51 protein-coding genes (2 of these 51 cut by a window edge) are annotated in these 57,429 nt (G+C 69.4%); 37 read left to right on the top strand and 14 right to left on the bottom strand.

Annotated features, from left to right (window positions below):
- Positions 1-251 carry the start of an IclR family transcriptional regulator gene (locus NRP21_RS11835; RefSeq protein ID WP_257716403.1) on the bottom strand. 604 nt of this gene lie to the left of the window's left edge, so 251 of the gene's 855 nt are visible here — the first part of the coding sequence; its start codon is at positions 249-251; its stop codon lies beyond the left edge, outside the window.
- A gap of 194 nt (positions 252-445) precedes the next feature.
- On the opposite strand from NRP21_RS11835, the gene NRP21_RS11830 reads away from it, so the two are divergent.
- From NRP21_RS11830 to NRP21_RS11815, 4 genes are read left to right on the top strand one after another with little or no spacing between them, the layout of a single operon-like run.
- The gene (locus NRP21_RS11830; protein WP_257716402.1) at positions 446-1,618 is read left to right on the top strand and encodes an oxidoreductase; all 1,173 of its coding nucleotides are present in this window, start codon (positions 446-448) and stop codon (positions 1,616-1,618) included.
- Between the two features lie 14 nt (positions 1,619-1,632).
- A complete protein-coding gene (locus tag NRP21_RS11825; RefSeq protein ID WP_257716401.1) occupies positions 1,633-2,520 on the top strand; it encodes an SMP-30/gluconolactonase/LRE family protein in 888 nt (295 codons plus the stop codon).
- A 16-nt stretch (positions 2,521-2,536) separates the two neighbouring features.
- Positions 2,537-3,730, top strand: coding sequence for a CaiB/BaiF CoA transferase family protein (locus NRP21_RS11820; protein WP_257716400.1), 1,194 nt, complete (start codon positions 2,537-2,539; stop codon positions 3,728-3,730).
- 53 nt (positions 3,731-3,783) lie between these two features.
- A complete protein-coding gene (locus tag NRP21_RS11815; protein WP_308219883.1) occupies positions 3,784-4,749 on the top strand; it encodes a tripartite tricarboxylate transporter substrate binding protein in 966 nt (321 codons plus the stop codon).
- A gap of 30 nt (positions 4,750-4,779) precedes the next feature.
- On the opposite strand, the gene NRP21_RS11810 is transcribed toward NRP21_RS11815, so the two are convergent.
- Complete coding sequence (locus tag NRP21_RS11810) at positions 4,780-5,736, bottom strand: hydroxymethylglutaryl-CoA lyase (RefSeq protein ID WP_257716399.1); 957 nt, start codon at positions 5,734-5,736, stop codon at positions 4,780-4,782.
- Positions 5,737-5,938: 202 nt separating this feature from the next.
- On the opposite strand from NRP21_RS11810, the gene NRP21_RS11805 reads away from it, so the two are divergent.
- Positions 5,939-6,916, top strand: a complete 978-nt coding sequence (locus tag NRP21_RS11805; protein ID WP_257716398.1) for a Bug family tripartite tricarboxylate transporter substrate binding protein — start codon at positions 5,939-5,941, stop codon at positions 6,914-6,916.
- Between the two features lie 50 nt (positions 6,917-6,966).
- Here NRP21_RS11805 and NRP21_RS11800 read toward each other — a convergent pair whose 3' ends face one another.
- The 8 genes from NRP21_RS11800 to NRP21_RS11765 all read right to left on the bottom strand — a co-directional run bounded on the left by NRP21_RS11800 (position 6,967) and on the right by NRP21_RS11765 (position 15,258).
- Positions 6,967-8,178: an acyl-CoA dehydrogenase family protein gene (locus tag NRP21_RS11800; RefSeq protein WP_257716397.1), complete on the bottom strand. Its 1,212-nt coding sequence runs from the start codon at positions 8,176-8,178 to the stop codon at positions 6,967-6,969.
- Positions 8,179-8,214: 36 nt separating this feature from the next.
- Positions 8,215-9,459, bottom strand: a complete 1,245-nt coding sequence (locus NRP21_RS11795; RefSeq protein ID WP_257716396.1) for an acyl-CoA dehydrogenase family protein — start codon at positions 9,457-9,459, stop codon at positions 8,215-8,217.
- 150 nt (positions 9,460-9,609) lie between these two features.
- The gene (locus tag NRP21_RS11790) at positions 9,610-10,587 is read right to left on the bottom strand and encodes a Bug family tripartite tricarboxylate transporter substrate binding protein (RefSeq protein ID WP_257716395.1); all 978 of its coding nucleotides are present in this window, start codon (positions 10,585-10,587) and stop codon (positions 9,610-9,612) included.
- 16 nt (positions 10,588-10,603) lie between these two features.
- The gene (locus NRP21_RS11785) at positions 10,604-11,452 is read right to left on the bottom strand and encodes an alpha/beta fold hydrolase (protein ID WP_257716394.1); all 849 of its coding nucleotides are present in this window, start codon (positions 11,450-11,452) and stop codon (positions 10,604-10,606) included.
- A gap of 2 nt (positions 11,453-11,454) precedes the next feature.
- A complete protein-coding gene (locus NRP21_RS11780) occupies positions 11,455-11,934 on the bottom strand; it encodes a hotdog family protein (protein ID WP_257716393.1) in 480 nt (159 codons plus the stop codon).
- A gap of 5 nt (positions 11,935-11,939) precedes the next feature.
- Positions 11,940-12,458, bottom strand: a complete 519-nt coding sequence (locus NRP21_RS11775; protein ID WP_257716392.1) for a MaoC family dehydratase N-terminal domain-containing protein — start codon at positions 12,456-12,458, stop codon at positions 11,940-11,942.
- Positions 12,459-12,495: 37 nt separating this feature from the next.
- Positions 12,496-13,764, bottom strand: coding sequence for a CaiB/BaiF CoA transferase family protein (locus tag NRP21_RS11770; RefSeq protein ID WP_257716391.1), 1,269 nt, complete (start codon positions 13,762-13,764; stop codon positions 12,496-12,498).
- A 132-nt stretch (positions 13,765-13,896) separates the two neighbouring features.
- Positions 13,897-15,258 carry an MmgE/PrpD family protein gene (locus tag NRP21_RS11765; RefSeq protein ID WP_257716390.1) on the bottom strand — a complete coding sequence of 454 codons (1,362 nt, stop codon included), beginning with the start codon at positions 15,256-15,258 and terminating at the stop codon, positions 13,897-13,899.
- Between the two features lie 414 nt (positions 15,259-15,672).
- Here NRP21_RS11765 and NRP21_RS11760 point away from each other — a divergent pair, with 414 nt between their 5' ends.
- Positions 15,673-17,049 (top strand): MmgE/PrpD family protein, encoded by a 1,377-nt coding sequence (locus NRP21_RS11760; RefSeq protein WP_257716389.1) that lies wholly within the window; start codon positions 15,673-15,675, stop codon positions 17,047-17,049.
- Positions 17,049-18,014, top strand: a complete 966-nt coding sequence (locus NRP21_RS11755) for a Bug family tripartite tricarboxylate transporter substrate binding protein (protein ID WP_257716388.1) — start codon at positions 17,049-17,051, stop codon at positions 18,012-18,014. The genes NRP21_RS11760 and NRP21_RS11755 overlap by 1 nt, the downstream gene beginning before the upstream one ends.
- A gap of 120 nt (positions 18,015-18,134) precedes the next feature.
- On the opposite strand, the gene NRP21_RS11750 is transcribed toward NRP21_RS11755, so the two are convergent.
- From NRP21_RS11750 to NRP21_RS11740, 3 genes are read right to left on the bottom strand one after another with little or no spacing between them, the layout of a single operon-like run.
- On the bottom strand, positions 18,135-19,040 hold the full coding sequence (locus NRP21_RS11750; RefSeq protein WP_257716387.1) for a polysaccharide deacetylase family protein: 906 nt from the start codon (positions 19,038-19,040) through the stop codon (positions 18,135-18,137).
- Complete coding sequence (locus NRP21_RS11745; protein WP_257716386.1) at positions 19,037-20,056, bottom strand: NADPH:quinone oxidoreductase family protein; 1,020 nt, start codon at positions 20,054-20,056, stop codon at positions 19,037-19,039. Before NRP21_RS11745 ends, NRP21_RS11750 begins: the two co-directional genes overlap by 4 nt.
- An 11-nt stretch (positions 20,057-20,067) precedes the next feature.
- Positions 20,068-21,714, bottom strand: coding sequence for a class I adenylate-forming enzyme family protein (locus NRP21_RS11740; protein ID WP_257716385.1), 1,647 nt, complete (start codon positions 21,712-21,714; stop codon positions 20,068-20,070).
- 159 nt (positions 21,715-21,873) lie between these two features.
- On the opposite strand from NRP21_RS11740, the gene NRP21_RS11735 reads away from it, so the two are divergent.
- The 17 genes from NRP21_RS11735 to NRP21_RS11655 all read left to right on the top strand — a co-directional run bounded on the left by NRP21_RS11735 (position 21,874) and on the right by NRP21_RS11655 (position 42,635).
- Positions 21,874-22,701 carry a GntR family transcriptional regulator gene (locus tag NRP21_RS11735; protein WP_257716384.1) on the top strand — a complete coding sequence of 276 codons (828 nt, stop codon included), beginning with the start codon at positions 21,874-21,876 and terminating at the stop codon, positions 22,699-22,701.
- 122 nt (positions 22,702-22,823) lie between these two features.
- Positions 22,824-23,681: an FAD binding domain-containing protein gene (locus NRP21_RS11730; RefSeq protein ID WP_257716383.1), complete on the top strand. Its 858-nt coding sequence runs from the start codon at positions 22,824-22,826 to the stop codon at positions 23,679-23,681.
- Positions 23,678-24,178, top strand: coding sequence for a (2Fe-2S)-binding protein (locus NRP21_RS11725; protein ID WP_257716382.1), 501 nt, complete (start codon positions 23,678-23,680; stop codon positions 24,176-24,178). Before NRP21_RS11730 ends, NRP21_RS11725 begins: the two co-directional genes overlap by 4 nt.
- Complete coding sequence (locus NRP21_RS11720) at positions 24,178-26,529, top strand: xanthine dehydrogenase family protein molybdopterin-binding subunit (protein WP_257716381.1); 2,352 nt, start codon at positions 24,178-24,180, stop codon at positions 26,527-26,529. The genes NRP21_RS11725 and NRP21_RS11720 overlap by 1 nt, the downstream gene beginning before the upstream one ends.
- A complete protein-coding gene (locus tag NRP21_RS11715) occupies positions 26,526-27,410 on the top strand; it encodes an FAD binding domain-containing protein (protein WP_257716380.1) in 885 nt (294 codons plus the stop codon). Before NRP21_RS11720 ends, NRP21_RS11715 begins: the two co-directional genes overlap by 4 nt.
- Entirely contained in the window at positions 27,407-27,892 is a 486-nt protein-coding gene (locus NRP21_RS11710) for a (2Fe-2S)-binding protein (protein WP_209376528.1), read from the top strand. Before NRP21_RS11715 ends, NRP21_RS11710 begins: the two co-directional genes overlap by 4 nt.
- A complete protein-coding gene (locus tag NRP21_RS11705) occupies positions 27,889-30,249 on the top strand; it encodes a xanthine dehydrogenase family protein molybdopterin-binding subunit (RefSeq protein WP_257716379.1) in 2,361 nt (786 codons plus the stop codon). The genes NRP21_RS11710 and NRP21_RS11705 overlap by 4 nt, the downstream gene beginning before the upstream one ends.
- Positions 30,246-31,517, top strand: a complete 1,272-nt coding sequence (locus NRP21_RS11700; protein WP_257716378.1) for an amidase — start codon at positions 30,246-30,248, stop codon at positions 31,515-31,517. Before NRP21_RS11705 ends, NRP21_RS11700 begins: the two co-directional genes overlap by 4 nt.
- A complete protein-coding gene (locus NRP21_RS11695) occupies positions 31,514-32,500 on the top strand; it encodes a type 2 periplasmic-binding domain-containing protein (protein ID WP_257716377.1) in 987 nt (328 codons plus the stop codon). The genes NRP21_RS11700 and NRP21_RS11695 overlap by 4 nt, the downstream gene beginning before the upstream one ends.
- Positions 32,501-32,688: 188 nt before the next feature.
- A complete protein-coding gene (locus tag NRP21_RS11690; protein ID WP_257716376.1) occupies positions 32,689-33,648 on the top strand; it encodes a tripartite tricarboxylate transporter substrate binding protein in 960 nt (319 codons plus the stop codon).
- Positions 33,649-33,755: 107 nt separating this feature from the next.
- Positions 33,756-34,625, top strand: a complete 870-nt coding sequence (locus NRP21_RS11685) for a Bug family tripartite tricarboxylate transporter substrate binding protein (RefSeq protein ID WP_257716375.1) — start codon at positions 33,756-33,758, stop codon at positions 34,623-34,625.
- Positions 34,626-35,493: 868 nt separating this feature from the next.
- Entirely contained in the window at positions 35,494-36,066 is a 573-nt protein-coding gene (locus NRP21_RS11680) for a hypothetical protein (protein ID WP_257716374.1), read from the top strand.
- 533 nt (positions 36,067-36,599) lie between these two features.
- A complete protein-coding gene (locus NRP21_RS11675; RefSeq protein WP_257716373.1) occupies positions 36,600-37,862 on the top strand; it encodes a sensor histidine kinase in 1,263 nt (420 codons plus the stop codon).
- A gap of 9 nt (positions 37,863-37,871) precedes the next feature.
- Positions 37,872-39,299, top strand: a complete 1,428-nt coding sequence (locus tag NRP21_RS11670) for a sigma-54-dependent transcriptional regulator (protein WP_257716372.1) — start codon at positions 37,872-37,874, stop codon at positions 39,297-39,299.
- Between the two features lie 472 nt (positions 39,300-39,771).
- Positions 39,772-40,650, top strand: a complete 879-nt coding sequence (locus NRP21_RS11665; protein WP_257716371.1) for an alpha/beta hydrolase — start codon at positions 39,772-39,774, stop codon at positions 40,648-40,650.
- A gap of 109 nt (positions 40,651-40,759) precedes the next feature.
- On the top strand, positions 40,760-41,632 hold the full coding sequence (locus tag NRP21_RS11660; protein WP_257716370.1) for an alpha/beta fold hydrolase: 873 nt from the start codon (positions 40,760-40,762) through the stop codon (positions 41,630-41,632).
- Between the two features lie 34 nt (positions 41,633-41,666).
- Positions 41,667-42,635, top strand: coding sequence for a Bug family tripartite tricarboxylate transporter substrate binding protein (locus NRP21_RS11655; RefSeq protein ID WP_257716369.1), 969 nt, complete (start codon positions 41,667-41,669; stop codon positions 42,633-42,635).
- Between the two features lie 133 nt (positions 42,636-42,768).
- On the opposite strand, the gene NRP21_RS11650 is transcribed toward NRP21_RS11655, so the two are convergent.
- Positions 42,769-43,725, bottom strand: coding sequence for a Bug family tripartite tricarboxylate transporter substrate binding protein (locus NRP21_RS11650; RefSeq protein ID WP_257716368.1), 957 nt, complete (start codon positions 43,723-43,725; stop codon positions 42,769-42,771).
- A 380-nt stretch (positions 43,726-44,105) separates the two neighbouring features.
- Between NRP21_RS11650 and NRP21_RS11645 the strand changes: the two genes are divergently transcribed.
- From NRP21_RS11645 to NRP21_RS11585, 13 genes are all read left to right on the top strand, one after another.
- A complete protein-coding gene (locus tag NRP21_RS11645; protein ID WP_257716367.1) occupies positions 44,106-44,864 on the top strand; it encodes an SDR family oxidoreductase in 759 nt (252 codons plus the stop codon).
- A complete protein-coding gene (locus tag NRP21_RS11640; RefSeq protein WP_257716366.1) occupies positions 44,861-45,667 on the top strand; it encodes an alpha/beta fold hydrolase in 807 nt (268 codons plus the stop codon). Before NRP21_RS11645 ends, NRP21_RS11640 begins: the two co-directional genes overlap by 4 nt.
- The gene (locus NRP21_RS11635) at positions 45,660-46,490 is read left to right on the top strand and encodes an IclR family transcriptional regulator (RefSeq protein ID WP_257716365.1); all 831 of its coding nucleotides are present in this window, start codon (positions 45,660-45,662) and stop codon (positions 46,488-46,490) included. Before NRP21_RS11640 ends, NRP21_RS11635 begins: the two co-directional genes overlap by 8 nt.
- Complete coding sequence (locus NRP21_RS11630) at positions 46,487-47,416, top strand: VOC family protein (protein WP_257716364.1); 930 nt, start codon at positions 46,487-46,489, stop codon at positions 47,414-47,416. The genes NRP21_RS11635 and NRP21_RS11630 overlap by 4 nt, the downstream gene beginning before the upstream one ends.
- A 4-nt stretch (positions 47,417-47,420) precedes the next feature.
- Positions 47,421-48,200 carry an SDR family oxidoreductase gene (locus tag NRP21_RS11625; protein ID WP_257716363.1) on the top strand — a complete coding sequence of 260 codons (780 nt, stop codon included), beginning with the start codon at positions 47,421-47,423 and terminating at the stop codon, positions 48,198-48,200.
- A gap of 12 nt (positions 48,201-48,212) precedes the next feature.
- On the top strand, positions 48,213-49,898 hold the full coding sequence (locus NRP21_RS11620) for a thiamine pyrophosphate-binding protein (protein ID WP_257716362.1): 1,686 nt from the start codon (positions 48,213-48,215) through the stop codon (positions 49,896-49,898).
- Entirely contained in the window at positions 49,898-51,397 is a 1,500-nt protein-coding gene (locus NRP21_RS11615) for an aldehyde dehydrogenase (protein ID WP_257716361.1), read from the top strand. The genes NRP21_RS11620 and NRP21_RS11615 overlap by 1 nt, the downstream gene beginning before the upstream one ends.
- A complete protein-coding gene (locus tag NRP21_RS11610; RefSeq protein WP_257716360.1) occupies positions 51,394-52,374 on the top strand; it encodes a PDR/VanB family oxidoreductase in 981 nt (326 codons plus the stop codon). The genes NRP21_RS11615 and NRP21_RS11610 overlap by 4 nt, the downstream gene beginning before the upstream one ends.
- Positions 52,375-52,529: 155 nt before the next feature.
- Entirely contained in the window at positions 52,530-52,760 is a 231-nt protein-coding gene (locus NRP21_RS11605) for a recombinase-like helix-turn-helix domain-containing protein (RefSeq protein ID WP_257716359.1), read from the top strand.
- A 4-nt stretch (positions 52,761-52,764) separates the two neighbouring features.
- On the top strand, positions 52,765-53,865 hold the full coding sequence (locus NRP21_RS11600; protein WP_257716358.1) for an aromatic ring-hydroxylating oxygenase subunit alpha: 1,101 nt from the start codon (positions 52,765-52,767) through the stop codon (positions 53,863-53,865).
- 180 nt (positions 53,866-54,045) lie between these two features.
- Complete coding sequence (locus NRP21_RS11595) at positions 54,046-54,465, top strand: hypothetical protein (RefSeq protein ID WP_257716357.1); 420 nt, start codon at positions 54,046-54,048, stop codon at positions 54,463-54,465.
- A 268-nt stretch (positions 54,466-54,733) separates the two neighbouring features.
- Positions 54,734-57,079: a xanthine dehydrogenase family protein molybdopterin-binding subunit gene (locus NRP21_RS11590; protein ID WP_257716356.1), complete on the top strand. Its 2,346-nt coding sequence runs from the start codon at positions 54,734-54,736 to the stop codon at positions 57,077-57,079.
- Positions 57,072-57,429, top strand: partial view of an FAD binding domain-containing protein gene (locus NRP21_RS11585; RefSeq protein ID WP_257716355.1) — the beginning only. Its footprint extends 521 nt past the window's final position; the window shows 358 of its 879 coding nt (coding positions 1-358); the start codon lies at positions 57,072-57,074; the stop codon falls past the right edge of the window. Before NRP21_RS11590 ends, NRP21_RS11585 begins: the two co-directional genes overlap by 8 nt.

Below are 57,429 nucleotides of genomic sequence, written 5' to 3'. Positions count from 1 at the left end.
AGCGCCGCCAATCCCGGCCGCATCTTCTCCCCGGAGATGGTGACCAGCACGCCCATCTCGATCATCGTATGGCAGAGGCGCCACACCGTCGGCTGGGGCAGCCCCGTGAGCCGCGCGAGGTCGGAGCCGCTCATCTCCGGCTGCTCAGGCGTGAAGCACTGCAGGAGCTGCAGCCCGCGGGAAAGGGCAGTGACGAACTGCCGGTCCTTCTTCTCGTCCGAGGGCGTCGGGAGTGGTTTGGTCGATGCCAAGAAGCGGTCTCCGGGTACGGCAGGGCGGCGGCATGCCCCGTGGGGGGCAGTTTACGGCAGGTCCAAGAGCGCGTTAGCATCGCGCCAAGACGATTATATAATTCGCACTGCGAGTGAAAGAAAGGGTGCGGGGTACGGTCCCGCATGGGGCTCCATCGTCCAGGGCCCGAAAAGCTGGGGAGATAAACGCGTCCATGCAGCAGACTCCCCTCCTTTTCCAGCCCATGGCGCTACGGGGCGTCACGCTGCGGAATCGGATCGTGCTGTCGCCCATGCTCACCTACGCCGCGGAGCGCGGCCACGTGACGGACTGGCACCTGATGCATCTCGGCAAGTTCGCCGCGGGCGGTGCGGGGCTGGTCTTCATGGAATCGACGAAGGTCGATCCGCGCGGCTGCACCACGCCGCGCGACCCGGGCCTCTGGAAGGACGAGTTCATCCCAGGGCTGGAGCGCATCACCCGCTTCATGAAAGGCCATGGCGCGGCGATCGGGATTCAGCTCGGCCATTCCGGGCGCAAAGCCCGCAACTCCGTGCCCTGGGAGGGGCGCGCCCCGCTGGCCAGCCATCCCGGCCTGGAGGATGACGGGGACTGGGAGCTGGTGGCACCCAGCGCCGTGGCCGCGAGCCCGGCTGCCGCGGTTCCGCGCGCCCTTGCCTTGCCGGAGATCCAGGACATGGTCGCCGCCTGGGGCGCTGCCGCCGGCCGCGCGCACCGCGCCGGCTTCGACGTGCTGGAGGTGCACGGCGCGCATGGCTACCTGCTGCACCAGTTCCTCTCCCCCGCTGCCAACATGCGGAACGACGCTTATGGCGGCTCCCCGGAGAAGCGGATGCGGTTCGCGGTGGAGGTGGTGGAGGAGGTGCGGCGGCACTGGCCTGCGGAGAAGCCGCTCTTCTTCCGCGTCTCCGCGATCGACGAGGATGGCGGTACGATCGAGGCGACGGTGGCGCTTGCACGCGTGCTGGGCGGCAAGGGCGTGGACGTGATCGATTGCAGCACTGGCGGGATGACGCCGCGCTCCATCACCGAGGCGGACAGGCCGCGGCTGGGCTACCAGGTGCAGCACGCCGCCCGGATCCGGGTCGAGGCCGGGGTGGCAACCATGGCGGTCGGGCTCATTGTTCATGCCGACCAGGCCGAGGCGATCCTGCGCGAGGGCAGCGCGGACCTCGTCGCGATCGGGCGGGAGATGCTGCACAACCCGAACTGGCCGCTGGACGCCGCGCAGAAGCTCGGTGTCGCCGACGCCTTCGCCGCCATCCCGCCTGCCTATGGCTACTGGTTGGAGAAGCGGGACAGGTCCGGCTTCGGCAGCTCCCCCTCCACCTGGCAGGCCGGCAGCGCGCCGGCCGCCACCCGCTAGGCCCGGAGGTCCCGATGCCGAAGCTTCCTCAGCCCGAGATCGAGGTTGTGCACGAGGGCGCCGATATCGTTGGGGAGAGCCCGATGTGGCACCCGGCGGAAGGGCGCCTCTACTGGGTGGACACGCGATACCCCGCGCTGCAGCGACTGGAGGCGGACGGCACGGTCCGCCGCTGGGTGATGCCCAACAACATCGGCTCCTACGTGTTCCGGCGCGGCGGCGGCGTGGTGGCGGGGCTGAAGCAGGGCTTCGCGACGGTGGAACTGGAAACCGGAGTGGTTACGCCGGTGCTGGATCCGGAGCCGGACCGGCCGGAGAACCGGCTGAACGATGGCCGCTGCGACCGGCGCGGGCGCTACTGGTGCGGTTCACGCGACCCAGGTGACGAGAACCCAGGCGGCTCGCTCTTCCGCCTCTCCCCGGACATGGCCTGCGAGCGGATGGACACGGGCTTCATCGTGTCCAACGGCATGGCCTTCAGCCCGGACGACCGGACGATGATCTTCGGCGACAGCCGAGGAGAGGTGATGTGGCGCTACGACCTCGACATCGAGAGCGGGCGCATCTCCAACAGGCGCGTCTTCCTCTCTACCGCCGGCCTGCCCTGGCGCGTGGACGGTGCGACCTTCGACGCCGAGGGCTACTACTGGTGCGCCCTGATCGGGGACGGCGCGATCGGGCGCTTTGACCCGGAGGGACGGCTGGACCGCATCGTGCGGCTGCCCGTCTCGCACCCCACCATGTGCAATTTCGGCGGGCCCGACCTCGACGTGCTCTACGTCACCTCCGGCACCGTGTTCCTGGGCGAGGCGGAGCGGGCGCGGCAGCCGCTGGCCGGTGCCCTCCTCGCGCTGCATGGCCTCGGTGTGAGGGGCGTGCCCGAGCCGCTGTTCGAGGGCTGATGCAATGACGGAAGACGTGGCGGAAGGGCCCCTGAGGGGCATACGGGTTCTCGACCTGTCACGGCTCGTCTGCGGCAACATGCTGACGATGCTGCTCGGCGATTTCGGCGCCGATGTCGTGAAGGTGGAGGAGCCGGGGCCGGGCGACCCGCTCCGCGCCTGGATCGCGGACGGCATCGCCGCGCACTGGAAGGTCTATGGCCGCAACAAGCGCAGCATTGCGCTCGACCTGCGCTCCGCCGAAGGCCGTGCCGTGCTGGAGCGGCTGGTCGCGCGGGCGGACGTGCTGGTGGAGGGCTTCCGCCCCGGTACGCTGGAGCGCTGGGGCCTGGCGCCGGCGATGCTGCTGGAGCGGCACCCCGACCTTGTCATCGTCCGGATCTCGGGCTTCGGCCAGTCCGGGGAGTACCGGATGCGGGCGGGCTACGGATCGCTGATCGAGGGCCTGTCCGGCTTCGCCTCGCGCAACGGGTTCCCCGACCGTCCGCCGCTGCTGCCGAGCTTCCCCCTGGCCGACATGGTCGCGGGCATGATGGGCGCCTTCGCCACCGTTTCGGCCGTGCGCGCGCGGGAGGCAGGCGGGCGGGGGCAGGTGGTGGACCTCTCGCTGCTGGAGCCGATGGTGGCAATGTTCGGCGCCGACGCGGTGCTGCAGGGGTTCAAGGGCACGGTGCGCGGGCGCACCGGCAGCCGGGGCTCCTCGGCAGCCCCGCGCAACACTTTCCTGGCAGGCGACGGAAACTGGCTGACCATCTCCGCGCCCATGCAGTCGATGACGGAGAAGCTGTTCGACGCGATGGGGCGGCCGGAGTTGAAGTCCGACCCGCGCTTCGCCACGAACACCGTGCGGCTGGAGAACGTGGAGGCCCTGGAGGCGGAGATCACCGGTTGGCTCTCGACGCGGAGCGCGGCGGAAGCCTGGGCGACGCTGGACGCGGCCGGGGTGACCGCCGCGCCCATCCTCGACGCGGCCGGGCTCGCGGCCGACCCGCACGTCCTCTCCCGCGGGGTGTTCCGCGCGGTGAAGGACACGGAGCTCGGGCAGGTGACGATGCCGGACGTCGTGCCGCGGTTCTCCGCGACGCCGGGCGCCGTGCGCCGCCCAGCGCCGGCCGTGGGCCAGGACAGCCGGGCCGTCCTGGCAGAGGCGGGCCACGACGAGGCGGCCATCGACGCGCTGATCGCGGCGAAGGTGGTGGCCGAGAGTTAGTCGGACGCGTGAGAGGTCGGAGGGGCGCAAGACCCCCCGGAGAGGAGGGACGTATGACGTGCATCCTGAGGGTCGCCCTGGCCGCGGCGGTGGCCTGGGCCGGCTGGCCCGGCACGGCCGCGGCGCAGCCGGCGGCACCCTATCCGGACCGGCCCGTGCAGGTGGTCGTTTCCTGGCAGGCGGGCGGCGTGGTGGACACGATCGGGCGCGCCCTGGCCCAGGCCATGTCGGACGTGTCCGAGGGACGCTTCGTGGTGGTGAACCGCGACGGGGCATCGGGCATCGTTGGCGCGCAGGCGGTGGCCTCGGCCAGGCCGGACGGCCTCACCATCGGCTTCGGGCCCATCACGCCGATCACCACTGCGGCGCACACGGTGCGCAACGTGCCCTTCGACGTGGAATCCTTCGACTATGTCTGCCGCGTCTTCGAGAACGTGCTCGCCGTGGTGGTGGCGGAGGGTTCCCCGTTCCGCACCATGCCGGACCTCGTCGCCGCCATCCGCGCGCGGCCGGACACGATGACCTACGGTCATTTCGGCACGAACAGCCTCGGGCACCTCTCCTTCGCCAACATCGTGCGCGGCCTGTCCCTGCGTGTGACGGACGTGCCCTTCCGCGGGGAGACGCCGATCTACCCGGAGATGCTCAGCGGCCGGCTGGACTTCGGCATGGGCACGGTCGGCGGCGCGCGCGGGAAGCCGGTGCGCCTGCTCGCCGTGTTCGGGGACGAGCGCAGCGTGGCCGCCCCGGGCGTGCCGAGCACGCGGGAGCTGGGCCTGCCGACACTGCAGCCCGTGCTGGCCGGCATCACCGTGCCGCGCGGGACGCCAGCCGCGATCACGGCGCGGCTGGACGAGCTGTGCCGCAAGGGGACCGAGGAGGCCTCGTTCCGCACGGTGATGGGCCGCCTGGGCGAGCCCATCATGTATTCCGGGCGCGAGGCCTTCACCGCCCAGGCGCGGCGCGACAATGCCGAGAAGGTGGAGGTGGTGCGCTCCCTCGGGTTGACGCCGCAGTAGGTTGGGGGCGGACGGGCCGCCCCCTTTCCTTCAGGCTGCCTTGCGGAAAGCGTCCAGGCTGCCGGCGTGAATCAGCTCGCTCGGCAGCTGGTGGCCGACGATCGCCTCTGCCATGCGTCCCACCTCGATCAGCGCGTCGAGGTCCACGCCGGTCTCAATCCCCATCTCGTGGCAGAGCAGCACCAGCTCCTCGGAGCAGATGTTGCCCGCGGCGCCCTTCTGGCCGGCGAAGGGGCAGCCCCCGAGCCCGCCCACCGTCGTATCGAAGCGGTCAATGCCCATCTTCAGCGCGGCGTGCGCATTGGCCACCGCCAGGCCGCGCGTATCGTGCAGGTGAAGCGTGATGCGCTTCTCCGGCCAGCGGGACCGCACCTCGCCGAGCACGCGCTCGATCCGTGACGGCATGGCCCAGCCCATCGTGTCCGCCAGCGAGACGTCCGTGATCTCCGCCCCGGCCTCGGCCGCGATGGCGAGCCCGTCCTCGATGGTGGAGATCACCTGTGCGGGCGAGATGTCACCCTGGTAGTTGCAGCCGAAGGCTGCCATCACGCCGATGCGCCGGACGGGCACGCCATGGGAGAGGTGTAGCGCGGTCTGCTTCCGCATCGCCGCGAGGTTCTCCTCATGCGTGCGGTTGAGGTTCTTCTTCGTGAAGCCCTCGCTCGCGGTGAGCGAGATGGAGCCGGAGATGGCGAGCTTGTCGCGGAAGGCGAGCGCGCGGTTCAGCCCGCTCTCGTTGAACCACAGCGCTGTGTAGCGGACGCCGGGCTTCGCCTTGAAGCCGGCCACCGTGTCCTCGGCGTCCGCCCAGCCCGGCACGATCTTGGGGCTGACGAAGGAGCAGACCTGAATGTGTTCCAGGCCCGTCTCGGCCAGCGCCTCGATCAGGCGGATCTTGTCGGCGGTGGGGATCGGGCCGGGCTCGATCTGGAAGCCCTCGCGCGGTCCCTCCTCCTGGATGTGGACCCGCTTCGGAAGGTCGGACATGGCTTTGCTCCCCGTGCTCTGACGCCCCGGCCCGAGGCGGCCGCCTGCCGTGCCTCGGATCGGGACCACTCCTGCAAAGTCGTTGATCACCTCACGGCAAACAAGGCAATCTCAATCTCAAACAATCAACTCGCTATGCGAATTCTGATGCGAGTTGACGCCGACTTCCGGGATGGGACGGCGAGAGGGAGGGAAAGTGCGCATGCTGACAAGACGCCAACTCGCGGCCGCGGCTGGCCTGGCCACGCTGGGCCAGGCCACCGGCGCGCAGGCACAGCGGGAGGCATTCCCAAGCCGCCCGATCCGGCTGATCGTGCCGTACACGCCAGGCGGCTCCGTCGATCTCATGGCGCGGGCCTTCGGCACGCGGCTGTCGAGCTACACGGGCCAGCCGACCGTCGTCGAGAACAGGCCGGGCGCCTCTACCATGCTCGCGACCGAGTACGTCGCGCGGTCCGACCCGGATGGCTATACGGTGCTGTCGGGCGGCACACAGTTGGCGCTGATGTCGCACCTGGGCACCCGCACGCCCTATGACGCCGAGCGCGATATCACCGCCGTCGCGGTGCTCACCATCGTGCCCTACCTGCTGGTGGTGAACGCGAAGCTTCCCGTCCACAACGTGAAGGAGCTGATCGCCTACGCGAAGGAGCGGCCGGGGGTACTGAACTACGCATCCTTCGGTGTCGGCGGAGCCGGGCACCTTGCGGCCGAGATGTTCAACCTGCTCGCCGGTACCGAGACGGTGCACATCCCCTACAACGGCACGGCGCCCGGGCTGAACGACGTGATGGGCGGGCGCGTCGCCATGAGCTTCTGCACCATTCCACCTGCGCTACCGGCGATCGAGGCCGGCCGGCTCCGGCCGCTTGGGCTGACGGGGCGCCAGCACCTCTCCGCTTTGCCGGGCGTGCCGACGATCGAGGAGGCCGGGGTTCCGGGATACGAGTGCGTCAGCATGAACGTGATGTTCGCGCCCAGCGGCGTGCCGGCCGACCGGCTGCAGCGGCTGAACGACGCTGTGGTGAAGTCGCTCGGCGATGCCGAGCTGCGGAAGCTGCTGGAGGAGCAGGGCTTCGTGCCCGCCGAGCCGATGACGCCCGCCCAGGCCAAGGCGAGCTTCGATACGTCCGTCACCAAGCTGGTGGACATCATTCGGCGGGCGAAAATCCAGACCTGATGGAATGCTGGCTCCCCGCCCCGGAACGTCGGGGCGGGGAGCCGCGGAGCTCAGGCCACCCGGCGTTCCCGCTCCGGCTCCGCGGCCGCACCGGCCACGGGGACGGGCTGGCCGAGCACAACCTCGCCGGGATGGTCGATCAGCGCCGCCGCGACCCGCGCGCGATGATCGTAGGTGGTGCCGAGGCGCATTCCCCAGGCGGCGATGCGCCGGTACCAGAGGTGCAGGTCCAGCTCCATCATGAAGCCGATGCCGCCATGGATAATCTGCGCGTTGCGAGCGGAGGCGAGGCACTTCTCGTTGCAGAAGGCCTTGGCCTGGGAGACCTCGACCTGGTGCGGCAGGCCCTCGTCCATCCGCCACAGCGCCTCGTAGGTCAGCAGCTCGCCGCCGTCGATCCAGATGACCATGTCTGAACACATGTGCTGGATGGACTGGAAGGCGCCGATGGGCTGGCCGAAGGCCTCTCGCATCTTGGCGTAGTCGAAGGCCATCTCGGCGTCCTTGCGCGCCGCGCCGAGCATCTGCGCGCAGAGCAGCGCCGCGGCCCGGTCCAGCATCCGCTCTACCACCGGCCAGGCCTCGCCCGCGCGCCCGATCATGTCCGCGGCGGGGACGCGGACGCGGTCGAAGACGACCTCGCTCTGCTTGTCCTTAGCGGTGGTAACCAGGGGCGTGTGCGAGACGCCTTCCGCCTTCGTGTCCACGATGAAGAGGGACAGGCCGGCGCTGCCGCCGCGGGCCGGCGCGGTGCGGCACACAACGAGGCACCTGTCCGCAGCGACGAAGTCGTCCACGAACATCTTACGGCCGGTGAGGACGTAGTGGTCGCCCTCCTGCGCGGCGCTCATCGCCACGGCTTCCGGCCGCAGGCGCGGGTCCTCCTCGGTGAAGGCCCAGGTCAGGATCGTGTCGCCCGACACCACGCCGGGCAGGATCGCCTCGCACTGCGCCTTGCTGCCGGCCTCGGCAATCGTGAGCGCCGCGACGGCGGTGCTGTGCAGGGGCAGAGGCGCGACGGCGCGCCCAACCTCCTGGAGGACGAGCCCGAGATAGACGAGCGGCATTTCCGAGCCGCCATAGGCTTCCGGCAAGGAGAGGCCCTGCCAGCCTAGTTCCGCCGCCTTGCGCCAGAGCGCGGGCGGGTATCCGACCGGGTCGGCCTCCATGGCGCGCACGAGCTGCGGCGAGCACTCGCCTTCCAGGAAGCTCCGCGCGGTCTCGCGGATCATCTCCTGTTCGTCGGTCAGCAGGACATCCATGTCAGCGGTCCGTCATCTCGTTCTGTCGGGGGGGCGTCAGTTCGCCGCGGCCTTCGGCCGGCGCATGGCCGGCAGGCCCAGGCCGCGGCGCGCCACCTGGTCCCGCATGATGGTGACGCCGCCGTGGTTCACGCCCGACTGGAAGGCGCCGAGGACATTGTGCGCGAAGACGCCATCCTCCACCGCGTGCGGCGAGCCGCGCAGGAGCTGGCCGTAGGGGCCGAGCATCTGCGTGATCGCCTCGGTCGTGCGGACGCCGTGCTCCGGCGCCCAGACCTTCTCGGCGGAGCCCTCATAGGTGAACTCGCGGCCGCGCTGGACGATGGACATGCTGCGCATCGTCATCAGGCGGCAGACTTGCGCCTCGATCCACAGCTCCGCCACCTTGTCGCGGACCGCCGGGTTGTCGGCGTAGCCCTCCAGCTCCGTCGTCTTGACCCAGTTGACCATGTCCTCGTCGCGCCGGATCGACATGACGTAGCGGAAGGCGCCCACCCGATCGAGGTTGAGGCCATCCGCCGCCACCTTCCAGCCCTTGTTCTCCCCGCCCAGCAGCGTGGATTCGTGGACGCGCACGTTGTCGAAGAAGGTCTCGTTCGTCCGCGCCTCGCCATAGGTGGTGCCGAGCGGGGCGCGCGGGTTGTTCTGGATGGACCAGAGCGGCCGCACGGTGATGCCCGGCGTGTCCATAGGAAAGATGAAGATGGACAGACCCTCGCGCTTCGGCAGGCTCGGGTCCGTGCGCGCCATCAGGTAGATGTGGGAGGAGAGGTGTCCGGAGGTGGTGTAGATCTTCTGCCCGTTGATCACGAAGTGGTCGCCGTCCCGCGTGGCGCGGCAGCGGATATTGGCGAGGTCAGCGCCCGCATGGGGCTCGGTGAAGCCGAGGGCGAAGGTGACCTCGCGGGTGATCAGGCGGGGGATGTAGTAGCGCTTCTGCTCCTCGGTGCCGGCAGCCATGATCGCGGGCGCGCCGCTGCCGCTGAGACTGATATTGAGGCCGACCCGCATGAAGGCCTCCTCGACGATGTACTGGCTGATGCGGTCGCCGCCCTGCCCGCCGTACTCCTTGGGATAGGCGATGCCGAGCCAACCGCGGGCGTGCAGCTTTCCGTAGAGTTCCCGCATGCTCGGCCCGAAAGGGTCGGCCACGCCGGAGCCGTGCATCTGGTCGTCCTGGGCCTCCTTGTCGTGGAGGACCTCGGGCGTGACATGCTCCGCGATGAAAGCGTTGACCTCCCGCCGCAGCGCCTCCTGCTCGGGCGTGTAACCGAAGTTCATGGCGTTCCCCGTTCTGCGGGGGCAGGTGAGCCCCGCACCCGTCGCGCATCGCTTCTCGGAGACAGGCCCCGTTAATCGCAGCGCGAATAACTTATCCTCTATCGACGGTAGCCGATCCGCGATAAGGGGGTCAAGGAGATGCGCCGGCCGTCAGTCCAGGCGCACCGCCGCTTCCTCAATGATCCGGCCCCATTTGCGGGCGTCGCTCCGCTGCAGGGCGGCGAGCGCGGCCGGGGTGTTCTGCAGGGCTGGCGGAATGACGTAGCCCTGCTCTCCGAAGAAGCGTCGGACTTCCGGCAGGTCCAGCGAGGCCAGCATCTCGGCGTTCATCCGCCGCAGCGCGGCTTCGGGCGTTCCCGCGGGCGCATGGACGGAATTCCAGCCGGCCGCCTCGAAGCCGGGCATCCAGGCCTCCTGCATCGTCGGCAGCTGCGGCAGCGCGCTCACCCGCTCCGGCGTCGTGACCGCCAGGGCGCGCAGGCGCCCGTTCCCGATCTCCGGCACGGCGGGGAGGATGGTGCTGAAGGCGAAGGCGAGGCGGCCGGCCATGAGGTCGATGAGCACGGGCGACGAGCCGGGATAGGCGACATGCGTCACCTCGACCCCGGCGGCCCGGCCGAAGAGCAGCCCCGTGAGGTGGGCCGTGCTGCCCGCCCCGTAGGAACCGAAGATCAGCCCGCCCGGCGCCGCGCGGCCATGGGCGACAAGATCCTGCACCGAGCGCACCGGCAGCGCCGGGTTCACCACCAGCACGAAGGGCACCGTCGCCAGCAGCGCCACCGGCACCAGGTCGCGCTCGGCCTCGAAGGGAAGGCGGCGGTAGAGGAAGGGGTTCATCGCCAGCGAGGACGTGCCCACGACGAAGTTGTACCCATCGGGCGCCGACTGGGCGATCTGCTGGGTTCCGATGATCGTGTTCGCGCCGCCGCGGTTCTCGACCACGATCGGCTGCTCCAGCCGTTCGGAGACGTGGCGCATGACGGTGCGGGCCAGGATATCGGCGCCGCCGCCGGGCGCGTAGGGAACCACCAGCCGCAGGGGCCGGGTGGGCCAGGGCTCGGCCGCGCGGCCCGTGGCGGCGGGCAGGAGCAGGCCGCCCCCTGCGCCGAGAAGGTGCCTTCGCCGCATTTTCCGTTCCTCCCGTTCAGGGGGCTTCCAGGAACTCCCGCAGCGCGGTGTCCAGGCCCTCCGGTTCTTCATAGGCAATCCAGTGGCCGGCCTTCGGGACGACGCGGATGCGTGCCCGGGGATGGAGGGCGTACAGCGCCGCCTGGCGCTCCTCCAGCCCGCAGAGGGCTGGCTGGTCCTCGGCGCCCCAGATCGCGTCCACCCGGACGCGTAGCTGCCCCAGCGCGCGGAGGAGCGCCCCCTCGGCGTAGAAGCCCCGTGTGTCCAGCCGCGCGCGCTGCGAGTTCCAGGCCTGGACCGCGAGGGCGAGGTCGTCGATCCGCGCGGGATCGGCGATCATGATGCGGGACAGGTTGGTACGATGCGCCTCGGTCAGCGCCGCCCCGGTCTTGCCGCGCACCTTCTCGAGCACGATCGGCCTGCGCATCGGCACGAGCCCGCCGGCGCCGACGAGGGTGACGGAGCGGGCCCGCGGCCCCAGTTGCAATGCCGCATGGGCCGCGACGGTTGCGCCGAAGGAGAAGCCGACGATGTCACAGGCCCGGCCCGGCGGAAGCAGCGCGTCCAGCCCCGCGACGACGACGCCCGCGATGGTCTCGATGGATCCGGGTGCCGGCGGCAGGTCGGATTCCCCGAGGCCTGGCAGGTCCGGCACGAGGAGGAGACGCCGGCCACTCCAGCGGGGGATGGTGCGGAGCCAGTGGCGCCAGGAGCCGGCGCCGCCGTGCAGCAGCAGCAGGGGCTCCCCTTCGCCCCAGATGTGCCAGACCAGGCGGCCCCCGCCGCAGGGCGTCTCGGCGCGCTCTGCCGCGCCCAGCAGCGCCGCAACCTCGGGGGGATCCCCAGCGGGTGCGGGCCCGTCCATGCTCAGCCGGCCGCGGGCGGCACGAAGGGATAGGGCACCGGCGCCCGCCCGCGATAGGGCAGCGCGACCACGGCCGAACCCGGGGTGGATTCCACGCCCTTCTCGTTGCTGATGCCGACATCGAGATCGACCAGGCCGTAATCTGGCATCTCGCGCTTGTCCGTGACCCTGGCCCAGACGGAGAGCGTCTCGCCCACTACATTCATGGCACGGAACTGGAACCTCACCTTCCACATCCAGCCGTCACGCCCTGCCCAGTCCTTCAGGAGCTGCGCGATGAACTGCTGCTTCAGCGAGCCGTTGATCAGCAGGCCCGGCAGCTTGTCGTGGCCGGTGGTGAAGGGCTGATCGTAGTGAATCTTGTGCCAGTTCTCCATCGCCGCCGACCACCGCATCAGGTGCGGTGTCGTGAAGGGGCCCTTGCCGAGCGGCCCGACAGTGTCGCCGACCGACACGTCCTCGAAATTGACTCTCTCGCGCATGCCGCTCACCGCCGGATGATGGTCTTGCGGGAGCGCAGCAGGAGCTGGCCCGCCTCGTTCGTGAACTCGGTCTCGAAGATCACGAGGAGCATTGGGCCCGATTTCGTCTGCTTCTCCTGGATATCGGCGAAGCGGGACTTCTGCAGCACGCGCTCGCCGTGGCGGGCATAGGCGAAGAACTCCACCTCCGCGCCGCCGTTCAGCAGCGCCAGGCCGTGCAGCGGCAGCTCCGGCAGGCCGTTGCCTACGCCCATCACGATGCCGTCGAAATCCGGGTCATGCGCGCGCTCGGTCAGCACGTCCGGCGCGCCGAAGGGCGTGCGGAACATGAAGGAGGGATAGAGCGGCGGCGCCACGGCCCCGCCATAGCGCACGCCTTCCTGGTCCGAGGCATAGGCCGGGTCCGGATCCATGATGGCCTGGGCGTAGCGGCGGACCGCGCCGGGCTCCACCGCGTCGCAGGCGGCGAAGGTCGGCCCTTCCCGCCCGATGTAAGACCGTATCTCGTCCGTCAGCAGCGCCATGCCCGATGTTCCTCCCGCTTCCTCTCCCGCACGGCGCTCAGCCGGCGCGGCGCGGCTGATCCCCCTCGCGCCAGCCCTCGTCCAGGCCGATCGCACCGCGTCTCGCGAGGGCCTCGATCTCCGCGTCCGCGTAGCCGGCATCGCGCATCACCTCGGCCGTGTGCTGCCCCAGGCGCGGTGGCGGCAGGCCGATCGCGGCGGGCGTCTCGCTGAGCTTCACGGGGAGCCCAGCCATTCGCATGGCGCCGAGCCCCGGCAGATCGATCTCTGTCACCATGCTGCGCGCCGCGACCTGCTCCTCCGCCACGACCTTGTCGATGCGGTTGATCGGGCAGCACGGCACCTCGTTCGACTTCAGCAGCATCTCCCATTCCGTTACGCGCCGCGTAGCGATCACGGCCCCGATCAGGTCGATGAGCTCGAGCCGGTTGGCCACGCGCAGCGCGGCGTCGGCGAAGCGCGGGTCATCCACCCATTCCGGCCGCTCCAGCGCCGTGCAGAGGCCGCGCCACATGCGCTGATTAAAAGCGGAGATGACAATCCAGTCGTCCGCGGCGCGGAAGGCGCGATAGGTGGGGCTGGTCAGTGCGCCACTGCCGCTCGGGCCCGGTACCTCGCCAGAAGCGAAGTAACGCGTGACGAAATGGGCGAGCATGGACATCTGTCCCTCGAGCAGCGAGGTTTCCACGCGCTGCCCGCGGCCGGTGCGGTGCCGCGCCTCCACCGCCATCATCACGCCTATGGTGGCGAGCATGCCCGCGCCGATATCGGCGACCGACATGCCCATCTTCACCGGGCCGCCGCCCTCCTCGCCCGTGATGCTCATTCCGCCGGCATAGGCCTGCATGAAGAGGTCGTTCGCCGGTTCCTCCGCCCGCGGGCCGGTCGCCCCGAAGCCGCTGACGGAGCAGTAGATCAGGCGCGGGTTCGCCGCGCGCAGTACCTCCCAGCCCAGCCCGGCGCGGGCGAGGGCGCCGATGCGGTAGTTGTCCACCAGGATGTCCGCGCCCTCAATCAGCTTGCGCGCGATCGCCGCACCTTCAGGTGACTTCAGGTCGAGCGCGACGCTGCGCTTGTTGCGATTGGCGGAGCCGTAATAATAGCCCATCGCGCCGTGGAAGTGCGGCGGCCAGGAGCGGCTGTCGTCGCCGGCGCCGACGCGCTCGATCTTCACCACCTCGGCGCCGAAGTCGCCCAGTGTCATGGCGCAGTAGGGACCAGCCATGGCGACGCCGATCTCGATGACCCGAAGCCCCGCGAGAGGTCCGCTCGTCGGTGGGGCGTCGAGGCTTCCTGGCTGGGTCAAGCGCGTCTCCCGGTAGGAAGGGCCGGCTGGTGCTGGCCGCTTCCATTCGCTGAGCGAGTTATCTTCTCGCTGTCACGACACGCTAGTCTCAACCTGCACGGCCTGTAAACCGCCCGCGGCGCGAAGGTGCGCTCAGGCCGCCGCCTCCAGTTCTACCGCCGCACCGAGCGTGGCTATGTCGTTCAGCCGTTCGAACAGCGCGGCTGCGCGCCGGCCTTCCCCGGCGGATTCTAGGCAGTCCATGAATTTCGCGCGCAGCTCGGCATCGGTCAGCGGCACGGCGGCGTGGCCGCGCGCGCGCCGCACGGATTCCTCCAATCTCTCCCCGCCCCGCAACGCCACCCGGACGGTATCGAAGGGCGCGGCACCGGGCAGCGCCGGATCCGTCTCGTCGGTGGGCGAGACGGTCACGCGCGCCATCAGGGCCTGCACGTCCGGGCGCTGCACGAAGGAGTCGGTCAGCTCGGCCAACCCGACCTTCCCGGCGATCACCGCGGCAGCCATGTCGAACTGCGCGCTGAACTTTGCCTCCAGCCCGGTCGAGGGACTGGTGTTGCGGAGCGTCCCGGCATGGGCGCGGCTCGTCACCACCTGAACCGCCTCGACGTCCTCCGCCCTGAAGGGCCGGCGCGCCAGAAGGGCAAGCATCGCGTCGGTCGCGCGGTGGCCGCAGTAGCATATCGGGAACTTCTTGATGCTGAGCCGATGATCGAGGATTCGCCAGTCCTTGCCGAAGCCCTCGGTCGGCGCATCCAGGCCCGTGACCCGCCCGCGCGGCGAGATGGCGTAGAGGAAACCGCGCGGATGCTCGATCGCGTCGAGGGAGGCCGTCATGCCAGCCTGCGCCAGGCGCGCCGACATTACGCCGGCCTGCGCGGCTCGGCCGGCGTGGAAGGGCTTCGTCATGGTGCCGAAGTTGGCACCTAGCCCCGCGCTCTGCGAAGCGCCGAGCGCGATGGCGTGGGCCGCCCGCTCGGCGTCCAGCCCGCGCAGCCGGGCGCAGGCAGCGGCCGCGCCGACAGCGCCGAACACGCCGGTCGGGTGCCATCCCTTCTCGTGGTGGAAGTCCTGATCATGGGCGATCAACTCCGCCCAGACCTCATATCCCGCGACATAGGCCGCCACCATCTCCGCTCCTGTCGCGCCGAGCGCCTCGCCCTCCGCCAGGATCGCAGGCACGAGGACTGTGCTGGGGTGGCCGCGCAGGGCCACGTCGTCATAGTCCAGCGCGTGGGCGGCGGTACCGTTTATGAGGGCTGCCTCGGGCGCCGGGGCGCGCAAGGGGCCGAAGGTCAGCGTCGCCTCGCCCCTCGGCCCGGCTACGCCGACCGTGTCCCGCAGAATGCCGACCACTGGCTCGTCCCGCCCGGCAATCATCACGCCGACGCAGTCCACGAAGCCCATGCGCGCGACGGCCGCGGCCTCGGCCGGGATGGCCTCGAAGCGCAACCCGCTGACGAAGGTGCCGAGCGCGCGCGTGATGGAGGTGGCCATGGCTCAGCCCTCCTTCGCGTCGCGGCAGGCGGAATCGGCGGCAATCAACATTTGGGCATGGCTTATCATTCAACGGTCCTCCGGCGTTGCCGCCACCCGACGATGCCGCCGTGACGACCCATTTGCTCAGCGAATTTTTTATTCGTCTTTTCCAGCGTTACTCCCGCGGGAGGCACGGGGTCAAGGAACGGCGGCAGGCGGCCCTTTTGCGCCCGGAGATGGGCCTTGTAATTCGCACACCGAGTTATCATCCGCATTGCCTGAGTTGGGGCGCAGCCCTAAGGTCGCCCCAACGATCCTGCCCGGCTTCGGAGAATGGGATCGGGGGACGGAAGCCGCCGTGATACGGAAAGCTCTGATCGATACCCGCGCGCCCTGCCGTGCCGGTGCCCTGCACCGCGGGGCGGCTCGGCAGTGAGCGCCGCGGAGCCGCTGACGGTCACGCGGCGCCTCGCCGCGCGCGTGGCCGGGCTCGATGCCGACGCCCTTCTCCCGGAGGAGCGCCTGCTCGTTGCTCGGGCGGTGCTCGACACCGTTTCGGTGGGGATTGCCGCCCGCGACGAGCCGGCCGCGCGCCTTGCAACCCGGCGGGCCCGCGCGCAGGGCGGCGGCCCCTGCACGCTCTGGACCCTTTCAGGCACGGCCCGTGCGCGGCAGGAGGAGGCAGCCTGGGCAAACGGGGTCATGGCCCACGTGCTCGACTTCGACGATGTCACGTCCTCGATGCGCGGCCACCCTTCCGTCGCGATGCTGCCGGCCATCCTTGCCCTGGCGGAGGCCGAGGGCCTCACCGTAGGCGATGTCACGGTCGCCTATGTCGCGGGGTTCGAGGTGATCGCCGCGCTTTCGGTAGCCATGGCGGCGCCGCACTACGCCCTGGGCTGGCATAGCACGGCAACGATCGGCGCCATCGGGGCCGCGGCGGCCTGTGCGCGCCTGCTACGGCTGGACGAAACGCAGGTCGCGCATGCGCTTGGCCTCGCCGTTACCCAGGCCGCGGGAACGCGGGCCAGCTTCGGCACGATGGCCAAGTCGGTGCAGGCGGGGAACGCGAATCTGACCGGGCTGCGAGCCGCGCGGCTGGCAGAGATCGGCTTCGACGCAGCCCCGGACGCGCTGGGCGGCGCCCTGGGCTTCGCGCGCCTCGGCGGCGGCAAGTCACTGGCCCTTCCGGAGGAATGCAACGCGCGCGCTCTGATCCGTCACGGGCTGGAGGTGAAGAAGTACCCGCTCTGCTACGCGACTCACCGCGCGCTGGACGCCGTGCTGCATCTGCGCGCAGAGCACGGGGTGACGCTGGACGAGGTGGAGGCCGTGCACGTCCACGCTTCCCCCGGCGCCCTGGCGCCGCTGATCCATCACCGCCCGACGACTGGCCTCGATGCAAAGTTCTCCATGGAGTACGCGATCGCGGCCGCGCTGGCGGATGGCGCCCTGCGCCTCGCCAGCTTCGACGATGCGGCGGTACGCCGGCCCTTGATTCAGGCCTTCCTGCCCCGAGTCACCGCTGACGAGGACGTGGGCGATCTCCTGCCGCGCTGGGCGGAGGTGACGCTGCGTCTGAAGGATGGCCGCACTCTCTCGATGTGCCGCCACGCGCTGCGCGGCGGTGCGGAGGATCCGCTGAGCGAGGGCGAGCTGCTGGCCAAGGCTGCCGACTGCTTCGCGCATGGCGGCGGTGAGGCGACGGGGGCAGCCGCCCTCCTCGCCGCCTTCAAGGATCCGCGCCGCGCGGCCAGATCGGCGTTGCGCGAGGTGCTGTGCGGCGCCGTACTGGAGGAAGCGATCTGATGCCCCACCGCAGACATGTCCTGGCGGGCGCCGCCGCGCTCGCCCTGCCCGCGGTGTGGCCCGCCCGGGCGCAATCCTGGCCGAACCGTCCCGTGCGCCTGATCGCCACCTTCGAGCCCGGTGGCGCCGCGGACCAGCTCGCCCGGGCCATCGCGGCGGGAATGGGGCCGGAGCTCGGGCAGACCGTGGTGGTGGAGAACCGCACCGGCGCGGCCGGCAACATCGGTACGGAGCTGGTGGCGCGGGCCAATGACGGCCACACGTTCCTGCTCTGCAGCACTGGGCCGATGACCTACCACACCATCCTGTTCCGGTCCCTCCCATTCGACCCGCAGAAGGACTTCACGCCGATCGGCTTCGCCGCCTGGTCGCCGAACATCTTTGCCACCCGCAACGACCTGGGATGGAAGCGCCTGGACGACGTTGTGGCCGCCGCGAAGGCGGCGCCCGGGAAGCTGAACTTCGGCAGTGCCGGCACAGGCACCACGCAGCATCTCGCCGGGGAAATGCTGCAGGCGGCTGCCGGAATCCGGCTGACCCACGTTCCCTATCGCGGCGGCGCTCCGGCCTTGCGGGACCTGCTGGGAGGGCAGCTGGAACTGCTGGTCACGACGGGCTCTGGGGCGAACATGATGCGGGAGGGGAAGATCACCCCGATCGCGGTGATGGGCGAGAGGCGGATCGCCGCCCTACCTGACACGCCCACATTGCAGGAGGCTGGACTGCGTGACTTCTCCGCTACCGCCTGGTACGGCGTTGTCGGCCCGGCCGGCCTGCCCGCCCCTGCGGTGGCCCGCATGTCCGCCGCGCTTCATACCGCGCTGAAGGACGAGAACCTGGTCGCGCGGATGCGCGACCAGACCATGGATGTTCAGTTCAGCACGCCGGACGACTTTGCCTCCTTCATTGCCGACGAGCGGCGAAAGTGGAGGCCGGTGGCGCAACAATTCGCAGGCACTATGTAGAGCCGGCCTTCCGGTGCGTCGGGGCGAGGGTTTGCCGCTCGGCCTTTAAGTTCCCGGCGCCGTCGAGGGAGCAGGAGCAGGAGAGACCCCTACGCCCTCTAACGGAAGCAAACCGTCAGATCAGGGCAGCTCCTCGCTCCCGGGCACCACGCCCTTCGGCAGGCCGCGCACATAGGTCACCAACTCGCCTGGCCGGGTGATCCACAGCCTGTCCCGGTGCTGCAGCACATGCTCCAGCGCGCGGCGCAGCTGCCGCAGGCGGTAGGGCTGGCCCACCACGAAGGGGTGCAGGACGATGCTGCACACCAACGGGTACTTGGCCGACTGGTGCAGCAGTTCATCGAACTGGTCGGTGATCATGTCCGCGAAGTCGCGCCCGGTATGCTGCCGGTACACCTGGGCGGGACTGTCGTTGATCTCGACCGAGTAGGGGACGGAGAGGATGGGACCGGAACGCGTCCGCATCCAGAAGGGCTGGTCGTCGGCCGGCCATTCCATCACGTACTCGAAGCCTTCCTCCGCCAGCAGGTCGGGGGTGACGTTGCTCTCGGCGAGCCAGGGCCCCATCCAACCCTTGGGGCGAGTGCCGGAATGGCGGCGGATGCCCTCGGCGCTCTCGGCGATCAGGCGGCGCTCATCCTCTTCCCACAGCCCGTCCTGGCGCTCCGAGTTGGTGCGCCCGTGGCCGACGAACTCGTCCCCGCGCTTCAGCAACGCCGGTGCGATCTCCGGGCAGGTATCGAGGGCAGCGGTGTTCACGTTGTGAGCACAGGGCAGGCCCAACTCGTCCAGCAGGTCCAGCAGATACCAGAGCCCGACGCGGTTGCCGTAGTCGCGCCAGGCGTAGTTGCGCTGGCTCTGCGGCGCCCCGATGGTCGCGCTATCGCTGCCCAGACCGGCGCGGAAGGCGTGATGCTCGATGTTGTTGCAGACGAGGAGCGCGAGGCGCTTGCCACCGGGCCATTCATAGGTAGGCCGTTGCGGGATGGCGCTGTGGTCGTAGCGCTGCTGGGACGGAAGCTTCATGCATTGCTCTCCCGCTGGTGGCCGGACATTGTCATCACGATGCGCTCCTTCACCTTCCGGTCCAGAAGAGCGGCCAGCGCATCCCGGGCCTGGAGGAGCGGAAAGGTGCGGAAGACCGGGGCGTGGAGCTTGCCTTCGCCGTGCAACGCGAAGATCTCCTCGAAGCAACGGCGGGCGAGCTCGGGCATTCGCTTGCGGTAGTCACTGATCTGGAGGCCGCTGACCTCGATGTTCTTCACCAGAAGATAGTTGGCCTTCACCGAGGGGATGCGCCCGGCCGCGAAGCCGATCACCACCAGCCGGCCGCGCCAGGCCAGCGCCCGCAGTGCCGCGTCGAAGATGTCGCCGCCCAGCATGTCCAGCACCACGTCGGCACCCGCGTCGCCCGTCTCCGCGTGGACCTGCTCGCGCAGGCCGTCGCGCAGGTTCTCGCGCGAGAGGTCGATCACGGCGTCGGCACCGGCCTCTCGCACCAGGTCGGCCTTCGCCATGGAGGAGACGCCGGCGAGGACTCTGGCGCCGAAGGCCTTGGCGAGCTGGAGGGCGGCAATGCCCACGGCGCCGGTGGCGCCCAGCACCAGCACCGTCTCCCCTGGCTGGACCCGGCCGCGCTCCCGCAGGCCAAACCAGGCGGTGTCGGCGGCCAGGGATGTTGAGGCCGCTTCCTCGAAGCTCATGGAGGCCGGCAGGGCGTAGCACTGGCTCGCCGGGGCCAAGGCGTACTCGGCATATCCGCCGATCTCCGCCATGGCGAGGACGCGGTCCCCGACGGAGAGGCCGGTCACGGCCTCGCCGAGCGCCGCGATCGTCCCGGCAGGCCCCTTGCCGGGGGTGAAGGGGCGCTCGGGCAGGAACTGGTAGGTGCCGCCGATCACCAGTGTGTCCACGAAGTTCGCGGCCACGGCCCCGACGCGCACAAGCACCTCGCCCTTCCCGGGCACGGGCACCGGCCGGTCCTCCACCGAGATGCGGTCGATTCCACCGAACTCACGCACCACCACGGCCTGCATCGGCATGTCCATCCCTCTCAGGCGCGCGCGGGCAGGCGCACGGGGCGGGGAGTCAGCTCCCCCGCCTCCAGCCGCGCGGCCACGGCGCGCTTGAGGATCTTGCCGCTGGCAGTCAGCGGGATCTCATCCACCAGCAGGAAGTACTCGGGCTGATCGTATTTGGAGAGGCCGGATTCATCCAGGTGCAGAAGCAGCGCCTCGGCCTCGACGGACGCGCCGGGCCGGGGCTGGATGGCGAGGCACACCTTCTCGCCCAGCCGATCATCCGGTACCGCCAGGGCGGCGGCGCGGAGCACGGCGGGGTGCTGCATCGCCAGCGTCTCGATCTTCGCGGGGAAGATGTTGTGGCCGCCGCGGATGATCACGTCCTTCTTGCGGCCGGTGATGCGGATGTAGCCCGCCTCGTCCACCCAGCCGAGGTCGCCGGTCATGAACCAGCCATCGGCGTTGAAGCTGTCCTCCGTCGCGCCCTGCTCGTCGAAGTAGCCGAGCATGAGGGAGGCGCCGCGGCCGCCGATCTGGCCGGTCTCGCCGGCGGGCAATTCCTGCTCCGGGTTGTCGCGGGAGAAGACGCGTACCTCGTAGCCCGGGCAGCACTTACCGGAGGTCTCCGTCATCCGTTCCGGCGGATCGTTCGGCAGGGTGTAGTGGTGGGAGGAGGCCTCGGTCATGCCGTAGCCGCTCTGGGGCGTGACGCCGTGCTCCAGCAGCCCCGCCACCACGGCCTTCGGCACGGCGGCGCCGGAGACGCGGAAGCCGCGCACCCGGCCGAGGGTCTTCATGCCGCGGCCCCGCATCTCGTGCAGCAGGTCGATGGCGTGGGTGGGCACGCCGACGAGGTAGGAGGTGTCCGTCTCCACCAGCCGGTCCAGCAGGGACTTGCCGCGCGGCAGATCGTGGATCACCAGCTCCGCCCCGCAGAGCAGGGCGATGACGAGGGAGCCGAAGCCGAGATTGTGGGAGAGCGGGGAGAGGGTGGCGATGACGTCCTCCTCCCCCAGCGACCAGTCCGCCACGATGGCGCGGGCATTGCCGAGCAGCGTGTTGTCGCTGTGCATCACACCTTTCGGCTGGCCCGTGGTGCCGGAGGTGAAGGCGAGATAGACCACGCCGTCCGGATCGGGCACAGGGAGCGCGTCGTTCCGCTCGCCGTCATAGGGCCAGAGGTCCTCGCCGTTGGACTTCTCCAGCCGGATCACGCGCTTCAACGTCGTCAGGCCCTTCACCGCCTCGAAGATATCGTGGCGGTCGGCATCCGCGCCGTGGCCGGGCTCGGCGATGAGGGCAGCGGCGCGCATGCGCTCCAGCAGTCCTGCCACCTCGGCCACCGTGTGGTCCCGGTGCAGGGAGGGGCAGAGGACAAGCCCATCCCGCGAGCAGGCGAGGAGGGCGACGGCCACTTCCACCCGGCTGGGCAGCCAGGCGGCGACGCGCTGGCCCCGACGCAGCCCGGCGGTGCGGAGATCGGCCGAGAGCCGGTCCGCGGCGGCCACCAGGGCACCGATCGTCACGCGGCGGCGGGCATCGCGGATCGCGGGAGCGTCGGGGGTGCGGGCGGCGCGGTCGGCCGCGATCCGGTAGATCGTCTCCTCCCGCCAGAAGCCGGACTCGTAGCCCTGGCGCAGACGCTCTCGGCTGAGGGTGGTGAGGAGGGTGTTGCTCATGCGCCCCGCCGGTCCAGGTAGGATGTAATGTCAGGACATTAAGGCGGTGGCCCGTTTCCATGTCAAGGCAGGAGCCATCCGGATCGCCGCCGCTTCGGCCCGGCGCCGTGATGCTCTAGAGAGGCGCCCTTCCGCGGAAACGCCCGGAGTCATGCCTTGATGCCCACCACCGTCGCCCGCGCCGAAGCCGATCCCGCGATCCCGGGCCGCGATGCGCCGAGTGCGTTCGGGCTGGAGAGCCTGCCGCCGCTCGACACGACCAGCGCCATGCCGCTCTACACGCAGCTTGCCGAACGCCTCTCCGCCCCCATCCAGGCGAACCACGCTGCCCTCGTCGGCCATGCCCTGCCGACGGAGCTGGAGTGCATGGCCTATTTCGGCGTCAGCCGCCCCACGGTCCGCCAGGCCATGGCCCAGCTTGTCTCGATGGGCTTGGTGGCTCGGGGGAGGGGGCGCGGCACCTTTGTCGCGCCTGAGCGACTGAACCACGACGTCTCCCTCGCCTTCGAGGACGAGATGCGCGCGGCCCACCGCACCGTGCGCTTCCAGATCCTGTCCCGCGCGGAGATCGCGGCGCCCGCGGCGGTCGCCGCCCGCCTGAACCTGCCCGCCGGGGAGAGGGTCGAGCACATCGAGCGCCTGCGCTTCCTCGACGATGAGGTCTTCGCCTTCGAGCAGCGCTACCTGCCCCTCTCAGTCGCCCGCCACGTCACCGCCCGCATGCTGGAGGAGATGGCCATCATCTCTCTCCTCACCGAGGCGATGGGCCAGTCTCCGGCCCGCATCACCAACACCGTCCGCTGCATTCCCACGGAGGCCCGCATTGCCCGCGCGCTCGGCGTACCCGGCCGCACGCCGCTGCTGCATACGGAGCACACCTACTTCGCCGCCTCCGGCGCGCCGGTGCTGCACGGCACGGTGTGGTTCAACGGAGAGCGCTTCCAGTTCACCCTCGACTCGCCCATTCAGGCGGGCCCGCGCGGCTGAGTTTCGCTTGACGCGCGCCGAGGGCCTCGCCTTAATGTCAGGACATTAAGGCGAAGTGGCCCTCCGTCGGGCCCGGAGGAGCCCATGGCCAAACCTTGGCACCAGGAGGCGGGGCCGGCCGCATGAAGCCGCCCCCCTTCCACTACCACGCCCCGCGGACCGAAGCGGAAGCGCTGGCGCTGCTGGCGGAACTGGCCCCGGAGGAGGGGCGGATCCTGGCGGGCGGCCAGAGCCTCGTTCCCGCCATGGCGCTCCGTGTTGCCCGCCCTTCGCACCTGATCGACATCAACGGGCTGCCCGGCCTCGACCGGCTGGAGGTCGGGGACGGCCAGCTCCGCGTCGGTCCGCTGGTCCGTCACGCCATGATCCGGCGGGAGAGCGTGCCGGGCCCGCTCGGCGCCCTGCTGGACAAGGTGCGTGGCCACATCGCCCACCTGCCGATCCGCACGCGTGGCACGGTCTGCGGCAGCCTGGCGAACGCCGATCCGGCATCGGAGTGGTGCCTCGTCGCCGCGACGCTCGGCGGGGCGATGCTGGCCCGCAGCATGCGCGGGGATCGCATGATCGCGGCGGAGGATTTCTTCCAGGGCTTCATGACCACGGCGCTGGAACCGGACGAGCTGCTGGCCGGGCTGCACCTGCCCGTTCTGCCGGAGGGCACCCGCTGGGGCTTCCACGAGTTCAGCCGCCGCGCCGGCGACTACGCCCAGGCTGCCTCGCTCGCGGTGCTGGAGATGCGCGCCGGCACGATCGCCGCCGCCCGGATCGGGATCGGCGCCGTGGAGGACCGGCCGCGTCGCCTGCCGGAGGCCGAAGCCCTGCTGACCAATCGCGCCCCCACGGCCGACCTGCTGCGCCAGGCCGCAGCCGAGGCCCGCGCCACCCTCCTGCCCACCGACGACGACCCAACCCGCCCGGCCCTCGCGGAGACGGTGATCCGCCGCGCTCTGGCCGATGCCGCCGGGATCGAACTGCCATGACCGAAGCCCCCGACGCGACCCTTGCCGTCATCCTCACCGTAAACGGGGAGCGCCACGCGATCCGCGTGGAGGCCCGCCGGACGCTCGCCGACGCCCTGCGCGATAATTGCGGCCTCACCGGTACCCATCTCGGCTGCGAGCACGGCGTCTGCGGCGCCTGCACCGTGCTGATGGACGGCGAGCCGGTGCGCGCCTGCCTTCTCTTCGCCGTGCAGGCGCAGGGGCGGGCGATCCGCACGGTGGAGGGCCTGGCCGAGGGCGGCGAGCTCAGCCCGCTGCAGCGCGCCTTCATCGACAACCACGCGCTGCAATGCGGCTACTGCACGCCGGGCTTCCTCATGCTCGGTACCGCGATCCTGGACCGCGACCCGGACATCTCCGACGAAGCGCTGGTGGACGCGCTCTCCTCCAACATCTGCCGCTGCACCGGCTATGCCAACATCGTGAAGGCCGTCCGCGCCGCGGCGGCCGAGATGCGCGAGAAGGTGCCGGCCTGATGGATGGCTTGTCGCCCCGCCCCGGAGAGGATGCCCCCGCCCTGGCCGCCGGGCCCGGCCGCGTCGTCGGCCGCCCGGTGACTCGGATCGAGGACCTGCCGCTGGTGCGCGGCGAAGGCCTCTTCGCTGCCGATGTGAACTTCCCCCGCCAGCTCCACATGCGCGTGGTGCGGGCGGAGATCGCCCATGGCCGTATCGTTTCCGTGGATGCGGAGGCCGCCCGGGCCATGCCGGGGGTGGTGGCCGTCTGGACCGCCGCCGACGTGGCGGACATCCCGCTCATCCCCTTCCGCGCCACGAAGGTGCGGGGGCTGGAGCCCTATTGCCAGCCCGTTCTGGCGCGCGACCGCGTGCGCTACGTGGGCGAGCCGGTGGCCGTCGTCTTCGCCGACGATGCCTATCGCGCCGAGGACGCGGCGGAGACCGTGATGGTGGAGCTGGAGGAACTGCCGGTGGTGCTGGACGCCGCCGCACCCCCCGGCGAGTTCGCCCCCGGCCATGACACCGAGCCGACGGTCGTCCGCAAGGAGTACGGCGATATCGACGCCGCCTTCCGCAGTGCCCACGCGGTGGTGGAGCTGGAGCTCTCCGTGGGCCGCCACTCTGGCGTGCCGCTGGAGACGCGCGGCGCCATCGCCCGCTACGACGCGGCGCACGACGTGCTGGAGTTGCACGGCACCGCGAAGAAGCAGCACTGGAACCGCGACGAGATCGCCCGCCTCCTCGGGCGCCCGCCGCAGGGCGTGCACCTGTTCGAGGGCCATGTCGGTGGCGGCTTCGGCGTGCGCGGGGAACTCTACCCGGAGGACCTGCTGGTCTGCGCCGCCGCCCTGCGCCTGCGCCGCCCGGTCAAGTGGATCGAGGACCGGCGCGAGCATCTGGTCGCGACCAATCACTCCCGCCAGCAGAGCCACCGCATCCGCGCAGCGGTGGATGCGGAAGGGAGGCTGCTTGGCATCGACGACGCCTTCTTCCACGACCAGGGCGCCTATGTCCGCACCCACGGCGCGCGCGTGGCGGACCTGGCGGCGGGGATGCTGCCCGGGCCCTATCGCCTGCCGGCCTATCGCGTCGCCGGCCATTTTCGCCTGACCAACAAGACCCCGGCCGCCACCTACCGCGCCCCCGGCCGCTACGAGACCACCTTCGTGCGCGAGCGCCTGATGGACGCCATCGCCGCGCGGCTCGGGATCGATCCCGTGGAGATCCGGCGCCGCAACCTCGTCGCCGCCGCCGAGATGCCGCACGCGCGGCCGCTGGACGCGCTCGGCACCGATGTCGTGCTCGATTCCGGGGACTACGAAGGGCTGCTGGACAAGGCGCTTGCCCGCTTCGGCTGGGACGCGATGCAGCAGGAGCTGGCGGCGCGCCGCGCGGCCGGGGAATGCGTCGGCGCCGGCCTCGCCTTCTTCGTGGAGAAGAGCGGCCTCGGCCCTTCGGACGGCGTGCGCGTCACGGTGGACGCGACGGGCGCGGTGGAGGTCGTCAGCGGCGCCGCCTCGGTGGGGCAGGGGGTGGAGACGGCGCTTGCCCAGATCTGCGCGGAGGCGCTGGGCGTGGACTACTCCCGCATTCGCGTGGTGCGCGGCCGCACGGACCGGATCGAGTTCGGCAACGGCGCCCATGCCTCCCGTGTCACCGTCATGTCCGGCTCCGCCACCTGGCAAGCGGCTCTGGCGGTGCGGGAGATGGCGCTGGAATGCGCCGCACAGCTCCTCCAGCTCAGCCCCGCCGAGCTGACGATCCGCGAAGGCGTGGTGACGCGCGCCGACGGCCTGGCCGGGCCGAGCCTCACCCTTGCCGAGATCGCGCGGGGCAGGGGCCCCAACTCCCCGGCCATGCGGGGCCAGACCCCTGGCCTGACCGCCGAGCGCTGGTTCTGGTCCGACCACATGGCCTATCCCTACGGCGTCCACCTCGCCCAGATCCGGATCGATGCCGGCACCGGGGGCGTTACGGTAGAGCGCTACCTCGTGGCCAACGACATTGGCCGGGCGATCAACCCGATGCTGGTGGAGGGCCAGATCGTCGGCGGCCTCGCCCAGGGCCTCGGCGGCGCGCTGCTGGAGGAGTTCCGCTACGATCCCTCCGGCCAGCCCCTCTCCACCACCCTGGCCGATTATCTCATCCCCACCATCGCCGAGATGCCGGAGGTGGACGTGCTGATCGCCGAGGACGCGCCGAGCCCGCTCAACCCGCTCGGCGTGAAGGGCGCGGGGGAGGGAGGTACGAATGGCGCGGGCGCCTGCATCGCCTCCGCCGTGGATGATGCCCTGCGCCGGCCCGGCGCGATCACCTCGCTGCCCGTCCTGCCCGCCCATCTCCGTGCCCTGCTGACGGAGGCACCGTGAAGGCCGCCCCCTTCGCCTATCATGATCCCCGCAGCGTCGAGGAGGCGTTGCACCTGCTCGCCACGCTGGAGAACGCGCGGCTGCTCGCGGGCGGGCAGTCGCTCATGCCGATGCTCAACATGCGCGTCGCCTTCCCCGACCACCTGATCGACCTCAATCGCGTTGAGGGGCTGGCGGGGATTACGGCGGAAGGGGGCGCGCTGCGGATTGGCGCCATGACTCGCCAGCGCGACATCGAGGAGAGCCCCCTCGTCCGCGCGCACCTGCCGCTGATGGCCGAGGCGTTGACCCATGTCGGCCATCGCCAGACCCGCAACCGCGGCACCATCGGCGGATCGCTCTGCAACCTCGATCCCTCGGCCGAGCTGGTGGCGGTCGCCACGGCGCTGGACGCGGTGCTGGATGTGCAGGGGCCGTCCGGGGTCCGCGACCTCTCCATCCACGACCTTCCGCTCGGCTTCATGACCCCTTCCCTGGCGCCGGAGGAGATGCTGACCGCCATCCGCATCCCCCTGCCGCCTGCCGGCCACGGCGCCGCCTTCGAGGAGTTCGCCCGAAGGCACGGCGACTACGCCATCACCTCGGCCGCCGCCGTGCTGGTGCTGGAGGGCGGGCGGATCGCCCGCGCCTCCCTCACCCTCGGCGGTGTCGGCGCCGGCCCGCTGCGCCTGCGTACCGCCGAGGCGGCGCTGGCCGGGCAGGCGCCGTCCGAGGCGCTGTTCCGCGAGGCCGCCGCGGCCTGCGGTTCCATCGAGGCCATGTCCGATCCCCAGGCCCCGGCCTGGTACCGCCGCCGCCTCGCCGCGACCCTCGCCCGCCGCGCCCTGGCGGCCGCCGCGTCGCGCGCCACCACCCCCGCCCGACAGGGAAGCCTCGCATGAGCACCCGTCGCATCGCGCTCACCGTCAACGGCACGCGCCACGAGGCGGAGGCGCCTGTCCGCCAGCATCTCGGCGACTTCCTCCGCGGTACGCTCGGCCTGACCGGCACGCATCTCGGCTGCGAGCACGGCGTCTGCGGCGCCTGCACGGTGCTGCTGGACGGCCGCGCCATCCGCGCCTGCCTCGTCCTCGCTGTCCAGGCCGAGGACCGGGCGGTGACGACGGTGGAGGGCCTGGCGCCCTCGCCCGAGGCGCTGCACCCGCTCCAGGCCGCCTTCTGCGCCAACCACGGCCTGCAGTGCGGCTTCTGCACGCCGGGGATGCTGACGACCCTGGAGGAGTTCCTGCGGGACTGCCCCGACCCGACGGAGGAGGAGGTGCGCGTCGCCATCTCCGGCAATCTTTGCCGCTGCACGGGTTATGACAGCATCGTCGCCGCGACGATGGAGGCCGCCCGCGCCATGCGCGAGGCTGCGGCATGAACGCCCAGAGCCCGCATCAGCCCGGGGCAGGCCGCCTCGTCGGCCGCGACGTGCCGCGGGTAGAGGATTCGGCCCTCATCCGCGGTCGTGGCCGCTACGTGGACGACATCGCACCGCCCGGGTTGCTGCACGCCGCCTTCCTGCGCTCGCCCCACGCCCACGCCGCGATCCGCGGCATCGACACCGCCGCCGCCCGTGCCCTGCCGGGCGTGCACGCCGTGCTCACCCTTGCGGAGCTCGCGCCGCACCTGACGGACACGCGGCTCGTCGTCGCGCTCCCCAGCCCGGCCTACCGGCTGGAACTGCACCGGCCCGTCCTGGCCGATGCGGAGGTGACCCATGTCGGGGAAGCCGTGGCCGTCGTGATTGCCGACACGCGCGCGATCGCGGAAGACGCTGCTGCCTTGGTCGAAGTGGATTACGATCCCCTTCCGGCCGTGGCGGATTGCGTGGCGGCCCTGGAGCCCGGCGCCCCGCTCGCCCATTCCGGCGCCGCCTCCAATCTGGCGGCCGAGCTGACTCTGGAATACGGCGCCGTGGACGCCGCCTTCGCCACCGCGCCCCACCGCTTCGCCGAGCGCCTTTCCATTCACCGTGGCGGCAGCCACTCCATGGAGTGCCGCGGCGTCCTCGCCCGCCACGACCCGCTGGACGACCGCCTGACGGTCTGGAGCAGCACGCAGACCCCACACACGGCGCGCCGCATGCTGTGCGATCTGCTCGGCCTGCCCGAAGAGGGCGTCCGGGTGGTCACCCCCGACGTGGGCGGCGGCTTCGGCCCGAAGCTCATCTTCTACCCGGAGGAGGTGGTGGTCGCCCTCGCCGCGCGCCTCCTCACCCGCCCCGTGAAGTGGATCGAGGACCGCGCCGAGCACTTCGTCGCCACCACGCAGGAGCGTGACCAGCTCTGGGACGTGGAGCTGGCGACGGACGGGGAGGGCCGAATCCTCGCCGTGCGCGGGCAGATGATCCATGACCACGGTGCCTACACTGCGCGCGGCGTGAACGTGCCGCAGGGCGCGGTCTCCGCCATGCCGCTCGCCTATGTCGTGCCCGCCTTCCGGGTGGCAATGAAGGTCGCGGCGACGAACAAGGTGCCCGTCACCCCCGTGCGCGGCGCCGGCCAGCCCCAGGGCGTCTTCGCCATGGAACGCCTTCTGGACCGGGCGGCGCGGGAGCTGAACCTGGACCGCGCGGAGATCCGCCGCCGCAATCTCGTTCCGGGCGATCGCATGCCCTACGCCACGCCGCTGAAGACCCGCGGCGGCATGCAGGTCGTGCTCGATTCCGGCGACTACCCGCGCTGCATGGCGATGGCGCTGGAGGCCGCCGGCTGGGACGCCTTCCCCGAGCGGCAGCGCGCGGCCCTCGCGGAGGGGCGCCATATCGGCATCGGCGTTGCCAACTACGTCGAGGGTACGGGGCGCGGCCCCTTCGAGCACGTATCCGTCCGGATCGAGCCCTCCGGGCGCATTGTCGTCGCGACCGGCGCGGCCGCTATGGGCCAGTCCACCCACACCATGCTTGCCCAGCTCGTGGCCGAGCATCTTGGTGGCGACATGTCCCGCGTCCACGTCATTGCCGGCGACACGGCCGCCGCGCCGATGGGGATCGGCGGCTCCAACAGTCGCCAGGCCGTGCTGGCGGGCAGCTCCGCCCATGTCGCGGCGCTCCGCGTGAAGGACAAGGTGCTGCATGTCGCCGCGGGACTGCTTGAGGCCGACGAGGGCGACCTGGAGATCGAGGGCGACGCCGTTCGGGTGAAGGGCGTACCGGAGATGAAGGTGATGCTGGCGGAGATCGCCCGTGCCGTCGCCGGCGCGCCCGGCTTCGCCATCCCCGGTGGCCGCGGTCCTGGACTCATCGCGGCAGAGGAGGTGGTGATCGATGCCATGGCCTATGCCAACGGCACCGCCGTGGCCGAGGTGGAGGTGGACGCCGAGACCGGCGAGGCCCGGATCCTGGCGCTCACCTTCTCCCATGACTGCGGCAACGCGCTGCACCCGCGCATCGTGGACGGCCAGCTCATGGGCGGCATCGCCCACGGCATCGGCAACGCGCTGTTCGAGCACATGCGATACGACGAGGAGGCACAGCCCACCTCCACCACACTGGCCGACTACCTCCTGGTTACCGCCACGGAGATGCCGCCCGTTCGCATCCTGCACATGCAGTCGCCCACGCCGCTGAACCCGCTGGGCATCAAGGGCGTCGGCGAGGCCGGCGTGATCCCCGTCCCGGCCGCGATCGCCGCTGCGATCGAGGACGCGCTGTCGCCCTTCGGAGCCCATGTCACGAGGGTGCCTCTCTCACCCGTGGATATCGTGGCCCTCATCGATCCTGCGGCGGCCGCGTGATCCTCACCGCGACCGAGGCCGCGCGGCGGATCTCCGCGGGCACGCTCACCGCCGAGGCCTATGCCCGCTCCTGCCTGGAAGCCGTCGCCGCGCGCGAGCCGGTGGTGCGCGCCTTTGCCGCCCTCGACGCGGAGGCTGCCCTGCGGGCCGCACGCGAACTGGACGCGGGCCCTTCGCGCGGCCCCCTGAACGGGGTTCCTTTCGCTGTGAAGGACGTGATCGACACCGCCGACCTGCCGACGGAGATGGGCTCCCCGATCTGGCAGGGTTACCGGCCGCGCGTGGACGCCGCCTGCGTCGCCCTCTCCCGCGCCGCCGGCGGCGTGATGCTCGGCAAGACGGTGACGGCGGAGCTGGCCTATGTCGCGCCCGGCCCCACCACCAACCCGCACGATCCCGCCCATACGCCGGGGGGATCCTCCTCCGGCTCGGCGGCGGCGGTGGCGGCGGGCATGGTTCCCCTGGCACTGGGCACCCAGACCGGCGGCTCCGTCCTCCGCCCCGCCTCGTTCTGCGGCGTGGTCGGCCTCAAGCCGAGCTACGGTGCCATCGCCCGGCCTGGCATGAAGCTGATGGCGGACAGCCTCGATACCATCGGACTCATGGCCCGCACGGTCGAGGACGCAAATCTTTTCCTCGCCGTGCTGACCGCCGAGAGGCCTGAGCCGCTGCCGGACATCGCGCCGCCTCGGATCGGCCTCTGCCGCACCCACCTATGGGACCTCGCCGAGCCGGCTGCGCGCGAGGCCGTCGAGAACGCCGCGCGCCGCCTGGAGGCCGCCGGCGCCGTCCTTCGTGACGTGGCGCTGCCGCCGGACTTCGCTGCCCTCACAGAGGCGCGGGTCACGATCAACGACCACGAGATCTCCCGCGCCCTCGCCTGGGAATGGGAGCATCGCCGCGCCGGGCTGAGCGGCCGCCTGGCGGCGACGGTGGAGAAGGGGCGCGCCATTCCCCGCGCTGCCTACGCCGCGGCTCAGGGGGCCGCTGCCGCGGCCCGGGCCCGCTTCCCGGAGGCCATGGCGGGCTGCAACGCCCTCCTCACCCTCGGGGCCGCCGGGGAGGCGCCGGAAGGGCTGGCCTCGACAGGGGATTCCCGCTTCCAGGGTCTGTGGACCCTGCTGCACGGCCCCGCTGTCGGCCTGCCCACGCATCGCGGGCCAAAGGGGCTTCCGGTGGGTATCCAGCTCGTCGCCCCGCGCCATGCGGACCGCCATCTCCTCGCCGTTGCGCGCTGGGCTATGGACCGCCTCGGGAGTCCCTCGTGAAGGTTCCGCTCTCCCTCTCCTGCGTCGCCTACGACCGCACCCGCGCTCTCTTCGACGGTCGCGCGACGGTGGCGGGGGCCGACCTCTATCCCGTGGCCATGTCGCCGGAGGAGGCGTTCCACCGGAACTTCCGACACCAGGAGTTCGACGTCACGGAGCTCTCCATGTCCAGCTACATGGTGCAGCTGGCGGAGAGACGGTGCCCCTATGTGGGCATCCCCGTATTCCCCTCGCGCCTGTTCCGCCATTCCTCGGTCTACATCCGGACGGATCGCGGGATCACGCGGCCGGAGGACCTGCGCGGCAAGGTCGTGGGCGTGCCGGAGTACCAGATGACCGTCGCGCTCTGGATGCGCGGTATCCTGGCGGATGGGTATGGCGTGAGGCCCTCCGACATCAGCTGGCGCAATGGCGGGCTGGAGGAAGCCGGGCGTGCCAACGTCGTTGCTCTGAACCTGCCCGGGGACGTGGAGCTGCGCCCCATTCCCGAAGGCGAGACGCTGTCCGGCCAGCTCGCCTCCGGCGCGATCGACGCCCTGCTCTCCGCCCGCGCGCCCTCCTGCTTCGGCCGGGTGAAGGAGGTGGCGCGCCTCTTCCCCGATTACCGCGCGGCGGAGGAGGAGTATTTCCGGCGGACGCGGATCTTCCCGATCATGCACCTCGTCGGTATCCGCCGCTCCCTGGTGGAGCGCTTCCCCTGGCTCCCGGTGAACGTCTTCAACGCCTTCGAGGAGGCGAAGCGCCTCTGCCTGATCGACAACGCGAAGATCGGCCACCTCTACACCACGCTGCCCTGGGCGGTGGACGAGCTGGAGCGGACGCGGGCGCTGATGGGGCACGATTTCTGGCCCTACGGCCTGCAGGCGAACGCCCATGTGCTGGAGCGCATGGTGCACTACGCGGCGGAGCAGGGCCTGACATCGCGCCGCCTGGCAGTGGAAGAGCTCTTCCCTGCCTCCGTCACGGATCCGGCGAAGGTCTGACCGCGGCGGCGCTGTCTTAATGTCTTGACATTACGTTCCGCTGGATGCTCCGATCGCCGGACATACACGGGCCGCCCCCGCGAGGGGACGGAAGGCGGACGGCCGGAAGAGCCGACGCAAGGTACTCGCGGGAACGCAGTGGCACGGTTGGCGACACCTCCGGGGCGGATGACCTACCGATGTTGAGCTTGAACAGACGCACCCTGCTCGGCGGCGCCGTTGCGGCCGCCGGCGCGCGCAAGGCCTGGGCGCAGGATTTCCCGGACCGTCCCATGCGCCTCGTTGTGCCCTACGCGCCGGGCGGCGTGGTGGATTATGTCGGCCGCGTCTTCGCGCAGGGGCTGAGCGAGCCGCTGAAGCAGTCCGTCGTCGCGGAGAACCGGCCCGGCGCGGGCGGCGTGGTGGGGGCGGACTTCGTCGCCAAGTCCGCGCCGGACGGGTACACGCAGCTCGTCATCGATCCGGCCCTCGTCATCAACCCCTCGCTTCAGGCGAGGGTGCCCTACGACGTGTTCCGCGACTTCAGGCCGATCTCCATCCTCACCAGCTCGCCGCTCGTTCTCGTCGTACCTCCGGAGCTTCCCGCGCGCGACATCGGCGAGTTCGTCACCCTCGTGAAGACCAGCCGCGCGCGCTTCAGCTACGCTTCCGCCGGCGTGGGAACCACGCCGCACCTCGCCGGGGAGATGTTCTCGCTGCGCACGGGCTGCGAGGCGACGCACGTGCCCTATCGCGGCATCGCGGCGGGCTACGCCGACATGATGACGGGCCAGGTGCAGTTCTGCTTCAGCAGCATCGCGGGGGCTCGCGGTCTGGTCGCGGATGGCAAGCTGCGCGCCCTGGCCACCACCGGCGCGCGCCGCAGTGCCGTGTTCCCGAACCTGCCGACGATGCAGGAGGCGGGAATGGAGGGCTTCGTCGTCGATCTCTGGCTTTCTCTCCTCGCCCCGGCCGCCACGCCGGATGCGGTGGCGGCGAAGATGCATGCGGCGGTGATGTCCGTGATCGCGAAACCCGAGACGGGGCCGAGCCTCGACCGCGTCGGGGCCGAGGTTCGCGGCACGACGGGCGCCGAGGCCACGGCCGCGCTGCGCGTCGAGTACGAGACCTGGCGCAAGCTGATCGCCGACGCGAAGATCACGGTCTGACGGGGATGCCGTCTCTCCACTCCACCCGCCGAGCCCTGCTGGCCGGTGGAGCATCCCTTCTGGCAGCGCCGGCATTAGCACAGTCCTGGCCCAGTCGCCCGATTCGCATGATGGTTGGCTTCGCGCCGGGCGGCGCGGCGGACACCATCGCCCGGCTGGTCGCGCCGGGCATGGGTGCCGCGCTAGGGCAGACTGTCGTGGTGGAGAACCGCAGCGGTGCGAGCGGAACGAACGCCGCGGGCGTCGTCGCGGCTTCGGCACCGGACGGGCACACGGTGCTGCTCTCCACCCTTTCGCACCTGTCCAATCCCCATCTCTTCAATGGCCTGTCCTTCGACTATGCCACAGCCTTCGCGCCGGTCTCGCAGGTGGTGCTGTTTCCGACCGTGCTGGCGGTGCGGAAGGACTTTCCGGCGCGAACAATCGCGGAGTTCCTGGCCCTGGCGAGGGGGCGGCAGGAGCCGATCACCTACGGTACGCCGGGCAACGCCACGGCGCAGCACATGGCGGGCGAGCTGTTCCAGATCCGCACGGGTCTTCGGCTGGAGCACGTGCCCTATCGTGGCGGCGCCGACGCGGCCCGGGACTTGGCCGCGGGCGTGATCGAGACCTCCTTCAACTCCGTCGGCAGCTTGTCACCGGCCTTCGGGGCCGGCGCGCGGGCGGTGGTGGCCGTTACGCCCTCCCGTATCCCTGGCCTGCCGGAGGTGCCCACGGGCGCGGAGGCGGGGATAGAGGATTTCACGCTGAGCGACATCTGCGGAGTCTACGCGCCCTCGGCGACGCCGCCGGATCGGGTGGAGCGACTGCAGCAGGCCATCGTCGCCGCGCTGGCCACGGAGGAAGTGCGCGCCCGGCTGCGCTCGCTGGACGCGGAGGGCGTGGGCAGCACTCCATCCGAGTTCGCGCGCTTCAATCAGCTCGAGAGTGCGCGGCTGGGCGCGCTGATCCGCACCGCGGGGATCAAACTTTCCTAGAGCCGACCCCGTTCCGGCGGAGTCACCGGAACGGGTTACCTGGGGCACTTCTTTTCGGCATCTACGCTCTCCCGCGCCCTGCTGGACGCGCCGCACCCTGCCGGGGCGCTTCTGCTTGTCACAGGCCGTGCGAGGTGTGTGCGCCAGATAAGAACCTAGGTACTCGGCTTTTCCGTGCCGGTATGGGTGGCCCTGCTCCGCCCGGCAGGCCGCGACGGAGGCGATGTAGGCGATCGCCACGAAGGCGAGCAGCAAGCTGAGGATCGGAGTGATCGCATCCACGCCGCCGAAAATGGCCCGCGTGCGCAGCGGCTGCTGGGATTCATGGTCCCGCTCGAAGTAAGGCCCGATTACGCGAACAGAAATTCCGGAGGAGCGTGCGCCCGGGCACAGCAACAAGCCATATCGTCGAGGGCTCTGACAATCTGACCCGGAAGATGCCTGGATACCGGACGCGGCAGTTCGGCGCTCGTTCAGTCTTGGCCATTGAAAATGCGCGCGCCAGTATCGAGGCAGTTGGGTGATGAGACCCAAAATCTGGGGGTTGCGGGGGATAATCCACAACACGATCTCAATCGGCCATCAATGTTCCGCGTGCAGAACCAGTACAATTCAGATGCTTACATCTACTATTTTGTTCCGCCTCCGGCTTGGCATGACCGATGCAGAAGAAGGTCTGTCGCAAAAGCGTGCGGCACGACTTTGTAAAGGGATCTGTCATGACCAGGAAGACGCTTCATACCGTGATGCTCGGCCAGGTCATTCACATTTCGGAGTGGCAGACGCAGAGCTTCTCTCGTCAGGCTCATCCAAAGGTAAGCTTGCGATTGCGGTAAGTTAAAAAATCGCAAGAGCCGAAACGCGGCGAATGCTGCCGAACCATCGGCACGATCCGCTTCTCTTCCCACGCTGCAAGCAACGAGTTGTTCAGAACAACCCCTGCCACGGCCTGGGCTTCCACCATCCCCGCATTTGGCGACGCTCCATCGTGCGCGAGACATTGATGGACGGGGCAGAGTTGCTCGTCGCGCCGCCCTTATCGGAATTCTGTATGAACCCGAAGAGAGAGGCCGCGATAGCGGCCAAATGGCTGACGAAGGCAGAGAGAAGGGCGATCGAATGGCTCCCATATGGCGGTCAGTCGCGCGACCTGCACGCTCCGGGCAGACCGAAGCCACGCCGAGACACATTGAATTCGCTTCGCGAACTCCACGCCTGCGAAGCGATTGATGGAAGTGGCGGCTCTGCCTGGCGCCTCACACCTCTCGGCCAGCAGATCCGCACCCTGCTGACCGGCAGCTTAGACTTGGATGAGATGCTGAAGCTGGCCGAGAACGCCGAGGCGCGGACGGACATGGAGAAGGCTCGGCAGCCTTCAGATGACGACGAGGTGCCGGAACCGGGCAGCCAAGGACCTCTATCTGAGGAATATGGGAATTGAGGGCGTCCAGCACACTTCAGCCAGCCTCCCCGTCGAACGCTCAGTTGGGCAGATCAGGGACTAGGGCATCGAACCCGCTTCCCTCTTCCGAGGGCAGCTCCGGCTCTAAGAAGCTAGGCAGATGAATTTGCCACCCGTGTTCGGTACGTTGGCTGAAAAGTTTTCAGGCCGGATATCCTGCCTCAAAATAGATCCAGTGCTGTCGTCACACCGCTGCTATCCTCGGAGAGCCGAAGCCAAGAAATCTCACGGCTTCACGCGGGAGAGCAGCGCCTATGGGCGTTCGTACGGTTTACCCTCGCCATTCCTTTCGAATGAACACTGACTTGCGCCATTCCACGAAACAGCGGGATGCTACCCTGAATCTGCCAAATGAGGTGCATTCCATCATGAGTTGGAGGGGGACAATCCTAAGGCGCAGGCGCGCTTCCGATTTCCGTTCCCGCGGCATCACGAGATTCCGCATCGCACGGTGGTTCGGAGCCTTGAGCCTTGTCTGCGTCCTTATTTCAGCCAGTGGGACCGCTTGGGTATTGAGTCGTTTCCTGACCATTCACATGCTGGAACGGGATGCGGCGGTGAGTGGGGAATTCATCGAAAGTATCGTCCGCGCTGAGGGCACTTGGTCGTACTTCGACAACCCCGCCTCCGCGGGCTCCCGGCCCGCGCTCGAATCAATCTTCTCCCACGTTGCCCGTTTGCCAGGGGTGGTACGCGCCAATATCTATTCTTCGGACGGGATCGTTTTGTGGTCGAGCAACCCTGATCTTATTGGCCGACGCTTCACGGATAATCACGAACTGGATCGGGCCTTGGGCGGCGAAATGATTGTTGAGTCCGGAACAGTGGAGACCCGGCCAAAGACGGAGCACCAGCTGTTGGATTCCGAGACGGGCGGATCCCGGTTCATGGAGGCCTACCTGCCGGTTCAGGATGACACCACGAAGCGGGTCGTCGGCGTTGTCGAGATTTACCGCCTACCGCTCGCCCTCTTTGCCGCCATAGACAAAGGAACACGGCTCGTCTGGCTCAGCGCTCTCGCCGGCGCCGCCCTCCTCTATGCTGCGTTGACCGGCTTGATCTGCCGGGCCGAGTGCACGCTGCGTTACCAACAGGAACGTCTGGTGGAAGCGGAAACGCTGGCCGCTGTCGGCGCCGTTGCCTCTGCCGTGGCGCACGGCATCCGCAACCCGCTGGCCTCCATCCGGTCCTCGGCCGAGCTTGCCGCGTTGGAGGATGACTGGGACTTGGTCCGAGGGTCGCTCGCCGACATCGAGCGCGAGGCTGACCGCGTGGAAGGTTGGATAAGAGAGCTGCTGCTGACGGCCCGCGGCGATGCCGTCGCACCTGTTGCCGTGGACATCCCGGCCCTGCTAGCCGAAGCGGAGCGCCGTTTCGCGGTCAAGGCGGAGCGGCAGGGGGTGAGGCTCACCGTCAGGACGGAGGCCGTGCCGCCCGCGCGGGGCAATTCCGGACCGCTAGGCCAAGCGCTCGACAGCTTGGTGGCCAACGGCATCGAGGCGATGCCGGATGGCGGAGAACTGCGCCTCGAGGTTCGGCCGGCCGAAGGAGGGCGAATGGTCGAGATCCGGATCTGTGACACTGGGGCGGGTCTGCCAGAGCTGCTGGCGCGCGGGCGCAACACGTTGTTCTTTTCGACTAAGCCGCGCGGCACAGGTCTCGGGCTCGTCCTCGCCCGGCGGATCGTCGGCTTGTACGACGGCACGCTAGAGCTGAAGAAGGGACCGGGCGGCCAGGGAACCCGGGCCACCATCACGCTGCCGGCAGCAGCCTGAGGCGCCGCCATGCCGCAAGCCGTTCTGCTCGTCGAGGATGAGTTGATTTTGGCACGCAACCTGCAGCGCTATTTGCAGCGCCAGGGATTGGAGGTGCGATCGGCCAGTACGCTGCGGGAGGGGCTGCGCGAGCTCGAGGAATTCCGCCCCGATGTGGTGCTGCTGGATCTTGCCTTGCCGGACGGTAGCGGGCTGACTTTGCTCGCCGAGGTTCGGGCCCGAGATCCCCAGGCGAAGGTCATCGTCATGACTGGGCATGGCAGCGTGCAGGTCGCGGTCGAGGCGATGAAGGCCGGTGCTTGGGATTACCTCGGCAAGCCCGTGGCTCTGGCCGAGGTCAAGATGCTGATCGACCGCGCAGCCGGAGAAGAGCGGCTGGAGGGAAGCCTTTCTTACTACCGGGGCCGGGATGCGCGGCAGAGCGGTCTTGAGCAGTTGCTCGGGGAGTCTCCGCCGATACAGGCCCTCAAAACGCAGGTCATGCGGCTTCTGGAGGCCGAGCGCCGAATGACGGATGGGCAGCCTCCTGCAGTGCTGGTGCGCGGTGAAACAGGCTCCGGCAAGGAGTTGGTGGCCCGGGCCGTTCACTTCGATGGCCCACGCCGCAACGGGCCGTTTATTGAACTGAACTGCGCGGCCCTGCCGACCCATCTGCTGGAAGGAGAGCTGTTCGGGCATGAGCGCGGCGCCTTTACCGATGCACGGGAACGTCGCATTGGGCTGGTTGAGGCAGCCCATGGCGGGACGCTGTTCCTCGATGAGATCGGCGATCTCGATGCCGCCGTGCAGGTGAAGCTCCTTCGTCTTCTGGAGGATCGCACCGTCCGGCGGCTTGGCAGCGTGCGTGACCGTGAGGTGGATGTACGATTCATCACCGCCACGCATCGACCTCTGGAAGAGTTGGTGGCGGAGGGCCGGTTCCGCGCTGACCTCCTCTATCGGCTGCGTGTGGTGACCTTCGCCGTGCCGCCGCTACGAGAGCGCGGCGAGGATATTCCCATGCTCGCCGAGCATTTCCTGGCCCTCAGCGCGCGCCGTTACGGCAAGCCGGTGCCGCGGCTGGACGCGGCTGCGCGGGCCGCAGTTGCGCGACACCCATGGCCTGGAAACGTGCGGGAGCTACGGAACGCCATGGAGCAAGCGGCCCTATCCTCCGAGGGAGGGGTTGTTTCGCCGGATGATTTCGCCCTCGTGGCAGTCCGAGTACCTTTGCCCGGGCCGGCTCCTTCCAATGTTGATGTGGCTGAAGACGCGACGCTGGCCAGCGCGGAGCTGGCCCTGATTCAGCGCGCAATGCGCCGGGCAGAGGGCAACGTCTCCCGCGCTGCGCGAGATCTCGGCATCACCCGCGACACCCTTCGGTATCGCTTGGCCAAGCACGGCTCGGAATCGGCTGGTGGGGGGCGGGCGCCTGAGGACGAGCGCGGCTTTGGCTGAATGTGCACCGACCTCCTGCAGTCGCGGCTGAGACAGGCTTGCGAGCAGGTGGCCATCTGATACGGCCAGAATGAACCAATCCTGCACGGCTGGGGCAGGCGGATCGATGGAGAGCCCGGCTTCCTTCATCGCGGCGACGCTGGCCTGGGTAGCGCGGGCCAGTGTATCTTCCTGGTGAATGGCGCGTAGCCGGTCGGATCGACAGCCGGGCGCTACGCCGCCTTCAGGCCGAGCGGGATCGGCTTCGGGAACTGGTGCAGGCCGCGCGGATCACCGTCGAGCAGGGAGCCTCATCGGACGGGCGGCAGGCCTCCCCACCCCGCAGGAGGCGGCGTCTGTGCCGGTCGGGCGGCAACTCAGCTCAGGAGGAGACGTGACACGGCGTCCTCGTCCAGACTGATCCGCCATTGGCTTGCGCGGCCGGCTCGGCCATGGCGTGATCCCAAAACGATCAAGCCCCGCGGAGAACCACATGGAGGCGAAGGCTCTCATCTTCCTGCACTACACGCAGGATGAGCTTGACCGTGCCTACGACCAAACTGTCTGGGCCCCCGATATGGCGGGAACCATGAAGCGCTACGCGGCCGAGAGCGAGAGGCAGCGCGGCGTGACCGCTCCTGTCGTGCTGCGCTACGGCGAGGGCGCGTTGCAGGAAATCGACCTCTTCCCCGCCGGGCCCGGTGCGCCGCTGCTCTTCTTCGTGCATGGCGGCGCGTGGCGCGCCGGCACGCGCGACCTCTACAGCTTCATCGCCTCCCGTCTGGTCGAGCAGGACGTGGCCGTGGCGATCCCGGACTTCCCCAAGATCGGAGATGTGACGCTGCCTGGCATGGCACGGCACGTCGCGTCCGCGTTCGCCCACACTGTCAAGGAAGCACCGAAGCACGGGATCGACCCGACCCGGGTCGTGCTCGCCGGGCACAGCTCCGGCGCTCACATCGCAGGCTGCCTGCTGGCTGGGGCAGAGGGAGCGGACATCCCACGCCTGCTCCGCTCGGCCCTCCTGATCTCCGGCATGTACGAGATGGAGCCCGTCCTCCTCTCCTCGCGCAGCAGCTACGTCACCCTGTCCGCGGCGGACCGGCACCGCCTCAGCCCGATCCGCCATCTGGCATCCCCACATTCGGGACGCATCGCGGTCGTCTGGGGTGAGGGGGAGAGCCCGGAATTCATTCGCCAATCCCGGGAGTACGCCCTTGCCGCCGCCGCCGCCGGGGCGCGATGTGAGGGCCAGCAGATCGCTGGCCGCGGCCACTTCGATATCCTGCTGGACTTCCTGGACCCGAGCAGTGCCCTGACCCGGACAGCCCTGCGGCTCTCCCGGGAGGACGGCCCGGCCGTCGCCCCCTGAGCCGCGCTGTCCTGACATGCTCCGGAAGGCGCACCGGCCCAGCAGACTATTCCCGGGCGCAGCCGCTCGGGTAGCATGAGATCCCCGCAGCCTGCTGGAGAGCTTGGTATTGGCAGCTGTCCCACAATCAGCGGCGTACCATCCGGACGGCAGTACGGCACCGCCGCTGCCTGAGACCCGCTTCATCGAGTTGGACGCCGCCGCGCTAGGGCTGGAGCATGGGCGACTCTCGTTCATGGAAGCCGGGGAGGGGCCGGAGACGGTGCTGCTGCTGCACGGCATCGGCTCCAACTCCACGGGCTGGCGCTTCGTCTTGCCGGCCCTGGCGCAGCGGGCACGGGTGATCGCCTGGAACGCACCGGGCTACTGGCTCTCGGCCGATTTCGCGGCGGATACGCCCTCGGCCGGGGATTATGCCCGTGTCGCAGTGGCGCTGCTGGATGCGCTGGGGATCGAACGGGCCCATTTCGTTGGCTCCTCCTTCGGCTCGATGGTCTCGATCGTGGCGGCGGCAGAGCATCCGGCGCGCGTGGGGCGGCTTGCCCTGCTCGGCGCATCTCGGGGGCAGCGTTGGAAGCCGCCGGAGGAACGCGCGCGGATGCTGGCCATGCGGCGCGACAGCATAGCCGGCGGTGGCATGGTCCTGGCGCGGGAGCGGTGGCAGAACCTCGTCGGGCCCGGCACGCCGGATCTCGTGCGGAAATGGGTTCAGGAGACGCTGGCTGCCACTCATGCCAAGGGGCTGATGCGCTCGGCCCGGGCAAGCGACGAAACGGACTCCCTGGATTTCGCCCCGCAGATCCGTGCCCCGACGCTGATCCTGGTGGGAAGCGAGGACCGGGTGAACCCGCTAGACGTCAGCAAGGCACTTGCAGAGGCGATTCCCGGGGCTCGGCTGGTGCTGCAGGAAGGGATCGGGCACCAAGCAAAGCTGGAAGCGCCGAGAGCCACGGTAGCAGCACTGGAAAAGCATTTGTTCTGATGCGGCACGGCCGCAGATTTGCAAGGCTTCACACATGACGCTCTCCCGCCGTGCCGTACTGGCCCTGCCGCTTCTGTCCTGCCCCGCCCTCGCCCAGGCGCCCTGGCCGGTAAAGCCAGTGCGGATCATTGTGCCGTATCCACCGGGCGGGGGCCTGGACGCCCTGGCGCGGGCTGTTGCGGAGCGGTTGATGCCGCAATGGGGTCAGACTGTTACGGTCGATAACCGGCCGGGAGGTGCGACGATTCCCGGTACGGACGCGGCGGCGAAGGCGGCTCCGGACGGGCACGTGCTGCTGATGACCTCGGATTCATCGATCACGTCGAACCCGCATACGCACGCAAAGCTGCCGCACGACCCGATGAAGGATCTGGTGCCGGTCTCCTACCTGCTCGACGTGCACCAGATGGTGCTGGTGCATCCGTCCCTCCAGGCGAAGGACATGGCCGGGCTGGTGGCGGCAGCCCGGGCGCGGCCTGGGGCGCTGAACTACGGCTCCTACGGTCCGGGAAGCCAGCCGCACCTGCTGTTTGAGGCCCTGAAGGCGCGCGAAGGCGTGGAGATCGCCCAGGTGACCTATCGCGGGCTGACGCCGGCGGTGCTGGCGACCGTGGCGGGCGAGGTTCAGGGCACGCTCTCCGGCGTGGCCTCCTCCCGCGAGTTCCTGACGACAGGGGTGTTGAGAGCGCTGGCAGTGGGGCGGCCCGCGCGGCTGCCACAGTTACCCGACGTGCCGACCCTGCTGGAGGCTGGGTATCCGGAGATCGATCCGCGCACCTGGTTCGGGATCTTCGCGCCCGCGGGAACCCCGGAGACGCTGCGGGAGCGCATCCAGCGCGATGTGGCGGTGGTGTTGGAGGATCCGGTGATCCGAGATCGGCACCTGACGCCGAACGGCTACACGGTCCACGCGGCGACGCCGGCGGATTCAGCGCGGATGGTGGCTGCAGACTTTGCGTTAAAAGCAGAGTTGGTCCGGGTATCCGGCGCGCGAGTGGATTGACGAGCCTTCGCTGCACTGTCGCGTAGAGGAGGACGGTCGCTGACCCCTCCACCGCCGGCCCGCAAACCATGGCGCTCCTGGCGTGTTGGCGCGCTGCCAGGCAGTGCTACGCCAACACGCCCCGGAGTGATGCCTACTCCACTCGAATATTCAAGTCCCGCACCACGCGGGCGAAGCGCTCGAAATCGGTTCGATTGACGTCTGCCAGGCGTGACGGCGGCCCGCCTGCCGGTACGCCGCCGAACGCTGCCAGCCGCTCCTGCACGTCGGGGAGCGCTAGCACGTCGTTCATGTGAGAGTTCAACGTTTCCACCATGGAGGTCGGCAGCCCGCGCGGACCGAACAATCCCCACCATGTCGTCACGTCCAGGTCGTATCCAGACTCCTTGTAGGTCGGGACCTCGGGAAGAACCGGACTGCGTGCGCCTTCCGAGACTGCGACCGGGACGAGCGTTCCCGCCTTGAAGTGATCATACACGGCGCCGATGGTGACCAACCCGATCCCGATGGAATTGGAGAGCAGGTCGTTCACCACCGGGGCGACACCTCGGTAGGAGATCTCAGCGAGCTGCAACTTCGCGAGGTGATTGAACATCTCGGCGAAGATGTGCATGGGCGACCCGGAACCGGGTGAGCCGTAGCCGACCAGATGCCCGGCTCGCGCCTGAGAAACAACGTCCGCCAGGGAACGGATGCCGCTCTGCCGGCTGGCCACCAGGACCATCGGGTTGGTCGCGATCATGTGGACGGGCGTGAAGTCACTGACGGGATTGTAGGTGACTCCCTGCTTCAGAACGAGCGGCGCGAGCGGGAATGTCGAGGGAGCGAAAAGAAGGATCGACCCGTCCGGCGGCACGCGGGCGACGTACTGGGTGCCGACAACACCGCTGGCTCCGGATCGGTTCTCCACGATGACCTGCCGGCCAAGGCGAGGCGCGAGGCGGTCCGCAAAAAGGCGCGCCAGTGCATCCGTGTCGCCGCCCGGTGGATAGGCAACGACGAGGGTGATCGGCCGCGCGGGTTGCGCGACGGCGGGGGCGGATAGGGCGGCGAAGCCGAGCGTGAGAGCGCGTCGTCCGAGGGTCTTCATGAACAGCCTTCCGATATGGCGGACAAGAGGTTCGAGCGTGTTTGGTGACATCGTCGCCCGCCGCGGGACTGCCTTCCGCGCCGTGAGCGGCGGCAGGCATCCACGTCGTGCAACGATCCGGGAGACGGCGCAGAATAGTTCTTATTTGAACGTTGTGTTCGGATTTAAGCCAGCGTGCGAGAAGATCGGCTGGGAGGTCAAGCCGTAATCTTCACGCTCCCGAGTAGCGGCATGTCGCAACTCTCCGACGGGAAGATTGCCTTTGACAACCTGGGGTGCCGCCGCCATGCTGCATCCATGAACACTACGTTCTTATATGAACGGCCTGCCGACAGGACGGCCGGGCACAGCAGCCTGAGCTCCCGGTGGGAACGGGCCCGGTGAGCGACGCAATGCGGACGCTCGCCGGCCGCACCGTGGTCGTCACGGGCGCGGCGCGGGGAGTGGGGCGCGCCATCGCCCTGGCTTGCGCCTCCGCCGGGGCCCGGCTGATCCTGGCCGACATCCTTGTGGACCAGCTGTCGGAGACGGCCGCCCAGCTCGCGGCGGCCGGCCATGTGACCCGTGCCGTGCCGCTGGACCTTGCGGATCCCGAAAGCATCGTTGCCTTTGCCGCGGATGTCGCCGCGCATGAGGGACGGGTCGATGGGCTGGTCAACAACGCCGCCATCGCCACGGGCATTGGCGGCCCCGAATTCGACGCCATTGAAATCGATACCTGGGACCGGGTGATGCGCGTGAATGTGCGCGGCACCTGGCTGGTCACGCGCGCGATGGTGCCACTGATGGGGGCGGGGCGTATCGTTAACGTCGCGTCCGACACCGCCCTCTGGGGTGCGCCGCGGCTGCTCGCCTACACGGCCAGCAAAGGCGCCGTGATCTCCATGACGCGATCACTGGCGCGGGAACTGGGCCCGCGCGGCATCGGCATCACGTGCATCGCGCCGGGGATCATGCGCAACGAGGCGACGGAGTACGTGCCCGCGGAGCGCCACCGCCTCTACGAGACCGGCCGCGCCGTTCCCGGCCCGCAGATGCCGGAGGACATCACGGACACGGTGACGTTCCTTCTCACCCCCGGCGCCCTTGCCCTCACCGGCCAGGTGCTGCCTGTCGATGCGGGCTTTGTCTTCACATGAGCGCCGAGATCACCCGGACCGAAGCGGCCGGTCTTTCCCTGCTGCATCGCCCCGGCCCGGACCCGGCCCTGCCGTTGATCCTGCTGCACGGCATCGGTAGCAACGCGGAGAGCTGGCTCCCGCTCATGAACGCCCTACCGCAGGACCGCGCCCTCTGGGCCTGGAACGCGCCGGGCTACGCCAACTCCGCTCCCGTCGTGCCTCGGACTCCCACGCCGGACGACTATGCCGTCGTGCTGGAGCGCCTGCTGGACGCGTTGGGATTGGGCCGCATCACTCTCGCCGGCCACTCCCTCGGCTGCCTCTTCTCCGCGCGCTTCGCGGCCCGCAACCCCGCCCGGGTGGAGCGCCTGGCGCTGATGTCGCCCGCCCTCGGCTACGGCGTCACCGCCGGCCCGCTGCCGCCCGGCGTGCAGGCGCGGATCGACGACCTGAACGCCCTCGGGCCGCAGGACTTCGCCGCCCGCCGCGCCGCGCGCTTGGTCCACGACGCGGCGAACCGCCCGAAGGTGCTGGACGGAGTCCGCCGCGCCATGGCCGCAGTGGACCCTGCCGGCTACGCCCAGGCCGTCCATGCCCTCGGCGCCGGCGACCTGCTGGCCGATGCCGCGCGCCTGCCCATGCCCGTCCTGGTTGCCACGGGGCTGGAGGATGTCGTGACCCCGCCCGACAACGCCCGCCGCCTCCACGCTGCCCTGCCGAACCCCATCCGCCTGGCCGAGTATCCCGCAGCAGGCCACGCCTTGCCGCAGGAGTTCCCGGCCGAGGTCGCCGCCCTGCTCGGGGAGACGATCCTTGCCTGATACCGATTCCGAAGACTCGGCCTATCTTTCCCCGCCCGTGCAGCGCGCGGCGCGGTTGCTACGCCACATCGCTGAGGGCGACCGCGTCACCAACATGGCCGCAACCGCCCGCGCCCTTGGCATAAACCGCACCACCCTGCTCCGCCTGCTGACGACGCTGGAAGCCGAGCGCTTCATCGAGCCCGCCCCCAATGGCGGTTGGCGCATCGGCCTCGGTCTCATCGGCGTCGCGGCGCAGGCCTTCTTCTCCCAGGATCTGGTGCAGACCGCCGCCCCCGCCATCGGCCGCCTGGCCGATGAGGTGGAGCTCTCCGCCCATCTTGGCGTGATGGACGGAACCGAGATCGTCTACGTCGTCCGCCGCACGCCGGAGAACGGGCGCTACGTCAGCAACATCCGTATCGGCAGCCGCCTTCCCGCGCACGCCGCGAATATGGGCCGCATCATCCTGGCCTACCTGCCCCCCGCGCGGGTCCAGGAGATCTTTGGCCACGCGGCCTTGTCCGCCAGCACGGCCCAGACACCCGTCACGATGGAGCAGCTTCGTGCCAGACTGGACGAGGACCGAGAGGAAGGCCTGGCCTGGAGCGACGGCTTCTTCGAGGCCGGCATCAGTTCTGTGGCCGCAGCCATTTTTGATTCCTCCGGCACTCCCATCGCCGCGCTGAACGTCAGCGGCAACACCGCGGCCTTCGAAGGCCCGGCGCGGCGCGAGCGCATCGGCACCCTCGTGCGCGAGACGGCGGAGGAGATCTCCCGCCGCCTTGGCTGGGCCGGGCCGGCAGCTTCCCCCAATCCGACAAAACTGAAGGTGGTGGTATGAGCGAGAAGGCGACGGTCGATTTCATGCGCGGCATCGCCATGCGCGCCCCCGGCGTGACCGCGACCCGCGACTTCTACGAGAAGAGCTGGGGCCTGCGCACGGTGGCCCAGGGTAATGACGGCACGGTCTATTTCCGCGGCACCGGCGCCGAGCACTGGATCTACGCCCTGCGCGAGGACAGCACCTTCGGCATCGAGTACATCCACTTCGGCATGAACAGCCGCGCCCGCGTGGACGCCCTGCACGCCGGGCTGGTGGCCGAGGGCATCGCGGTCAGCGGCGCCCCCGCCGAGCTTTCCACCCCGGGCGGTGGCTACGGCTTCACCGCGCTGGACCCGGAGGGCCGCCGCCTGCGCTTCTCTGCCGACGTGGCGCGGCACGAGGACACGGATGACAGCCGTGCCATGCCGCGCAAGGTCTCCCACGTCGTGCTGAACACGCCGGGCATGGAGGCGCTGAGCGGCTGGTATCAGGAGCACCTGGGCTTCCGCATCACCGACTATTCCGCGGACATGATGGTCTTCCTGCGCGCCGCGACGGATGCGGATTTCAGCGACCACCACTCCATCGCGCTTAATCGCGCCCAGTACTCCTCCGTGAACCACGTTGCCTTCGAGATGCCCTCGATCGACAGCTTCATGCGGGGGATCGGGCGCATGCGCGTGGCCGGCCAGTCCCCGGCCTGGGGCCCCGGCCGCCATGGCCCGGGCAACAATCCCTTCGCCTATTTCGTCTCTCCCTCTGGCTTCGTCATCGAGTTCACCTCCGAGGTGCACAAGGTGGAGGAGGCCACGCACCAGCCGGAAGTCTGGCCGCGCGACGTGCCGGAGAAGATGGACACCTGGATGACCGCCGGCCCGCCCACGCCGGCCATGCGCACCGTCATGGCCGGCCGCCCCGATGCCGGCTGGCAGACGGCGGGCTGAACCCATGGATCTCGGCTACTCCAACCGCGTTGCCGTCGTCACCGGCGGCACCTCCGGCATCGGCCTCGCCACCGCGCGGCTTCTGCTGGAGGAGGGCGCGCGCGTCGCCATCTGCGGCCGCGACACCGGCCGGCTGGAGGCCGCGCGCGCCGAGCTGGGCGGCGACGTGCTGGCGGTGCAGTGCGACGTGCTGAAGCGCGACCAGGTGCAGTCCTTCGCCGCCGCCGTTGCCGAATGGGGCGGCGGCGCGCTGGACCTGCTGGTGAACAATGCCGGCCAGGGCCGCGTCTCCACCTTCACCGACACCACCGAGGCGGCGTGGCGGGAGGAGCTGGAGCTGAAGTTCTTCTCCCAGATCCACACCCTGCACGCCTTCCGCCCGATGCTGGAGAAGGCAGAGGCCCCGGCCATCGTCGGGGTGAACTCCCTCCTCGCGTTGCAGCCCGAAGCCCACATGGTCTGCACGTCAGCTGCCCGCGCCGGCGTGCAGAGCCTGCTGAAGTCCCTGGCCACGGAATTCGCGCCGAAGATCCGCGTGAACTCCATCCTGCTGGGCCTGGTGGACTCCGGCCAGTGGCAGCGCCGCTACGAGGCACGGGAGGACCGCTCCCAGACGCGCGAGGCCTGGTTCGGCGCCCTGGCCGCCAAGAAGGGCATCCCGCTGGCCCGTCTCGGCCGGCCGGAGGAGCCGGCGCGCGCCATTCTCTTCCTCGGCTCGCCAGCGGCGAGCTACGTCACCGGCGCCAGCCTGGAAGTCTCCGGCGGCGTCTCGCGGCACATCTGACGAGAGCGATCCATGGACCACTCCCCCCTCGCCGCCGCGCGGATGACCACCGAGGAGTCGGTGGGCGACCTCGTCGCAAAGGCGCTCGCCGATATCGGCGTCACCCACGCCTTCGGCGTCATCTCCATCCACAACATGCCGATCCTTGACGCCATCGCGCGCCAGGGCCGCATCCGCTTCGTCCCCGCGCGCGGTGAGGCGGGGGCCATGAACATGGCCGATGCCCATGCGCGCGTCTCTCGTGGGCTCGGCGTGGTCATCACCTCCACCGGCACGGGCGCTGGCAACACGGCGGGCAGCCAGGTAGAGGCGCTGACGGCCGGCACCCCCGTGCTGCACATCACCACCACCATCGACCGCGCCTTCATGGACCGCGACCGCGCCGCTATCCACGACGTGCCGCGCCAGCCGGACATGCTGAAGGCCATCAGCAAGGCCTATTTCCGCGTTTGGGAGCCGGCGAACGCCGTGGACACGCTGCTAGCCGCCGCCCGTGCCGCGCTCACCGCCCCGACCGGCCCCGTGACGATCGAGTTCCCCGTGGACGTGCAGCGCGTGAAGGTGCCGGGCCGCGCCCTGCCGGCCAGCCTGCACATCGCGCCCCAGCAGCCCGACCCCGCGCAGCTCGACGCCCTGGCGGAAATGATCCTGCGCGCGGAGCGCCCCATGCTCTGGCTCGGCGGCGGCGCCCGCGGAGCGTCGGAGGCCGCCACGGCCCTGGTGAACCGCGGCTTGGCCGCCGTCACCAGCACCCAGGGCCGCGCCACCGTGCCGGAGGACCACCCCCGGTCGCTGGGCGCCTTCAACATGACGCCCGCCGCCCAGGCGCTCTACGACCGCTCCGACCTGATGATCGTCCTCGGCTCCCGCCTCCGCGGGAACGAGACGCGCAACAACGCCATGCCCCTGCCCCGCCCCCTGGTGCAGGTGGATGCCGAGCCCTCCCAGGCCGGGCGCAACTACCCCGTGGACATGTTCATCGCCGGCGACGCCCGGCTGGTGCTGGAGGGCCTGCTCGCCCGCCTGCCGGAGACACTGGCCACCGACGCCACCTTCCTGCATGACGTCGCCATCGCCCGCGCCCAGTCCGAAGGCGCGCTTCGCTCCGCCCTCGGCCCCTACCAGGTGGTGGCGGACGCACTGCTGGCCCGCGTGCCCGCCGGGCGCCACCCCTTCGTGCGGGACGTCACCCTTTCCAATTCCACCTTCGGCAACCGCTACGTCCACCTCGCCGCGCCGCATCTGGGCGTGCACGCGCTGGGCGGCGGCATCGGCCAGGGCATCGCCATGGCCATCGGGGCCTCCATGGCGTCCGAGGCGAAGACCGTCGCCCTGGTGGGCGATGGCGGCGCCATGCTGATGATCGGGGAACTGGCGACGGCGGCCGATATGGGCGCCAACGTCGTTTTCATCCTGATGAACGACGGCGGCTACGGCGTGATCCGCAACATCCAGGACGCGCAGTATGGCGGCCGTCGCCACTACGCGGACCTGCTGACCCCGGATTTCGGCCTGCTCTGCCAATCCATCCGCCTGCCGCACGAGAAGGTTCTGGAGATCGATCGCTTCGAGGCCGCGCTGGACCGCGCCCTGGCGAAGGACGGCCCCTGCGTGCTGGAGGTGGACATGACCTCCATCGGCCCCTTCGCCGAGAGCTTCGCCGGCCCGCCCGCCGGTGCCGCCGGGAGCGTGAAGTGATGGCAGAGATGCAAGAGATCGGACTGCCCGACGGCCGCATCTACGTGGCCGGCGAGTGGCGCGAGGGGCGCGGGGCGGAGATCACCTCGATCTACCCCGCCGACCGCAGCGTGAATCTCACCCTGCGCGGCGCCTCCCGCGACGACGTGGAGGAGGCCATCGCCGGCGCGCAGAAGGCCGCCGAGGACCCGTCCTGGCGCAACCTCCTGCCGCACCAGCGCGCCACCTACCTTCACCGCATCGCGGACGGCCTGACCAGGCACGGCGAGCGCATCGCCCAGGTGCAGAGCCGCGACACCGGAAAGACCCTCGCCGAAACCCGTGCGCTCGCCGCCAGCGCCGCCGGCACCTTCCGCTACTTCGCCGCCGTGCTGGAAACGGAGGAGGAGGCCCTCACCCCCTCCCGCGGCAACTACATCACCATGTCCGTGCACGAGCCCATCGGCGTGGTGGCGGGCATCACGCCCTGGAACTCCCCCATCGCATCGGACGCGCAGAAGCTCGCCCCCGCCCTGGCCGCGGGAAATGCCGTGCTGATGAAGCCGGCCTCCTGGAGCCCGCTCGTCTCCCTGGTGATGGCCCGCATCTGCGAGGAAGCGGGGCTCCCCCCCGGCCTCCTCTCCGTCCTGCCCGGGCGCGGCGAGGAGGTGGGTGACACCCTCGTCACCCACCCCGCCATCGGCAAGGTCAGCTTCACCGGCGGCACGGAAGTCGGCCGCGGCATCGCCCGCAAGGCCGCCGAGAAGCTGATGCCCGTCTCGCTGGAACTCGGCGGCAAGTCCCCCACGATCGTCTTCGCCGATGCCGACCTGGACCTGACGATCGCGGGCATCCTCTTCGGCATCTTCTCCTCGACCGGCCAGTCCTGCATCGCCGGCTCCCGCTTGCTGGTCCAGCGCACTATCTACGAGAGCTTCGTGGAGCGCCTGGTCTCCGCCACGAAGGCACTCCGTGTCGGCCACCCCGCCGATCCCGCCACCCAGGTCGCCCCCATGATCCGCGATCCGCACCGCGACAGCGTTGAGCGCGCTGTGGCTCAGGCGGTTGGCGAAGGCGGCACGATCCTCTGCGGCGGTCGCCGGCCGGAGGGCGCGGAATACGACGCCGGCATCTACTACCTGCCCACCATCATCGCCGGCCTGCCCAGCGCCGCGCGGACCTGCCAGGAGGAGATCTTCGGCCCCGTCCTCCACGTCCAGCCCTTCGAGGACGAGGCGGAGGCGATCGCCCTCTCCAACGAGAGCAGCTACGGCCTGGCATGCGGCATCTGGACGCGAGACTTCAACCGCGCTTGGCGCATCGGCCGCGGCGTTGGCACGGGCACGGTCTGGGTGAACACCTACAAGCAGTTCTCCATTTCCACCCCCTTCGGCGGCATCAAGGACAGCGGGCTGGGGCGGGAGAAGGGGCGGCAGGGCCTGCGCGCCTGGCAGCGGCAGAAGTCCTTCTACCTCGACACCTCCGGTCAGCCCCATCCCTGGGCCGGGATCGCCGCATGAACGCCATCAGCAGCCCCATGGCGGGCGCCGCCGCTGCCCAGACCTTCCCCGCCCTGCTGCGCCGCATGACCTATGTGGCGCCCGGCATCCTCGCCCTCGACTTCGAGGCGGAGGACGGAAGCGGGTTGCCGCCGTTCGAGCCCGGCTCGCATGTGGACCTGCACCTGCCGGACGGCTCGGTCCGTCAGTACTCCCTGTGCGGCGATCCGGCCGACCGGACCACCTACCGCATCGCCGTTCGCGACGTGAAAGGCGGCCGCGCCTCCCGCTTCGTGCATCGCGGAGAGCTGCGCCCTGGTGTGGTCGTCACCCTGGGCCTGCCGCGCAACAACTTCGCCTTCGACGCGGCGGCGAACTACCTCTTCGTCGCCGGCGGCATCGGCATCACCCCGCTGCTGCCCATGATGCGGGCCGCCACCCAGGCCGGTGCGCGCTGGACCCTGCTCCTCTGCGCACCCCGCAGCGCCGACGCCCCTTTCATCCGCGAAGCTCGCGCCCTGGGTGGCGAGGTTTCCGTTCATGCCAGCGAGGAAGGGACGCGCCTGGACGTTGCCGAGCGCCTGCGCGACGCCCCCTCCGACACGCTTCTCTACTGCTGCGGCCCCGAGCGGCTGATGCTGGCCGTGGAAGAGGCCACATCCCACTGGCCCGAAGGCAGCGTCCGCTTCGAGTGGTTCACGGCCCGTGCCCGGCCGGAAGGCGAGGTCTCCGACACGTTTGAGGTGGAGTGCGCCCAAGCCGGCATCACGCTCACCGTCCCGGAAGACCGCACCGTGCTCCAGGTCCTGAACGACGCCGGCCTTTCCGTACCCTGCTCCTGCGAGCAGGGAGTCTGCGGAACATGCGAGGTGCCGGTGCTGGAAGGGGAGGTGGATCATCGGGACAGCATCCTCTCCGCGTCCGAGCGGGCAGCGAACACGACAATGATGACCTGCGTGTCGCGCGCCAAGTCGTCGCGGCTGGTGCTCGACCTGTGAGTCCGTCGATCAACGTGCGGTCCCGGTTGTGCGTTGGCGCGACGCGGCTCACCCCGGGGTATCGCCCCGGCCGGACGGCATTCGACCCGTCATGCCGTCCCTGCCCGTGCAGAGCGGCCGGGCGGACAGCGATCTAGGCGAGAGGAGAAGGCATCGTGAACGACACCTATCGCTTCCCTCATCTTGAGGAGCGGCAATCCATCAGCCGCCTGCCGACCGAATGGGAGGGCAGCCTAGCAGATGCGATCGAGGCCGCATTCGCGAAGGGCAACTGGGAGTTGGACGACCTGGTGGCGGCCCTGAACCGCTCCCGCATCCGCCCGAAGTCCGGGGGACAGTGGACTGCCGAAAACTTCCAGGCCACGATGCAGGAACTGGGAGCCTAAGCCGATGAGCGCTACCACCATCTCCCCTTCCGCCGCCCGCACGGCCGCACGCGCGCCAGCACCGACCAACAATGGCCCGGTCACGGATGCAGAGATCCGGGAGGCCTTGAAGCTTGGCGTCCGTAACCGCTGGTGGCCTGTCCTGCCCTCCCGCTTTGTAAAGCCGGGCGAGAAGCCCGTAGGGCTGACGCGGCTCGGTGAGCCCATCGTGCTGTGGCGCGACGCGGCGGGCGCCGTTCACGTGCAGGTGGACCGCTGCCCGCACCGCGCCGTCCCGCTCTCCCGCGGACAGAACGAGGGCGACCGGCTTCGCTGCAACTACCATGGGGTGGAAGTGGGGCCGGATGGCACGGTGCTCTCGGTACCCGGCCAGCCGGGTTGCCCGCTCGAGGGCAAAAGGGCCGTGAAGACCTACCCTGCAGTGGAAGTTGCGGGTGCCGTCTTCGTCTGGTTCGGCGACGCCTTGCACGAGGAAGCACCCGAGTTCATCCCGCCGCCACAGCTCGCCGCCCCCGATTGGGAAAGGTTCGTCTGCTACGCCGACTGGGAGATGTACTGGCGCTATTCTCTGGACAACGCGATGGACCCGATGCACGGGACCTTCCTGCACGCCAATTCGCACACCATGTACCAGGGAGACACCCAGGCCCACTTCGTTACCCGCGACACGCCCACAGGATTCTTCTTCGAGAAGGAGGGCCAGCGGGACGTGAACTTCGACTGGTCCGAGCTCGTCGATGATGGCGCGATCTATGTCCGGCTGGAGATCCCCTATCCCCCTTCCGGAGGTCCGGGCGGCAACTTCGCCATCATTGGCTTTGCCACTCCGATCGATGAGAACAACACCGCAAGCTTCTTCTGGCGCTGCCGGAAGGTGCAGGGCTGGCAGCGTGACGTCTGGCGCTTTCTGTACAAGACCCGCATGGAGCCTCGGCACTGGGCGGTGCTCGAGCAGGATCGCGAGATGCTGGCCGGCTGTAAGCCGGGGCTTGAGAAGCACGAAATGCTCTATCAGCATGACGCCGGACTGATCCGCCTGCGGCGCTACCTTGCTCAGGTCACGCGCAAGCAACTCACGGAGCTCCGGGCAGCCGGCAAGGCTTGATCCGCAGACCCGCCGCTCCGCTTGAGGCAGAGCGCTTGGCGGTGGGAAGTACGCTATGTCCCCCGCCTGCCATTGCCCAACACGGGATCGCGCGGCTCGCCCCGCGATCCTGGCCGAAGAGTCCCAGGCCCTCACTGCCGCCGCAGCCGGGCAGGCACCGAGAAGGGAGATGATTGCTGGATGGACGGCATGACCTGGCCAGGAACTGAGGGGAAGGCCGAGATGGACCCAGACACAAGGCGCATTGTGGCGGTCGTGGCGCATCGCAGTCGCGCAGGCCGCTGTCCCGTCCTGGTCCACGCGCTCGGCACTGGCGAGAGCTTTGTCATCGAGCCTCTCCCGGACGGCTTCCGCGACGTCGCCTCAGGTCAGGTGGTGCGTCCCGGACCCGACAGCTTCGTCCTGGATGGCGCCGGTCCTGTGGATCTGCAGGCCACGGGTGATCTCGATTTCGAAGGTTTCGATCACGCCTCGGGTGAACGCTTCACTGGCCGTGCTGGTGGGGGTGCCTCTGTCACGATCTACGGTGGCGGGCAGGCAGACTACTTCCAGTACGCAATGTCATACCGGCCGGACGGATCTGTCTCCCAGCCGGGATGATCCGAAAGGTGTAGCCCTGCCAAGCGCCTGGTCGTGGTTCAGACCGGGCGCGAAGCTGACACGCCAGGCGATCTTGGCTGGCATTGCGGCCCCGCGCTGCCGCTAGCGCAGACTGGCGGCCAGATACACAGACAGGGACGAGTTCATTTTAGCACGTGTTCAAGCACGTTTGTCGTTGCGGGCATCAGATGTGCCACCTAGAGTTCATGAGCCGCGTCCCATGCACCCCGGCGAGGGAAGTGCACCGCAGTGATGAGCCTGGACGAAGATGACCATGACGACACAAGCCCGGCTTGACGGTGATGCTTCCACGATCGGCCGGCCAACGCCGCAGGTGAACGCGCAGGAGAAGCTGACGGGCCGGGCGCTCTATGGCGGCGACTTCAGGACGCCGGGCATGCTGCATCTCAAAGTGCTGCGTAGTCCCTACGCTCACGCCAGAATCATCTCGATCGACACCGCCGCTGCCAGCGCTCTTCCGGGCGTTCACGCCGTACTGACAGGCGATGACACGCCCGACCGCCTGACCGGCGTTCATCGCAAGCAGCATCGCATTCTCGCCACCTCGAAGGTCCGCTTCGTTGGAGAAGAGGTGGTCGCGGTAGCCGCCATCGACGAAGATACGGCCCGGGATGCGCTCGACCTCGTTCGCGTCGAGTACGAGCCCTTGCCTTTGGTCCACAACATGGATGAAGCGCTGTCTCCAGGAACCATCGAGGTTCACGAGAGCACCGGCAATCTCTCGATCGAGTACAAGGTGGAGCGCGGCGATGTGGACTCCGCCTTTGCGCGTGCTGCGCTGGTGCACGAGGCAACTTACGAGACCACCTCGCAGTATCCGGGCTATCTGGAACCCATGGCGACCGTGGCCTGGGTCGAAGGTGACGGCAGACTTGTGGTACGGGCATCGACTCAGACGGCGTTCCTCCAGCGCAACCGCTTCGCAGAGGCGCTCGGCCTGCCGGTCTCCGCAGTGCGCGTCATTCAATCCACCGTCGGGGGCGCTTTTGGCGGCAAGACGGTCGAGGAATGCAACAGCCTCATCTGTGCCTGGATGGCTTACAGGCTGGGGAGACCAGTCAGGTTCGTCAACAGTCGCCTTGACGACTTCCTCGGCGCCCGATCCAGCCCGGCAGAGCGCATCTGGCTGAAAATGGGTGTCGACAACCAAGGCCTCATCATCGCCAAGGAAGTCAAAATCCTGGCCGATTGCGGTGCTTACGAGGGGCTCGCTACCCATGTCCTGCAGGTGTCGTTGGTGCGAAGCGACAACATGCACCGTTACCTCAAAGACGTCCGGCTCCACGGCCGGCTCGCCTTCACCAATCATCCGCCACGCGGTGCGGTTCGAGGCTTCGGCGGTCCACAGGCCGCTTTCGCGCTCAACAGCCATATGGCCGAGCTGGCGGAGAAACTGGGCATCGATCCTGTAGAGTTCATGAGGCGGAACGCCGTACGGGCTGGCGACACCACCGTACATGGGTTCGAGCTGGGGAGCGCCGGCCTCACCGAGTGTCTCGACCAGGTGAGCGAAGGCATCGGCTGGATCACCAAGAAGGCGCGCCGGCCTGACACCGGATTGAAGCGCCGGGGCATCGGGTTCGCGGGCGCCATACATGTCAGCGGCAATCGGGAGATGGGAAACTGGGACGGCTCCATCGTGACGGCCCGGATGACGACGGACGGGCGCGTCACTCTCTCGACAGGAGAGTCCGATATGGGGCAGGGGGCCTACACGATGTTGGCACAGTGCTGCGCCAGTGAGCTGGCGATCCCTGTTTCCCACGTCACCGTGCTCCCGACCGACACGGACGTGTCGCCGTACGGGCATGGCTCCATAGCGTCCCGAGTGACTATCCTTGCGGGCAATGCGGCGATCCGGGCCGGCCGCGAGATCCGAGGCCGGCTCCTGGCCCTGGCCTCCGAGACGCTCGGGGTGCCGGAAGGCGACCTGACCGTCTCCGGTGGTGAGATTTTCGCGACCTCGGCCTTACCCAATCGGCGACTGACCTTCGGCGAGCTCGCGCGCATGCACATCTACCGGCACGGTGGCGAGGAACTGAGGGTCACGGCGACCTATGACCCGCCAACCTTCCTGGCCATGTCGCGGCCCGATCAGTACGGCAACGTAGCCCCTGGCTACTCCTTCGCGGCGCAGGCCGTCGAGGTCGAGGTGGATACGGAAACTGGCCAGGTGGAGATCCTGGAGACCTTCGTCTCCGACGACTGCGGCAAGGCAATCAACCCGCTGGCCGTGCATGGTCAGACCTGTGGGGCGGCCGCCATGAGCATCGGGTGGGCTCTCTATGAAGAGATGAAGTTCCAGGACTGCCAGCTGCTGAACGGCAACTTTGCCGATTATACGATGCCTACGGCGGAGTCCCTGCCGAACATCCAGTCCGGGATCATCGAATCGCTGGAGCCAAACGGCCCGTACGGCGCCAAGGGTGCCAGTGAGACGGCGATGCTGCCGGGGGCAGCGGCTATCGCCAACGCGGTCTATGATGCCGTTGGCGTGCGCATCCGCGAGCTTCCGATCACGCCAGAGAAGATTCTGGCCGGGCTGCGAGAGCAGGAGGCAACAGCCGCCGCACGGGAGCGGCGCCATGCGTGACTTCGACTACCTGATGCCCGAAACCGTGGGGGAGGTCAGCGGCCTGCTCGCGCGACTTGGGGACGACTGCCGGATGATCGCTGGTGGTACGGCCCTGCTGCTCGCGTTGCGGCAGCGCATGGTCACGCCGACCCATCTTGTCTCACTTGCGCGGGTTCGCGGCCTGCGCGGCATAACCTACGATCCACGGGATGGCCTCCGTATAGGCGCGCTGACGACGCACGCGGCCGTGGCACGATCGCCGTTGGTTCGGCAGCGCTACCCGGTGTTGGCGGACATGGCGTCCCGGTTGGCGAACCCACAGGTCCGCAACCAGGGAACGCTGGGCGGCAATCTCTGCTACGCGGACC

It is taken from the genome of Roseomonas populi (assembly GCF_024594815.1).
GTDB lineage: Bacteria > Pseudomonadota > Alphaproteobacteria > Acetobacterales > Acetobacteraceae > Roseomonas > Roseomonas populi.
The sequence above is the reverse complement of the archived record's forward strand: the minus strand, read 5'-3'. Positions and strand labels throughout refer to the sequence as shown.

Bases quoted from the DNA above. Each gene is read 5' to 3' on its own strand.
- NRP21_RS11705 (WP_257716379.1), top strand. From the start codon at position 27,889: ATGAACGCCCAGAGCCCGCATCAGCCCGGGGCAGGCCGCCTCGTCGGC.
- NRP21_RS11590 (WP_257716356.1), top strand. From the start codon at position 54,734: ATGACCATGACGACACAAGCCCGGCTTGACGGTGATGCTTCCACGATC.
- NRP21_RS11620 (WP_257716362.1), top strand. From the start codon at position 48,213: ATGGACCACTCCCCCCTCGCCGCCGCGCGGATGACCACCGAGGAGTCG.
- NRP21_RS11600 (WP_257716358.1), top strand. From the start codon at position 52,765: ATGAGCGCTACCACCATCTCCCCTTCCGCCGCCCGCACGGCCGCACGC.
- NRP21_RS11745 (WP_257716386.1), bottom strand. From the start codon at position 20,056: ATGCCGATGCAGGCCGTGGTGGTGCGTGAGTTCGGTGGAATCGACCGC.
- NRP21_RS11730 (WP_257716383.1), top strand. From the start codon at position 22,824: ATGAAGCCGCCCCCCTTCCACTACCACGCCCCGCGGACCGAAGCGGAA.
- NRP21_RS11795 (WP_257716396.1), bottom strand. From the start codon at position 9,459: ATGAACTTCGGTTACACGCCCGAGCAGGAGGCGCTGCGGCGGGAGGTC.
- NRP21_RS11725 (WP_257716382.1), top strand. From the start codon at position 23,678: ATGACCGAAGCCCCCGACGCGACCCTTGCCGTCATCCTCACCGTAAAC.
- NRP21_RS11720 (WP_257716381.1), top strand. From the start codon at position 24,178: ATGGATGGCTTGTCGCCCCGCCCCGGAGAGGATGCCCCCGCCCTGGCC.
- NRP21_RS11640 (WP_257716366.1), top strand. From the start codon at position 44,861: ATGAGCGCCGAGATCACCCGGACCGAAGCGGCCGGTCTTTCCCTGCTG.
- NRP21_RS11630 (WP_257716364.1), top strand. From the start codon at position 46,487: ATGAGCGAGAAGGCGACGGTCGATTTCATGCGCGGCATCGCCATGCGC.
- NRP21_RS11825 (WP_257716401.1), top strand. From the start codon at position 1,633: ATGCCGAAGCTTCCTCAGCCCGAGATCGAGGTTGTGCACGAGGGCGCC.
- NRP21_RS11800 (WP_257716397.1), bottom strand. From the start codon at position 8,178: ATGGATGTCCTGCTGACCGACGAACAGGAGATGATCCGCGAGACCGCG.
- NRP21_RS11805 (WP_257716398.1), top strand. From the start codon at position 5,939: ATGCTGACAAGACGCCAACTCGCGGCCGCGGCTGGCCTGGCCACGCTG.
- NRP21_RS11615 (WP_257716361.1), top strand. From the start codon at position 49,898: ATGGCAGAGATGCAAGAGATCGGACTGCCCGACGGCCGCATCTACGTG.
- NRP21_RS11665 (WP_257716371.1), top strand. From the start codon at position 39,772: ATGGAGGCGAAGGCTCTCATCTTCCTGCACTACACGCAGGATGAGCTT.
- NRP21_RS11810 (WP_257716399.1), bottom strand. From the start codon at position 5,736: ATGTCCGACCTTCCGAAGCGGGTCCACATCCAGGAGGAGGGACCGCGC.
- NRP21_RS11830 (WP_257716402.1), top strand. From the start codon at position 446: ATGCAGCAGACTCCCCTCCTTTTCCAGCCCATGGCGCTACGGGGCGTC.
- NRP21_RS11790 (WP_257716395.1), bottom strand. From the start codon at position 10,587: ATGCGGCGAAGGCACCTTCTCGGCGCAGGGGGCGGCCTGCTCCTGCCC.
- NRP21_RS11750 (WP_257716387.1), bottom strand. From the start codon at position 19,040: ATGAAGCTTCCGTCCCAGCAGCGCTACGACCACAGCGCCATCCCGCAA.
- NRP21_RS11740 (WP_257716385.1), bottom strand. From the start codon at position 21,714: ATGAGCAACACCCTCCTCACCACCCTCAGCCGAGAGCGTCTGCGCCAG.
- NRP21_RS11755 (WP_257716388.1), top strand. From the start codon at position 17,049: ATGCCCCACCGCAGACATGTCCTGGCGGGCGCCGCCGCGCTCGCCCTG.
- NRP21_RS11785 (WP_257716394.1), bottom strand. From the start codon at position 11,452: ATGGACGGGCCCGCACCCGCTGGGGATCCCCCCGAGGTTGCGGCGCTG.
- NRP21_RS11735 (WP_257716384.1), top strand. From the start codon at position 21,874: ATGCCCACCACCGTCGCCCGCGCCGAAGCCGATCCCGCGATCCCGGGC.
- NRP21_RS11685 (WP_257716375.1), top strand. From the start codon at position 33,756: ATGATGGTTGGCTTCGCGCCGGGCGGCGCGGCGGACACCATCGCCCGG.
- NRP21_RS11780 (WP_257716393.1), bottom strand. From the start codon at position 11,934: ATGCGCGAGAGAGTCAATTTCGAGGACGTGTCGGTCGGCGACACTGTC.
- NRP21_RS11815 (WP_308219883.1), top strand. From the start codon at position 3,784: ATGACGTGCATCCTGAGGGTCGCCCTGGCCGCGGCGGTGGCCTGGGCC.
- NRP21_RS11680 (WP_257716374.1), top strand. From the start codon at position 35,494: ATGCTGCCGAACCATCGGCACGATCCGCTTCTCTTCCCACGCTGCAAG.
- NRP21_RS11655 (WP_257716369.1), top strand. From the start codon at position 41,667: ATGACGCTCTCCCGCCGTGCCGTACTGGCCCTGCCGCTTCTGTCCTGC.
- NRP21_RS11710 (WP_209376528.1), top strand. From the start codon at position 27,407: ATGAGCACCCGTCGCATCGCGCTCACCGTCAACGGCACGCGCCACGAG.
- NRP21_RS11775 (WP_257716392.1), bottom strand. From the start codon at position 12,458: ATGGCGCTGCTGACGGACGAGATACGGTCTTACATCGGGCGGGAAGGG.
- NRP21_RS11765 (WP_257716390.1), bottom strand. From the start codon at position 15,258: ATGGCCACCTCCATCACGCGCGCGCTCGGCACCTTCGTCAGCGGGTTG.
- NRP21_RS11650 (WP_257716368.1), bottom strand. From the start codon at position 43,725: ATGAAGACCCTCGGACGACGCGCTCTCACGCTCGGCTTCGCCGCCCTA.
- NRP21_RS11595 (WP_257716357.1), top strand. From the start codon at position 54,046: ATGGACGGCATGACCTGGCCAGGAACTGAGGGGAAGGCCGAGATGGAC.
- NRP21_RS11610 (WP_257716360.1), top strand. From the start codon at position 51,394: ATGAACGCCATCAGCAGCCCCATGGCGGGCGCCGCCGCTGCCCAGACC.
- NRP21_RS11625 (WP_257716363.1), top strand. From the start codon at position 47,421: ATGGATCTCGGCTACTCCAACCGCGTTGCCGTCGTCACCGGCGGCACC.
- NRP21_RS11670 (WP_257716372.1), top strand. From the start codon at position 37,872: ATGCCGCAAGCCGTTCTGCTCGTCGAGGATGAGTTGATTTTGGCACGC.